Annotated in this window: 57 protein-coding genes, 1 tRNA gene and 2 pseudogenes (1 of these 60 cut by a window edge); 23 read left to right on the top strand and 37 right to left on the bottom strand. The window is 60.6% G+C overall.

Annotation, left to right across the window (positions count from 1 at the left end):
• Window positions 1-359 carry the 5' portion of a group II truncated hemoglobin gene (locus J2X71_RS23505; protein ID WP_310385583.1) on the bottom strand. Its footprint begins 43 nt before the window's first position, so the window shows 359 of its 402 coding nt (coding positions 1-359); it begins with the start codon at window positions 357-359; its stop codon lies off the left edge, out of view.
• Between the two features lie 247 nt (window positions 360-606).
• Here J2X71_RS23505 and J2X71_RS23500 point away from each other — a divergent pair, with 247 nt between their 5' ends.
• The 5 genes from J2X71_RS23500 (at window position 607) to J2X71_RS23480 (ending at window position 4,701) form a co-directional block, all read left to right on the top strand.
• On the top strand, window positions 607-1,170 hold the full coding sequence (locus tag J2X71_RS23500) for a TetR/AcrR family transcriptional regulator (RefSeq protein ID WP_310385581.1): 564 nt from the start codon (window positions 607-609) through the stop codon (window positions 1,168-1,170).
• Window positions 1,171-1,189: 19 nt separating this feature from the next.
• A complete protein-coding gene (locus J2X71_RS23495) occupies window positions 1,190-1,531 on the top strand; it encodes an SMR family transporter (RefSeq protein ID WP_310385579.1) in 342 nt (113 codons plus the stop codon).
• Between the two features lie 183 nt (window positions 1,532-1,714).
• A complete protein-coding gene (locus tag J2X71_RS23490; protein WP_310385577.1) occupies window positions 1,715-2,500 on the top strand; it encodes a ThuA domain-containing protein in 786 nt (261 codons plus the stop codon).
• A 9-nt stretch (window positions 2,501-2,509) separates the two neighbouring features.
• Window positions 2,510-3,553: a Gfo/Idh/MocA family protein gene (locus tag J2X71_RS23485; protein ID WP_113322510.1), complete on the top strand. Its 1,044-nt coding sequence runs from the start codon at window positions 2,510-2,512 to the stop codon at window positions 3,551-3,553.
• A gap of 308 nt (window positions 3,554-3,861) precedes the next feature.
• Complete coding sequence (locus tag J2X71_RS23480) at window positions 3,862-4,701, top strand: aspartyl/asparaginyl beta-hydroxylase domain-containing protein (protein ID WP_310385574.1); 840 nt, start codon at window positions 3,862-3,864, stop codon at window positions 4,699-4,701.
• A 38-nt stretch (window positions 4,702-4,739) separates the two neighbouring features.
• Here the strand turns inward: J2X71_RS23480 and J2X71_RS23475 are convergent, their stop codons facing one another.
• The 6 genes from J2X71_RS23475 to J2X71_RS23450 form a co-directional block, all read right to left on the bottom strand.
• Window positions 4,740-5,135 carry a DUF1236 domain-containing protein gene (locus J2X71_RS23475; protein WP_113322509.1) on the bottom strand — a complete coding sequence of 132 codons (396 nt, stop codon included), beginning with the start codon at window positions 5,133-5,135 and terminating at the stop codon, window positions 4,740-4,742.
• 239 nt (window positions 5,136-5,374) lie between these two features.
• Complete coding sequence (locus J2X71_RS23470; protein WP_310385571.1) at window positions 5,375-6,487, bottom strand: ABC transporter permease; 1,113 nt, start codon at window positions 6,485-6,487, stop codon at window positions 5,375-5,377.
• A gap of 1 nt (window position 6,488) precedes the next feature.
• Window positions 6,489-7,613, bottom strand: coding sequence for an ABC transporter permease (locus J2X71_RS23465; RefSeq protein ID WP_310385569.1), 1,125 nt, complete (start codon window positions 7,611-7,613; stop codon window positions 6,489-6,491).
• Entirely contained in the window at window positions 7,610-9,355 is a 1,746-nt protein-coding gene (locus J2X71_RS23460) for an ATP-binding cassette domain-containing protein (protein ID WP_310385567.1), read from the bottom strand. Before J2X71_RS23460 ends, J2X71_RS23465 begins: the two co-directional genes overlap by 4 nt.
• On the bottom strand, window positions 9,352-10,359 hold the full coding sequence (hlyD, locus tag J2X71_RS23455) for a secretion protein HlyD (RefSeq protein WP_310385565.1): 1,008 nt from the start codon (window positions 10,357-10,359) through the stop codon (window positions 9,352-9,354). The genes J2X71_RS23460 and hlyD overlap by 4 nt, the downstream gene beginning before the upstream one ends.
• A complete protein-coding gene (locus tag J2X71_RS23450) occupies window positions 10,359-11,045 on the bottom strand; it encodes a CerR family C-terminal domain-containing protein (protein ID WP_310385563.1) in 687 nt (228 codons plus the stop codon). The genes hlyD and J2X71_RS23450 overlap by 1 nt, the downstream gene beginning before the upstream one ends.
• A gap of 177 nt (window positions 11,046-11,222) precedes the next feature.
• Between J2X71_RS23450 and J2X71_RS23445 the strand changes: the two genes are divergently transcribed.
• Window positions 11,223-11,510 (top strand): hypothetical protein, encoded by a 288-nt coding sequence (locus tag J2X71_RS23445; protein ID WP_310385561.1) that lies wholly within the window; start codon window positions 11,223-11,225, stop codon window positions 11,508-11,510.
• Between the two features lie 75 nt (window positions 11,511-11,585).
• Here J2X71_RS23445 and J2X71_RS23440 read toward each other — a convergent pair whose 3' ends face one another.
• The 6 genes from J2X71_RS23440 to J2X71_RS23415 all read right to left on the bottom strand — a co-directional run bounded on the left by J2X71_RS23440 (window position 11,586) and on the right by J2X71_RS23415 (window position 15,837).
• Window positions 11,586-12,464, bottom strand: coding sequence for an SDR family oxidoreductase (locus tag J2X71_RS23440; protein ID WP_310385559.1), 879 nt, complete (start codon window positions 12,462-12,464; stop codon window positions 11,586-11,588).
• Window positions 12,461-13,246, bottom strand: coding sequence for a hypothetical protein (locus J2X71_RS23435; protein ID WP_310385557.1), 786 nt, complete (start codon window positions 13,244-13,246; stop codon window positions 12,461-12,463). Before J2X71_RS23435 ends, J2X71_RS23440 begins: the two co-directional genes overlap by 4 nt.
• A 217-nt stretch (window positions 13,247-13,463) precedes the next feature.
• Window positions 13,464-14,051: a protein-S-isoprenylcysteine O-methyltransferase gene (locus tag J2X71_RS23430; RefSeq protein ID WP_310385555.1), complete on the bottom strand. Its 588-nt coding sequence runs from the start codon at window positions 14,049-14,051 to the stop codon at window positions 13,464-13,466.
• 60 nt (window positions 14,052-14,111) lie between these two features.
• Entirely contained in the window at window positions 14,112-14,696 is a 585-nt protein-coding gene (locus J2X71_RS23425) for a hypothetical protein (RefSeq protein WP_310385552.1), read from the bottom strand.
• A 157-nt stretch (window positions 14,697-14,853) separates the two neighbouring features.
• Window positions 14,854-14,976, bottom strand: coding sequence for a hypothetical protein (locus tag J2X71_RS23420; protein WP_007815309.1), 123 nt, complete (start codon window positions 14,974-14,976; stop codon window positions 14,854-14,856).
• A 264-nt stretch (window positions 14,977-15,240) separates the two neighbouring features.
• Complete coding sequence (locus J2X71_RS23415; protein ID WP_310385548.1) at window positions 15,241-15,837, bottom strand: L,D-transpeptidase; 597 nt, start codon at window positions 15,835-15,837, stop codon at window positions 15,241-15,243.
• Between the two features lie 202 nt (window positions 15,838-16,039).
• Here J2X71_RS23415 and J2X71_RS23410 point away from each other — a divergent pair, with 202 nt between their 5' ends.
• Window positions 16,040-16,795 carry an SDR family NAD(P)-dependent oxidoreductase gene (locus J2X71_RS23410; RefSeq protein ID WP_310385546.1) on the top strand — a complete coding sequence of 252 codons (756 nt, stop codon included), beginning with the start codon at window positions 16,040-16,042 and terminating at the stop codon, window positions 16,793-16,795.
• A 46-nt stretch (window positions 16,796-16,841) separates the two neighbouring features.
• Here the strand turns inward: J2X71_RS23410 and J2X71_RS23405 are convergent, their stop codons facing one another.
• From J2X71_RS23405 to J2X71_RS23395, 3 genes are read right to left on the bottom strand one after another with little or no spacing between them, the layout of a single operon-like run.
• Complete coding sequence (locus J2X71_RS23405; RefSeq protein WP_310385545.1) at window positions 16,842-17,759, bottom strand: HlyD family secretion protein; 918 nt, start codon at window positions 17,757-17,759, stop codon at window positions 16,842-16,844.
• Window positions 17,756-17,971, bottom strand: coding sequence for a DUF1656 domain-containing protein (locus J2X71_RS23400; RefSeq protein ID WP_310385543.1), 216 nt, complete (start codon window positions 17,969-17,971; stop codon window positions 17,756-17,758). The genes J2X71_RS23405 and J2X71_RS23400 overlap by 4 nt, the downstream gene beginning before the upstream one ends.
• Window positions 17,968-20,085 carry an FUSC family protein gene (locus J2X71_RS23395; RefSeq protein ID WP_310386169.1) on the bottom strand — a complete coding sequence of 706 codons (2,118 nt, stop codon included), beginning with the start codon at window positions 20,083-20,085 and terminating at the stop codon, window positions 17,968-17,970. Before J2X71_RS23395 ends, J2X71_RS23400 begins: the two co-directional genes overlap by 4 nt.
• A gap of 77 nt (window positions 20,086-20,162) precedes the next feature.
• Between J2X71_RS23395 and J2X71_RS23390 the strand changes: the two genes are divergently transcribed.
• On the top strand, window positions 20,163-20,987 hold the full coding sequence (locus J2X71_RS23390; RefSeq protein WP_310385541.1) for a helix-turn-helix transcriptional regulator: 825 nt from the start codon (window positions 20,163-20,165) through the stop codon (window positions 20,985-20,987).
• Between the two features lie 166 nt (window positions 20,988-21,153).
• A complete protein-coding gene (locus tag J2X71_RS23385) occupies window positions 21,154-22,347 on the top strand; it encodes a succinylglutamate desuccinylase/aspartoacylase family protein (protein ID WP_310385539.1) in 1,194 nt (397 codons plus the stop codon).
• A gap of 225 nt (window positions 22,348-22,572) precedes the next feature.
• Here J2X71_RS23385 and J2X71_RS23380 read toward each other — a convergent pair whose 3' ends face one another.
• Together J2X71_RS23380 and J2X71_RS23375 are read right to left on the bottom strand one after the other, a co-directional pair.
• Window positions 22,573-22,767, bottom strand: coding sequence for a type II toxin-antitoxin system RelE/ParE family toxin (locus J2X71_RS23380; RefSeq protein ID WP_310385536.1), 195 nt, complete (start codon window positions 22,765-22,767; stop codon window positions 22,573-22,575).
• A 91-nt stretch (window positions 22,768-22,858) separates the two neighbouring features.
• Window positions 22,859-23,107: a type II toxin-antitoxin system ParD family antitoxin gene (locus J2X71_RS23375; RefSeq protein WP_310385534.1), complete on the bottom strand. Its 249-nt coding sequence runs from the start codon at window positions 23,105-23,107 to the stop codon at window positions 22,859-22,861.
• Between the two features lie 373 nt (window positions 23,108-23,480).
• On the opposite strand from J2X71_RS23375, the gene J2X71_RS23370 reads away from it, so the two are divergent.
• From J2X71_RS23370 to J2X71_RS23360, 3 genes are all read left to right on the top strand, one after another.
• On the top strand, window positions 23,481-24,563 hold the full coding sequence (locus tag J2X71_RS23370; RefSeq protein WP_113322496.1) for a substrate-binding domain-containing protein: 1,083 nt from the start codon (window positions 23,481-23,483) through the stop codon (window positions 24,561-24,563).
• 97 nt (window positions 24,564-24,660) lie between these two features.
• Window positions 24,661-26,916: an ABC transporter permease subunit gene (locus J2X71_RS23365; RefSeq protein WP_310385531.1), complete on the top strand. Its 2,256-nt coding sequence runs from the start codon at window positions 24,661-24,663 to the stop codon at window positions 26,914-26,916.
• On the top strand, window positions 26,909-27,691 hold the full coding sequence (locus J2X71_RS23360) for an ATP-binding cassette domain-containing protein (protein WP_007815323.1): 783 nt from the start codon (window positions 26,909-26,911) through the stop codon (window positions 27,689-27,691). Before J2X71_RS23365 ends, J2X71_RS23360 begins: the two co-directional genes overlap by 8 nt.
• A gap of 44 nt (window positions 27,692-27,735) precedes the next feature.
• Here the strand turns inward: J2X71_RS23360 and J2X71_RS23355 are convergent, their stop codons facing one another.
• The 3 genes from J2X71_RS23355 to J2X71_RS23345 form a co-directional block, all read right to left on the bottom strand.
• The gene (locus J2X71_RS23355; protein WP_310385529.1) at window positions 27,736-28,260 is read right to left on the bottom strand and encodes an AAA family ATPase; all 525 of its coding nucleotides are present in this window, start codon (window positions 28,258-28,260) and stop codon (window positions 27,736-27,738) included.
• Window positions 28,261-28,369: 109 nt separating this feature from the next.
• A complete protein-coding gene (locus tag J2X71_RS23350) occupies window positions 28,370-28,666 on the bottom strand; it encodes a hypothetical protein (RefSeq protein WP_310385527.1) in 297 nt (98 codons plus the stop codon).
• 11 nt (window positions 28,667-28,677) lie between these two features.
• Window positions 28,678-29,013 (bottom strand): hypothetical protein, encoded by a 336-nt coding sequence (locus J2X71_RS23345; RefSeq protein WP_310385525.1) that lies wholly within the window; start codon window positions 29,011-29,013, stop codon window positions 28,678-28,680.
• Between the two features lie 242 nt (window positions 29,014-29,255).
• Here J2X71_RS23345 and J2X71_RS23340 point away from each other — a divergent pair, with 242 nt between their 5' ends.
• Window positions 29,256-29,729: an Hsp20 family protein gene (locus J2X71_RS23340; protein ID WP_310385524.1), complete on the top strand. Its 474-nt coding sequence runs from the start codon at window positions 29,256-29,258 to the stop codon at window positions 29,727-29,729.
• A 53-nt stretch (window positions 29,730-29,782) separates the two neighbouring features.
• A complete protein-coding gene (locus J2X71_RS23335; RefSeq protein ID WP_310385522.1) occupies window positions 29,783-30,013 on the top strand; it encodes a hypothetical protein in 231 nt (76 codons plus the stop codon).
• Window positions 30,014-30,230: 217 nt separating this feature from the next.
• On the opposite strand, the gene J2X71_RS23330 is transcribed toward J2X71_RS23335, so the two are convergent.
• On the bottom strand, window positions 30,231-30,665 hold the full coding sequence (locus J2X71_RS23330) for a MarR family transcriptional regulator (RefSeq protein WP_310385520.1): 435 nt from the start codon (window positions 30,663-30,665) through the stop codon (window positions 30,231-30,233).
• Window positions 30,666-30,800: 135 nt separating this feature from the next.
• Between J2X71_RS23330 and J2X71_RS23325 the strand changes: the two genes are divergently transcribed.
• The gene (locus J2X71_RS23325) at window positions 30,801-32,408 is read left to right on the top strand and encodes an FAD-dependent oxidoreductase (RefSeq protein ID WP_310385518.1); all 1,608 of its coding nucleotides are present in this window, start codon (window positions 30,801-30,803) and stop codon (window positions 32,406-32,408) included.
• Between the two features lie 18 nt (window positions 32,409-32,426).
• On the opposite strand, the gene J2X71_RS23320 is transcribed toward J2X71_RS23325, so the two are convergent.
• On the bottom strand, window positions 32,427-33,110 hold the full coding sequence (locus J2X71_RS23320; RefSeq protein ID WP_310386167.1) for a hypothetical protein: 684 nt from the start codon (window positions 33,108-33,110) through the stop codon (window positions 32,427-32,429).
• A 343-nt stretch (window positions 33,111-33,453) separates the two neighbouring features.
• Window positions 33,454-33,600, bottom strand: a complete 147-nt coding sequence (locus tag J2X71_RS23315; RefSeq protein WP_310385516.1) for a hypothetical protein — start codon at window positions 33,598-33,600, stop codon at window positions 33,454-33,456.
• A gap of 676 nt (window positions 33,601-34,276) precedes the next feature.
• Here J2X71_RS23315 and J2X71_RS23310 point away from each other — a divergent pair.
• Window positions 34,277-35,599 carry a virulence-associated E family protein gene (locus J2X71_RS23310; protein WP_310385514.1) on the top strand — a complete coding sequence of 441 codons (1,323 nt, stop codon included), beginning with the start codon at window positions 34,277-34,279 and terminating at the stop codon, window positions 35,597-35,599.
• Window positions 35,600-36,246: 647 nt separating this feature from the next.
• Here J2X71_RS23310 and J2X71_RS23300 read toward each other — a convergent pair.
• Window positions 36,247-37,065, bottom strand: coding sequence for an alpha/beta hydrolase (locus J2X71_RS23300; protein WP_310385512.1), 819 nt, complete (start codon window positions 37,063-37,065; stop codon window positions 36,247-36,249).
• Between the two features lie 260 nt (window positions 37,066-37,325).
• Between J2X71_RS23300 and J2X71_RS23295 the strand changes: the two genes are divergently transcribed.
• On the top strand, window positions 37,326-38,249 hold the full coding sequence (locus tag J2X71_RS23295; RefSeq protein WP_310385510.1) for a LysR family transcriptional regulator: 924 nt from the start codon (window positions 37,326-37,328) through the stop codon (window positions 38,247-38,249).
• Between the two features lie 153 nt (window positions 38,250-38,402).
• Here the strand turns inward: J2X71_RS23295 and J2X71_RS23290 are convergent, their stop codons facing one another.
• The 3 genes from J2X71_RS23290 to J2X71_RS23280 all read right to left on the bottom strand — a co-directional run bounded on the left by J2X71_RS23290 (window position 38,403) and on the right by J2X71_RS23280 (window position 40,263).
• A complete protein-coding gene (locus tag J2X71_RS23290) occupies window positions 38,403-38,750 on the bottom strand; it encodes a hypothetical protein (protein WP_310385508.1) in 348 nt (115 codons plus the stop codon).
• A 193-nt stretch (window positions 38,751-38,943) separates the two neighbouring features.
• Window positions 38,944-39,174, bottom strand: a complete 231-nt coding sequence (locus J2X71_RS23285) for a hypothetical protein (RefSeq protein WP_310385506.1) — start codon at window positions 39,172-39,174, stop codon at window positions 38,944-38,946.
• A gap of 114 nt (window positions 39,175-39,288) precedes the next feature.
• Window positions 39,289-40,263 carry a hypothetical protein gene (locus J2X71_RS23280; RefSeq protein WP_310385504.1) on the bottom strand — a complete coding sequence of 325 codons (975 nt, stop codon included), beginning with the start codon at window positions 40,261-40,263 and terminating at the stop codon, window positions 39,289-39,291.
• A gap of 28 nt (window positions 40,264-40,291) precedes the next feature.
• Between J2X71_RS23280 and J2X71_RS23275 the strand changes: the two genes are divergently transcribed.
• Window positions 40,292-40,621, top strand: coding sequence for a hypothetical protein (locus J2X71_RS23275; RefSeq protein WP_310386188.1), 330 nt, complete (start codon window positions 40,292-40,294; stop codon window positions 40,619-40,621).
• On the opposite strand, the pseudogene J2X71_RS23270 reads toward J2X71_RS23275, so the two are convergent.
• The 3 genes and pseudogenes from J2X71_RS23270 to J2X71_RS23260 all read right to left on the bottom strand — a co-directional run.
• A pseudogene (locus J2X71_RS23270) lies at window positions 40,593-40,769 on the bottom strand (type II toxin-antitoxin system ParD family antitoxin); the annotation flags it as partial. The gene J2X71_RS23275 and the pseudogene J2X71_RS23270 sit on opposite strands and share 29 nt — an antisense overlap.
• Before the next feature lie 176 nt (window positions 40,770-40,945).
• A complete protein-coding gene (leuS, locus tag J2X71_RS23265) occupies window positions 40,946-43,471 on the bottom strand; it encodes a leucine--tRNA ligase (protein WP_310386161.1) in 2,526 nt (841 codons plus the stop codon).
• A gap of 291 nt (window positions 43,472-43,762) precedes the next feature.
• Window positions 43,763-43,839: transfer RNA gene (locus tag J2X71_RS23260), tRNA-Arg, on the bottom strand.
• 173 nt (window positions 43,840-44,012) lie between these two features.
• On the opposite strand from J2X71_RS23260, the gene J2X71_RS23255 reads away from it, so the two are divergent.
• Window positions 44,013-44,783: a hypothetical protein gene (locus tag J2X71_RS23255; protein ID WP_310385502.1), complete on the top strand. Its 771-nt coding sequence runs from the start codon at window positions 44,013-44,015 to the stop codon at window positions 44,781-44,783.
• A 63-nt stretch (window positions 44,784-44,846) separates the two neighbouring features.
• Here the strand turns inward: J2X71_RS23255 and J2X71_RS23250 are convergent.
• Both J2X71_RS23250 and J2X71_RS23245 read right to left on the bottom strand, forming a co-directional pair.
• Window positions 44,847-45,097 (bottom strand): annotated as a pseudogene (locus J2X71_RS23250) (ATP-binding cassette domain-containing protein); the annotation flags it as partial.
• Window positions 45,091-45,696, bottom strand: a complete 606-nt coding sequence (locus J2X71_RS23245) for a TetR/AcrR family transcriptional regulator (protein WP_310385500.1) — start codon at window positions 45,694-45,696, stop codon at window positions 45,091-45,093. The pseudogene J2X71_RS23250 and the gene J2X71_RS23245, both read right to left, overlap by 7 nt.
• A 51-nt stretch (window positions 45,697-45,747) precedes the next feature.
• Here J2X71_RS23245 and J2X71_RS23240 point away from each other — a divergent pair, with 51 nt between their 5' ends.
• Together J2X71_RS23240 and J2X71_RS23235 are read left to right on the top strand one after the other, a co-directional pair.
• Window positions 45,748-46,197 carry a VOC family protein gene (locus J2X71_RS23240; RefSeq protein ID WP_310385497.1) on the top strand — a complete coding sequence of 150 codons (450 nt, stop codon included), beginning with the start codon at window positions 45,748-45,750 and terminating at the stop codon, window positions 46,195-46,197.
• Complete coding sequence (locus J2X71_RS23235) at window positions 46,194-46,577, top strand: nuclear transport factor 2 family protein (RefSeq protein ID WP_310385494.1); 384 nt, start codon at window positions 46,194-46,196, stop codon at window positions 46,575-46,577. The genes J2X71_RS23240 and J2X71_RS23235 overlap by 4 nt, the downstream gene beginning before the upstream one ends.
• A 302-nt stretch (window positions 46,578-46,879) precedes the next feature.
• On the opposite strand, the gene J2X71_RS23230 is transcribed toward J2X71_RS23235, so the two are convergent.
• The 3 genes from J2X71_RS23230 to xylF form a co-directional block, all read right to left on the bottom strand.
• Window positions 46,880-47,662: an ATP-binding cassette domain-containing protein gene (locus J2X71_RS23230; protein WP_007815343.1), complete on the bottom strand. Its 783-nt coding sequence runs from the start codon at window positions 47,660-47,662 to the stop codon at window positions 46,880-46,882.
• A 14-nt stretch (window positions 47,663-47,676) separates the two neighbouring features.
• Window positions 47,677-48,987: a sugar ABC transporter permease gene (locus tag J2X71_RS23225; protein ID WP_310385492.1), complete on the bottom strand. Its 1,311-nt coding sequence runs from the start codon at window positions 48,985-48,987 to the stop codon at window positions 47,677-47,679.
• Between the two features lie 259 nt (window positions 48,988-49,246).
• Window positions 49,247-50,287, bottom strand: a complete 1,041-nt coding sequence (gene xylF / locus J2X71_RS23220) for a D-xylose ABC transporter substrate-binding protein (protein WP_007815345.1) — start codon at window positions 50,285-50,287, stop codon at window positions 49,247-49,249.
• A 227-nt stretch (window positions 50,288-50,514) separates the two neighbouring features.
• Between xylF and J2X71_RS23215 the strand changes: the two genes are divergently transcribed.
• Complete coding sequence (locus J2X71_RS23215) at window positions 50,515-51,738, top strand: ROK family transcriptional regulator (protein WP_113322473.1); 1,224 nt, start codon at window positions 50,515-50,517, stop codon at window positions 51,736-51,738.
• Window positions 51,739-51,818: 80 nt separating this feature from the next.
• On the opposite strand, the gene iolG is transcribed toward J2X71_RS23215, so the two are convergent.
• A complete protein-coding gene (gene iolG, locus J2X71_RS23210; protein WP_310385488.1) occupies window positions 51,819-52,811 on the bottom strand; it encodes an inositol 2-dehydrogenase in 993 nt (330 codons plus the stop codon).
• 199 nt (window positions 52,812-53,010) lie between these two features.
• On the opposite strand from iolG, the gene J2X71_RS23205 reads away from it, so the two are divergent.
• Window positions 53,011-53,277 carry a hypothetical protein gene (locus tag J2X71_RS23205; protein WP_310385486.1) on the top strand — a complete coding sequence of 89 codons (267 nt, stop codon included), beginning with the start codon at window positions 53,011-53,013 and terminating at the stop codon, window positions 53,275-53,277.
• Window positions 53,278-53,530: the final 253 nt, after the last annotated feature.

The following is a 53,530-nucleotide window of genomic DNA, read 5'->3' as shown; positions in this document are numbered from 1 at the left end:
GCCCAGATGAGGTCGCGCAATGCCTTGCTGGCGATGGTTTCATCCATGGCGCGGCGGAAGCAGAGCAGCCATTCGTCGCGTTCGACAGGGCCGATCTCGGCGACGAAATGACGGCTGCGCAGACGGGGATGGCCGCGCTTGTCGGTATAGAGCGGCGGACCGCCCAGATAGCCGGTCATGTATTCGTAGAATTTCTCTTCGCTACCTTCGAGGCTTGGCGGATGCACGGCGCGCACGTTTTTCGCCTCCGGCAGCGTATCCATCAGTTCGTAGAAACGATGCGTCAGCGCCCGGACGACAGGATCACCGCCGATCGCCTCGTATAAAGTTGTAACCTGTGAAGTTGCCTGCTCCGGCACGAAACCATCCCTTAATACCCGCCCCAGAGCGTCAGTGTCCCCTCCGCCACTCTTGGTTTTTGTTCCAGCATCGGATTGTCCGAAAACCGTTTCACACTTTTCGGTCCGATGCTCTACATGCACCCGATAAAAAAGGATCGCAACTGTCATCAAAACACCGCGGCATTTCGCGCATAATCCTTTGTGAGGCAGGGCCTTCAGTCGATTCTTCTTGACAAAACCGTCCGGACGGTATCTTTGTAAATTCATGTCAAACGCTCATCATCGCAAGAAACAACCCGTGCTCGTGCGCCAGCAGTTGCTGGAGGTCGCCGCGCGTCTTGCTGGTGAGAGTGGCATGAGCGCTGTCACGCTCGATGCGGTCTCGGCTGCGTCAGGCGTCAGCAAGGGCGGACTGCTGCATCACTTCCCGACGAAGAATGCGCTGCTGGACGCCCTGTTCGAGAGCCTGCTGGAGAAGTTCGACGCCGATATAGACGAGCTGATGCGCGCCGATCCGCTGCCGCAGGGCCGTTTCTCGCGCGCCTATCTGCAGGCGGTGTCCGGGCTGAAGGATCGTCCCGACGATTCCAGAAGCTGGACGCAGGTCACGATCGCGCTTCTCGCCGAACCCCGGCTGCGCCTCCGATGGCGCCAATGGGTGGCGGCAAGAGCCGAGGAATATATCGGCACCGACTCGGCGCCCGACACTCTGATCGTGCGTTTTGCCGCCGACGGTCTGTGGTTCGCAGATACGTTGGAAAGCCATGACATCAGTGACGCTCTGAGGCGAGAGCTGATCGCCCGCCTCATCGAGCTGACCCACAAGTAGATCAAGAAGGAATACCGCCATGAACCCGGCTGCCGTCTATGGGCTGCTCGTTGCAGCCATCGTGCTTGAAGTTATCGGCACGACAGCACTTCAGCTCTCCCAGCAGTTCACCCGCCTCGGGCCGACGGCGCTCGTCATCGCTTGCTATGGGGCTGCCTTCTACTGCCTGTCGCTGACGCTGAAGCATATTCCAGTCGGCATCGCCTATGCGATTTGGAGCGCTTTGGGAATCGTGCTGATTTCCTCTGTCGGCCTCGTGTTTTTCAAGCAGCGGCTGGATACGCCCGCCATCATCGGCCTCGGCCTGATCATCTCTGGCGTCGTCGTCGTCAACCTGTTTTCCAAGACCGTTTCCCATTGATGTGACAAGGGATTTTTCCCGGTCGTGAAACCGGGAAAAATCCTCTTTGTCAAAATACCGACAAAGGTCTATGTCTTCCTCTGACGCGGAGGAGGGACTGCTTTGGCTGACCATCTTTCCAAAGCGCTTTGAATCCCGCCTTCCTGCTTGCCAAAAATCCAAAGGTTCTAGAGGAGCATAGCCATGGCCATTCGCACCGTCGTATGGGGAGAGAACATCCATGAGACAACCAACGCCATTGTCCGGGGCATTTACCCCGAGGGCATGCACACCACGATCGCCAAGGCGCTGAACACCGATCCGGCGATTTCCGCGACCACGGCAACGCTGCAGGAGCCGGAACATGGCCTCAGCGAAGCCCGGCTTGCTGAGACCGACGTTCTGACCTGGTGGGGTCACAAGGATCACGGCGCCGTCTCCGATGTCGTCGTCGAGCGCGTCGCCAAGCGGGTGTGGGAAGGCATGGGCCTGCTCGTTCTGCACTCCGGCCATTTCTCCAAGATCTTCAAGCGGCTGATGGGCACGCCCTGTGCGCTGAAATGGCGCGAGGCGGGTGAGCGCGAGCGTCTGTGGACGATCAATCAGCGCCATCCGATCGCTGCTGGTCTCGGCGAGCATTTCGAGCTTGAAAACGAGGAAATGTATGGCGAGCAGTTCTCCGTACCGGAGCCACTGGAAACGGTGTTCATCTCCTGGTTCCAGGGCGGCGAAGTCTTCCGGTCTGGCCTGACCTGGCGCCGTGGTGCGGGCAACATCTTCTATTTCCGCCCCGGCCACGAAACCTATCCGACCTATCACGATGCGAACGTGCAGAAGGTGCTGATCAACGGCGTGAAATGGGCCTATAACCCCGAGGGTGCGTTGACTGGTATCACCGACGCCCCAAATGTGCCGGTAGAGAAGGCACTGGAGCCGATCGTCGAACGCGGCCCGAGACTGCACCAGGCCGGCGAAGCCGGTTACCGCTGAGGAGCATCCATGCGACTACTCGTTCTTGGTACGGGCGTGATGGCGAAAAACCAGCTCGCCCATTTCGCGAATATGGACGGCGTGACCGTGGTCGGCGCCGTTGATACGGATTCCGACCGCCTTGCCGCATTCGCCGATAAGTTCAATATCGAGAAGCGGTTTCTGACGCTGGAGGAGGCGATCGCCTGGGGCGAGTTCGATGCGGCGACGAATATCACGCCTGACCGAATCCATTACCCGACCACCATGGCGCTGATCGCGGCCGGCAAGCATGTGCTGTGTGAGAAGCCGCTGGCGGAAAACTATCCCAAGGCGCTGGAGATGACGGAAGCGGCTGAGACCGCCGGCGTCATCAACATGGTCAATCTCACCTATCGCAACGTCGCACCGCTGCAGCGCGCCCGCGAGATGGTGCTGTCAGGCGAGCTCGGAACAATCAAGCATGTGGAGGCCTCCTATCTGCAGAGCTGGCTGGTGTCGCGGGCCTGGGGCGATTGGCGTACGGAATCGACCTGGCTGTGGAGGCTTTCCACCGGCCACGGTTCGAACGGCGTGCTCGGCGATGTCGGCATTCATATCCTCGATTTCGCAGCCTATGGCGCTGCGACCGATATCGATCATGTCTTCGCCCGGCTGAAGACCTTCAACAAAGTGCCGGGCGGGCAGATCGGCGAATACATGCTCGATGCCAATGACAGCTTCACCATGTCGGTCGATTTCGCCAATGGCGCGCTCGGCGTTATCCATGCCAGCCGCTGGGCGACCGGACATCTGAACGAGCTGAAGCTGCGCATCTATGGCGAGAAGGGCAGCCTTGAGGTCATCCACCGTCCAAGCGGTTCCGAACTGCATGGCTGCCTCGGCGACGATGTGGAAACGGCAACCTGGAAGCCGGTCGACGTGCCGCCGGTTCCAACCAACTACCAGCGCTTCGCTGAGGCCGTGGCAACGGGCGTGCAGCTCGACCCGAATTTCCGTCATGCGGCAAACCTGCAGAAGGTGCTCGACCTTGCCATGGTCACCGAGCGCGAACGCCGCGAACTGAAAGTCTGATATTCTTCAGGACATCTCTTAGAGATTGTCACCGCCGCGCTCGCAGCGCGGTGGTGACATGCGGCAATTGATCGCTAAAACCTGTACTTAAGTGTACTTGAGCCACGCCCAGCACTGTCCATATTTGCTCAATGGCCAACGCGGTAACCGTCGTATCGGCTCCTGCGCGGAAGGCCATGTCATTGCTGGAGCATTTCCGTTTTTCTTCGAAACACGGAAGCGTTCTATTTCTTCGTTTTTGACGCAGTTCCGGCCGCAGAACCGCTGTGCACTTTGCTGGAATTGCTTTGGTCCGCAATGGAAAGCCTATGACTGACGGTATCGCCAATACACCCCTTCCCGAAAAATCAGTATCTATCCCCGACGCGCAGGGCTTCGCCACTGCCGGGATCGCCCCTATGGACCGGCCGAGCGCGATAACGCGCTTCTTCATGGGCATCGTCGCCTGGGCCGAGGGCCTGAATTTCAAACATGCCAAGCTCGGCAATCCGCCTGTTTATGACAACGCGGTGTTCCCGTGGGCGAAGGAGGTCGAGAAGGCCTGGCCTGAGATCCGCGCCGAGCTCGACCGCGTGCTGGTGCGCCAGAGCGAGCTGCCGAGCTTCCAGGAAATCTCCACCGACGTGCAGACCATTTCCAAGGACAATCGCTGGAAGACCTTCTTCCTTGTCGGTTTCGGCGTAAAGTCGGAGCAGAACATCCAGGCCTGCCCGGAAACCTGGAAGGCGGTGCAGAAGATCCCCGGCCTGAAGACGGCGATGTTTTCGATCTTCGAGCCCGGCAAGCATCTGCCGGCGCATCGCGGCCCCTATAATGGCGTGCTGCGCCTGCATCTCGGTATGATCGTGCCTGATGCGACCGATAAGCTCGCCATCCGCGTCAAGGACCAGATCTGCCACTGGCAGGAAGGCAAGGCGCTGATCTTCGACGACGCCTATGAGCATGAAGCCTGGAACCACACGGACAAGACGCGTGTCGTCCTGTTCATCGATTTCGTGAAGCCGCTGAAATTCCCGGCGCGACTGATCAACTGGGCTCTGCTCAACCTTGCGATTTTCACGCCGTTCATTCGCGAAGGGCTCGATAATCACAAGGAATGGGAAAAGAAGTTCTATGCGCAGGCGGAAGCCCTGCGGAACCGTACATAGAAAAAGGCCCCGCTGAAGCAAGCGGGGCCAGTTCCCTGTTATTCGATCACCTGAACCACACGATGGGTCTGCGGCTCGACAATCACATGGCGGTCGTTGATGACGGTATAGGCATAGCGCGGATTATCCGGCACCGGGATCACCTGAACATCTGCGGGCAGCGGCTTGCCGACCACGATCGGCTGCTGCACGACCACTGCTGACGGCGGGGCCGGCTGCTGCTGGACGTAGGTTACGACCTCGCGCGGCGGCGGATCGACGACAGCACCGGCTACACCGCCTGCCACGCCGCCAATTGCAGCGCCCACGGGACCGCCGACAATGGCGCCGGTGATTGCGCCGCCGGCAGCACCCGTCACGGCTCCATCGGCCATCGCATTCGTGGCCAGAGACGAGAGCGCAAGCGCGCTCGAGACAAGAATGATCTTGTACATTTTGCTTCTCCTTAGCTCTATGTCTTTGTTTTCACGCAATTCCGGACGCAAAAACGCTTCGCACTTTTGCTGGAATTGCTCGGTGTTTTCACGCAACACCGGACGCAAACCAATTCACATTTCTGCTGGAATTGCTTTGGTCTGCACTGGGGTAACGAGCCCATCAATGTCGATGTTCCGGCCGGAGAAGCGTTTCGGAGTCACGGTTTGGAAGCGCAGTTCACATAGTGTGAGGCGCGCTATTCCAGCCTGCGGCGGAATAGCCAGGCGGCAGCACCAAGTGTCGCGCAGGCGATCAGCGCCAGCGGAATGGTCTGGTTCAGCACCTCGGCGGCCGGAATATCCTTCAGGAAGACGCCTTTGACGATGATGAGGAAATAGCGCAGCGGATTGACAATCGTCACGGGCTGCAGCCAGTCCGGCATGTTCTCGATCGGGGTTGCGAAACCCGAAAGCAGCATGGCCGGCACCATGAACAGGAAGGCGCCGAGGATCGCCTGCTGCTGTGTCATCGAGAGCGCCGAGATGAAGAGGCCGAGGCCGGCGACCGAACCCAGATAGAAGATCGAGCTGCCATAGAGCAGGAAGAGCGAGCCGCGCAAAGGCACGCCGAAGATGAAGATTGCCGCCAGCACATAAAGCGTCATGTGGAAGAGGCCTATCATCATCGGCGGAATGAGCTTGCCGATCAGGATTTCATGGACGCGCAGCGGCGAGACCATCAGCTGGTCGAAAGTGCCGAGTTCCCGTTCGCGGGCAATGGAGAGCGCTGTGACGATGAGGCCGATGAGCAAGGCGATGCTGGCGATCAGGTTCGGCACCATGAACCATTGATAGGTGAGGTTGGCGTTGAACCAGTTGCGCGGCACGGTCGCGACCGTCTTCGCCATGGCGCGCCGGCCTGCCGGCGTCTCAGTCGAAAGCGTCATGCCGATTTGGGTGAGATAGCCGGAGACGATCTGGGAAGCGTTGGAGCGGCGTCCGTCGAGGATGATCTGCAGATCAGCGGGGATACCGGCCTCGATGTTGCGGGAGAAATCCGGCCCGATCTCGATTGCGGCAATGACGGACTGGCCGTCGATCGCCTCGCGGATATCGGTCTGGTTATCGGTGGTCTCGATGCGCCGGAAAGTCGGCGAGCCCTGGATGCGCTGGATCAGTTCCTGCCCCCAATGACCGCTGTCGCGGTTCAGCACCATCACATCGACATTGCGCACCTCGAGCGTTGCCGCATAGGAGAAGATCAGGAGCTGCATGAGGGGCGGCACGATCAGCACGAAGCGACCCTTGGGATCGCGCATCACGGCGAGCAGTTCCTTGACGATAAGAGCCTTCAGCCGCGTCCACCACATCTCAGCCGATCCTCTTTCTGGTGCTGCGGGCAGCCAGCACAAACATGATGCCGCCGATCGTGAGCATGACGGCGATCGAGCGGGCGAACATTGGCCAGATATCGCCTGCCAGGAACACCGTCTGCAGGCTGGGGATCAGATAGCGGGCAGGCACGATGATGGTGATCCACTGGATGATTGCCGGCATCGAGTTGATCTCGAAGAGAAAGCCCGACAGCAGGAAGGCCGGCAGAAAGGCTGTGATCAGCGCGATCTGCGAGGCGAGGAACTGGTTCTTGGTTGCCGTCGAGATCAGCAGGCCCTGGCCGAGCGCGGGGACCAGGAAGGCGGCCGACAGGGCATAGAGCGCTGCGACCGAGCCGCGGAACGGCACGCCGAAGAGGAAGACGGCGAGCAGCACGCAGAGCGTCATCGAGGCGAGGCCGAGCAGGAAATAAGGGAGGATTTTGCCGGCAAGCAGTTCGGCTGATGTCACCGGCGTCGCCATCATCGCCTCCATCGTGCCGCGCTCCCATTCGCGGGCGACGACGAGCGAGGTGAGCAGCGTGCCGACCAACGTCATGACGATGGCGATAGAGCCGGGGACGAGGAAGTTGCGGCTCGTGAGCTCCGGATTGAACCAGAAGCGCTGCTCGATGGAGATGGGCGGACCGGCGGCCACCGTCTCGGATTGCCGCTGCCGCTCCCAATTGGCGACGGTCCCTTGCGCATAGTTCTGCACGAAATTGGCGGTATTCGGGTCCGAACCGTCGACGAGAACCTGGATCTGCGGGTGGTTGCCGGCGGCATAGTCTGTCGTGAAATCGGCGGGGATGACGACGATGCCGCGCACATTGCCGAGCACGAGATCGTTCTTGAACATGCGCCGGTCGCGGCCAACAGTGACGGAGAAATAGCGGGAGGCCTGGAAGCTTGCCGCGAGGTCCTGCGTCAAGGGTGTGGCCTGTTCCAGCACGAGGCCGATGCGGGTGCGGGTCGTATCCAGCGACACGCCATAGCCGAAGAGGAAGAGCAGGATCAGCGGCAGCACGAAGGCGATGAGAATGGTGCTGGGATCACGGATCGCCTGATAGCTTTCCTTGCGTACGAGGGCGACGAAGCGGCGGATGCGGGAAGAGGTGCTCACGCGGCTTCCCCTTCCGTTTCCGACTCCTGAACCAGGGCGATGAAGGCATCCTCCATCGTCGGGTCCGGCTCTTCTCTGGTTGCGACACGCGCCTTCAGCTCATCGGGCGAACCGAGCGCGATCGAGCGGCCGCGATAGATCAGCGAGATGCGGTCGCAATATTCGGCCTCGTCCATGAAATGCGTCGTCACGAGCACCGTGACGCCCTTTTCGACGAGTGCATTGATATGGGTCCAGAATTCGCGCCGCGTGATCGGATCGACGCCTGATGTGGGTTCGTCGAGGAAGAGGGCGCGGGGCTCATGCATGACGGCGCAGGCGAGCGCCAGGCGCTGTTTCAGGCCGAGCGGCAGGTCCTTGGCCGAATGGCGCGCGTGGCGGCCGAAATCGAAGATATCGGTCATCAACTCGATGCGCTCGCGCCGGCGATTGCCGGAGAGGCCATAGACGCCGGCGAAGAATTCGAGATTCTGCATGACGGTGAGATCGCCATAGAGCGAGAATTTTTGCGCCATGTAGCCGAGCTGGTTGCGGGCTTCGGCGGCATCCTTGCGCAGGTCGAAGCCGGCAACACGGCCTTCGCCCTCCGTCGGCTTCAACAGGCCGCAGAGCATCTTGAAAGTCGTGGACTTGCCCGCGCCATTCGGGCCGAGCAGGCCGAAGATCTCGCCGCGGCTTATATCGAAGGTGATCTTGTCGGCGGCGGTGAAATCCCCGAAGCGCTTGGTCAGGCCATGCGCCTCGATGACGGGACGATCACCCATCTCGCTCGGCGCCGCTTGCGCTTCCGCGAGTTTCGAGCGTCCGCCGGGGCCGCCGCCGAGCATATCGATGAAGGCATCCTCGAAGCGGGCAGGGGTGGGCGTCAGTTTTGCCTCGCCGCCGGCGTTGCCGATGTCAGGGCTCTCGTCCTTGCCGGTGACGAGGCGGATGGCATCGCCCTGGATGACGCCGTCGATGACACCCTTTGTCTGCAGCAGTTCGGCCAGCACCTGCCGCCTGCGGCCGGTGACACCAGACACCTTGAAGACGCGGTCTTCCACGCGACCGGTCAGGTCATGCGGCTTGCCGGAAAAGAGCAGCTTGCCCTGATTGAGCAGCAGAACGTGATCACAGGCCTCTGCCTCATCCAGATAGGCGGTCGACCAGAGCACGCCGATGCCTTCCTGCGTCAGGTTCTCGACCATTTTCCAGAGATCGCGCCGCGAGATGGGATCGACGCCGACGCCCGGCTCATCGAGCAGCAGCAGGCGCGGCTTCTTCAGCAGCGCACAGGCAAGGCCGAGTTTCTGTTTCATGCCGCCCGAGAGCTTGCCGGCAAGCCGCGTCGTGAAGCGCTTGAGATCGGTGAAGGTCAGCAGTTCCTCGAAGGAGGCTGCGCGTTCGGCCTTCGGGAGGCCGCGTAGATCGGCGTAGAGATCGAGATTTTCCTGAACCGACAGATCCTCATAGAGGCCGAAGCGCTGCGGCATGTAGCCGATCGAGGCCTGGATGGCGGCCGGGTTCTTGTGCGTATCGAAGCCCAGCACCTCCACCGTGCCGCTATCGGGCATCATCAGGCCGGTCATCAGCCGGATCAATGTCGTCTTGCCGGCGCCGTCGGGGCCGACCAGGCCGGTGATCGCGCCGCCCTTCACTTCGCCGGAGACAGCATCGAGTGCGGCCGGGCCATCGCCGAAGCGCTTGGTGACATCGGCAAGCCGCACCAGCGCTTCATCCTTTGGGGCGGGAGAGGTGCTCATTGTGCGGCCAGCGAGGGAAAGCGCACGGTGACCGGCATGCCCTGGCGCAGATCGGGGCCGGGCTTGTCGATGACGATGCGCAAGCGATAGACGAGGTCGGTGCGAAGCTCCGGCGTCTCGACTGATTTCGGCGTGAATTCGGCGACCGGCGAAATGAAGCCGATCGTGCCTTCATAGGGCTTGTCCGGCTGCGTATCCGAGGTGACCTGAACCTTCATGCCGGGATGCAAGCGGCCAAGATCGCCTTCCGCGACATAGCTGCGCACCCAGACCGGCTGCGTGAGGGAGAGGACATAGACCGTATCAGCCGGCGAAACGATGGCGCCGGGTTCCCGCACGCGCGACAGGATGACACCGTCATTCGGCGCGCGCAATTCGGTATCGGCAAGCGAGATGCGGGCGGAGACCAATGCAGATTGCGCGGCCTTCAATTGCGCCTCGGCATTGGCAATGTCTTCCACGCGGCTGCCCTCCTGCAGGAGTTTCAGCGCTTCATTAGCGGAATCCGCACGTGCTGCCGCCATCGAACGATTGGCGGTCGCCTGATCGAGGTTCGCCTCCGATATCGTGCCCTGAGGGCGGAGCTGGCGGGCGCGGTCATAGGCGATATTAGCATTGCGCAGCGCAGCAAGGCTTTCATCGTAGGAGGCTTGCGCCTGGGCGATCTCCGTCGGGCGCGGACCTGCCTTCAGCTTGTCGAGCGTCGCCTGCAGGGCGGCGACATTGGCTTGCGCCGAGGCGACAGCCGCTTCGAAAGGTGCGACGTCGAGCTTGCCGAGCACATCGCCGCTCTTGATCATGTCGCCCTCATCGACGGCGAGCGAGGCAAGCCGGCCATCGACGCGGAAACCGAGAGAGACCTGGCGGATATCGACATTGCCATAGAGCGCGAATTCCTTGGTGCGTTCCGGCAGCCAGCCGAGCTTCTGAGGCAGGCCGTACCACCAGGCGGCGGCACCCGCAGCGAGGAGAATGACGATGGCAAGGGGGAGGATCCGTCTCATCAGGTATTTCCTTTCGCCTGACGCAGCTGGCCGACAAGCTCTGCAACGAGGTTACGCAGGGTCTGGAGTTGTTCAGGGCCGACCGACTGCCACTCCATCTGGGCGAGAACGGCCGCATGGGCGACGCGGAAGACCATGATGTTGCCGACGAAGGCGAGGGTGCGCAGCCGAACATGCTCGCTGGCCGGGTCTTCCTGCAGGATGGTGCCGATCATGCGGCGCGCCATTTCGATCATCGGGCGCATGAGGCCCTGATAGACACGGGCGAAGGCCTCGGTCGGCTCCATCTGCTCGCGGATGATGAAGCGCGCCCAGGGCTCGGACTCCTTGCTGACGAAAAGGCCGACCATGGTCGCGCCCATCTCCGTCAGCAGGCGCCGCGCATCCTCTTCGCTCAGTGTCTGACCCGCAGCCTCGAGCGCCATGAGATGGGCGCCGATCTGCTGGCGCAGGGAGCCGACATGGCGGTCGATGCGCGAGACCAGATATTCCGCCGTCGCGACATAGAGGCCTTCCTTGCCACCGAAATAATAGGGGATGGCCTGCAGGTTGACGCCCGCAGCCTCGCTCAGCTGCCGCGTCGAGGTGCCGTCGAAGCCGTATCGACCGAAGACATCAAGCGCCGCGGAAAGCAGCTTTTCCCGGGTGATTTCGGCGCGGTTTGGTTGGTTTTGTTCATCAGTCATGCCTCATATATAACTCCAACCAAAGTTTCAGTCAATCGAATGAATGTTTATCTTGCCGAGCCTGCCCAGATGTGTATGAGGGTTGCGGGCGCGAACCGTCAGTATATTTACGTTTACTGTCGGCGCATTTACCGTTTCGTACTTCCGTAAAGGCTAATATTCTGGCTGAATGGGCTGATGAGAAACCAGCACGTCACGCCAGGAATCGGACGACATGCCTGGAGAGCGCTTGTTACCGGCGCTGCTCTTGCTCTTCCTGTGACCATGGCTTGCGCTGACGATATTGCGCCCGGAAAAGGCGATCGCATCCAGAACGAGGTGGTGAAACCATCGCCGCATGACGGACGGCTGACGGCGCCGCATATGAGCGCGGTCTGGTGGCTGCGAATCAGGCGAGAGGCACCGCAGGCCGATCAGCCTGATCATTCAAAGCAGGTTTTCGTGCGCAGCGACAACCAGCCCTAATCCTGGGCACCGCAGCCTCAGCTGAAGCGCTGCGCGTCCATTCTCAGGCACGAAGGACGCCTTAACTCCCAGAGCCTACGCATCGGGCTTTTCGAAAGCCGATTCCGGTTTGCGGGCCGGTGCCGTAGTGCTCGTCTCCGGCCGATGGGGGCTCGGGTCTCTTTTGCGGCGCTGAGCCCGGCCGATCAGGCGGAGCGCCACCGCTGAGGGCAAGATTCTCGCAATGAAGGCGGCGAGCTTCGAAGAGATGCCGGGAATGACGAGGCGGCGGCCGGACTTGAAGCCCTGCCATGCCTGCTCGGCCACATAATCGGCATCGAGCTTGGGCAGGACCTTGAAGAGGGCGGCCCGGTTGGCGCCGGATTTTTCCAGGAAGTCGGTCGAGACAGGGCCGGGGGCGACGCAGGTTACCGTCACACCGAAGCGGCGGACCTCCTCATGAAGGGCGGTCGAGAAGGCGCGCACGAAATTCTTGCTGGCGTAATAGAAGGCCATGTAGGGGCCTGGCGTGAAACCGGCGACGGAGCCGAGATTGATGACGCCGCCGCTGCGGCGCGCCACCATGCCCGGCAGGAAGCGAAGGGTCATGTCGGCGAGCGCGCGGATGTTGACGTCGATGATCCCAAGCTGATCCTCGGCGGGCAGGGAGGTTGCCGCGCCGCGCAGCCCATAACCGGCGCTGTTAACCAGAACGCCGCAGGCGAGCCCGTTTTCGGCGAGATAGGATTCCAGCCGGGCGGATGCATCCGCAGAGGCGAGGTCGAGTTCAATCGTGAAGGCTTCGCCGCCCGCCTGCGTAATCTCCGTTGCGGCAGCCGCAAGGCCTTCGGGGGAGCGTGCCACAAGAACGACGATATTGCCCTCGCGTGCGGCAACTCGGGCAATGGCCCGCCCGATGCCACGGGACGCTCCGAGAACGACGACAGCCAGGCGCTGCTCGGCGCTGACGCTCATGGGGCAATTCCCGCAATCGATATGCCGGTGGGCTTTTCCGCCTGCGGCAACCCCCTGACCTCGTCGGTGACCTCGCCGTTCAGGATCTTTTCAAACCGCTCCAATGCCCGGGCGATGCTGGCGCCATCCATGACGCGGTGGTCATAGTGGATGCGCACGGTGACAGAGCCGTCCGCATCGATCGGGCCGTAGTTCAGTAGCGTGGTGAGCGGCGTGAGCGGATTGAGGGATTCGGCGCCGAGGCCGGAATAGACAGAGAACTGGAACGTGCCGAAATAGTGCCCACGCCGTTTTGCCAGATTGAGCCCGAGCCACATCATGGACCAGCGGAGCAGGGCAGGCGCCCGGGCAAGTTTGAGCGAACGCCGGAAGTCCTTGATCTCGCCAATCGGCAGCGAGCGGGCTTCGCGGATCAGCTTTTCCAGCTCGGGAATGGGGCGCTGTTCCGGCCCCTTTATCTTGCTCAGGAGGACGATCCGCTCGCCCTCATGCTCGCGCTCATGGGCGATGGAGGCCACGCTTTCGGGATATTCGTAGAGCTGATGGATCGGGAATTTGATATAGGCGCGCCGGAGATCCGGGGTCTCCTTCGAAAGCAGCGCATAGCCTTTCAGGAACAGCACGGTCCATGACGGGCGCGGATTGCAGGCGCTTCGGGCATCCAGCAGCGGGCGGATATTCATCTGCCGCTGCACGGTGACGCGTGGGATGCCGATCGAAAATCGCATGAGATCTCCGACAAGCCGCCTTGCGGGCGAAAGCCTTATTGTTCGTCCCTTCATCGTGCCCTCCTCCTAGAGCACCGTGCGTCCATTCGGACGCACAAAGGACGCTCTAGCTCTTTGATTCTACGCATCAGGCTTTCCGAAAATCGATCCCGATTTCCGGGCCGATGCTGTAGAGCATTTCCGTTTTTCCTCGAAACACGGAAATGCTCTATCTCCTTGTTTTCACGCAATTCCGGACGCAAAACCGCTGCACACTTTTGCTGGAATTGCTCTAATAGAGATAAGGGATGATCCGCTTCGTCCTGTCCATATAGGCGCGGTACTCGGGACCAAAAACATCCATCATCATACGCTCTTCCTTGTCCACCCGCAGGAAGAACAGCACGGCAAAGCCGATGAGGCCTGCAAGACCCGCCACCCAGTTCGACAGGAGGAAAGCCTGGGCGAGGCCCATCAGCATGAAGGAAGTGTACATGGGGTGGCGCACCAGCGCGTAGGGACCTGATGATATCAGCTCGTGCTTCTGGCGGATTTCCAGCGTGATGGACCAGTTTCGTCCCAGTTGCTTGTGTGTCCTGCGAAAGACCCACATTGCAAGGCAGAAGATGGCGGCCCCAAGCACGACCGCCCATAGGTGGGCAGGGTAGTCGGCGGCTTTCGGGATGCCGGTCGCGACGTAAAATCCCGGCACGATCGCGAGCCCGGCGAGAGCCGCCGCAAGGGCTATCTTCTCCGAAACGCTCCGCTGGCTGCTGACGACGGGCACGCGTTTGCCGCGGCGCTCAAATGGGTATCGAATGATGTACCATGCGATAATTCCGAGGACCCAGACGATCTCGCCAATGGTGTGAACCGACAAGCTCAAATCGGCACCAGAACCTTTCCACGATCCGTTTTCCGGGATCGCCCTGCTTTTCTATCAACCCGTATTCATCTCCCGCAGATTTGTAATGAATTGCTGCGGGCGAAGCCAGATGCCAGGCGTCTTATACCCCATATGCTTGGCGATATCGGCCACGAAGGCGTTGCAATTGTAGACGGTCGCCTCCCAGAGACGGCTGCGCGCCTGGAGTTTGCGAATATAGGCGACCGTGTCGTTATATTCGGCGTCCGTCAGCATCACGCGCCAACTCGCCGAGCGGTATTGCTCTTCGAGATCGCCATCCGTTTCGCCTGTCGTGGCGGGGACGGGAATGAAGTGGCCGATGACATAGGGCGCGGCATCTTCCGAAGCCGGGGCAAGTCCCGCAACCTCGGGACTGATCATTCTTCCGTTCTTGTCGGCGCTTCCGAAGACGACATAGGTGTGACCGTAGGTCAGCGCGTAACGCGAGCGGAACTCGATGAAACGCCGTCCCGCCTGGTCCCGAGCCGCAACCGGTTTCTTCAGGTCACGGGCATCGGATGTATAACGTGGCAGGGGGGCTTTGTCTTCTGACTGACACGATGATACCACAACCGCCAAAATGGCGACCAAGCACAAGCGGCTTCTTCCAAGCGCCATCAACACGCTCCATGTGCAGGCTCCTGCGAATGCGGGCCTGATGCCGGCTGATGCGCCGTTCCTGCGTCCTGAATGGCAGGCGGGATCAATCCTGGCCGTTTTAGGATGTTAGAGAGAGGAAGGGCCTACCGAGCCCTTCCTAAGTGTTATGCGAATTTTACTTGTAGACGGCCGTTGCTGCAGGCGGTGGAGCTTTCCCCTTGCCTTTACCAATCGACCCGCAGGCACTCAGATTGGCCACCGCAAGCGTTGCGAGGATCACGAATAAAATTCTGCTCATTAAGTCCTCTCCTCATCCTGGTGCAGGCCTGAAAGACTGCACCTCAAAGTTTGACGATAATCGGCACCTTGGACAGTGCGGGAGTGATGCAACGTGCAACGAATCTACATTAGCAGATACTTACCGGTGTGGCCAACCCCGCAATTTCACATGGTAAACGGCACTGAAGGCGCCGCGATCTTTCAGATCCGCTTGCCACGTTTCAGGCTTTTGTTTTCGCATGTCGTTATCGCAAAACCGCGGCACACTTTTGCGCGACATGCTTTAAATGACGACTACACGCGTTCCCACCCGGGTGCGGGAGTAGAGGTCGACGATGTTTGCATTGGTCAGGCGAATGCAGCCGTTCGACACCGCATGACCGATCGACCAGGGCGCGTTGGTTCCGTGCAGCCGGAAGAGTGTGTCCTGGCCGCCCTGGTAGAGGTAAAGGGCCGCAGCCCCCAGCGGGTTGTCCGGTCCTCCCGGAACGCCATCGGCATATTGGGCCAGCCGCGGCTTGCGCGCGATCATGTCGTCGGTGGGCTTCCACGAAGGCCACTCCGCCTTGCGGCCGATCGTGGCTTCGCCCTTGAAGCTTAAGCCTTCCTCGCCAACGGCGACGCCATAGCGCGTGGCAACGCCGCCGTCCTCGACGAAATAGAGATAGCGTGCGCCCGTATCGACGACGATGGTGCCGGGCGGTTCGCTGCCGTCATAGGCCACTTCCTGCCGGCGATAGCGGGGATCGGCATCCGGGTCCCTTCCCAAAACCCGATAGCCCAGCGGCGGGCCATCCGATGTCGTACTGCATCCATGAAGCATCAGAGCCAGGCTGCCCAATACGAGGCCCCGGCGCGTGACTGCTGCCCTTTCGTTCATTTCCACCTACCCTTAGTCAGCTTCGATGTTTTCCGGTCAGCAGCGGGCTCGTTTGCGGCCCATTCGCTTCTGTGGAATTGCGTATCTGGCAGGCGGACAAGCTTCGCAACTTGCAATAGTATGCATTTCGATCATTCACGAATCTCCTTGCCTCGGCCACTCGTTTTGCAAGAGTATTAGAATACGAGAATGGAAGGAAGCGATGAAACTTTGCCTGGAAGGAAAAGTCGCGATCGTGACGGGTGGGGGCTCCGGTATCGGGGCTGCCGTTTCCCGGCAGCTCGCCAACGAGGGTGCCGAGGTCGTCGTTGCCGATCTCAATGAGGATGCTGCGCACAAGACTGCCGCGGCAATTGCTGCGGACGGCGGTCGCGCCCGCGCCTTTGTCGTCGATGTGACCGATTTCGAGGCGGTGCAGAGGCTTGTCCATTTTGCCGTCGAGGAATGCGGTGGTCTCAATCTCGCCGTCAACAATGCGGGGGTCGATGGCGTGCGGGCAGCGGTCGCAGACTATCCGCTCGACGACTGGCACAGATTGATGAACGTCAATCTGAACAGCGTTTTCTACTGCATGAAATGCGAGATCGGCGCGATGCTGAAATCGGGCGGGGGGTCAATCGTGAACATGTCGTCGGCCCTTGGGGCCGTCGGGTTGCCGACCGCGGCCGCCTATACCACAGCCAAGCACGGCCTTGTCGGACTGACGAAGGTCGCCGCGATAGAATATGCGCGATATGGAATCCGGGTAAACGCCGTCGGTCCCGGCTGGATCGACACGCCACTCCTGTCGGAGCATCTGGAAGCAGCAAGCACACGGCGGATGGCGGCGCTGCAGCCAATGTGCCGGCGGGGAACACCTGATGAGGTCGCCAATCTCGTCAGCTTCCTGCTGTCGGAACAGGCGAGCTTCATTACAGGAGCTCACTACCTGGTGGATGGCGCCTATACTGCACATTAGAGCGCCGTGCGTTCATTCGTACGCACAGCGCTCTAACTCTTTGAATCTACGCATCAGGCTTTCCGAAAAGCGATCCCGATTTTCGGGCCGATATTGTAGCGGGGACGATCTCCACGGTCGCGGTGCTGCCGGCAATCAGCCTGATGCCGATGGGGACGGGGTCGATGTGGATGCGGACCGGGATGCGCAGTGCGAGCCTGACCCACGAGAAGGTGGGCACGACCTTCGGCAGGAGATTGCCCGCGTCGCTCCGCTGATCGTCGGCGATGGCGGCGGCGATGCTCTCCACACGGCCGGTGATCTCGGCATCGTCTCCCATCAGCCGGACTCTGGCCGGATCGCCGATCGCGACCTGCCGCAGCTTCGTCTCCTCGAAGTATCCCTCGATGCGTAGCGAGGCGGTATCGACAAGGGCCACCGCCTGCGTCCCGGTTGCCAGGAAATCTCCTGGATGGATGCCCAGGTTGGTAACGATGCCGTCAACTGGAGCCTTGACCGAAGAACGTTCCAGATTGAGCGCGGCTAGGTCACGGTCGAGTTGTGCCTGCCGATGGGTCGCCTCAGCCTGGCCGGCGGCTGTTTCTACCTGTTCCACTTTCTGCCGGGTGACGGTCGTGTCGTTGAGCTGGCGATAGCGGACGAGATCGCGATTGGCCATGTCGAGCGCGGCCTTGCTGCTGTCGACTTTGGCTTCCGCGGTTTTCAGGGCGAGCGTATAGCGCACATGATCGATACGGAAGATCACGTCACCCGCATGAACTTCTTCGTTGTCTTGGACCAGCACCTCGCTGACGAGGCCGGACACGTCGGGCGCGATACGCACCACATCGGCGCGCACGCGCCCATCCCGCGTCCAGGGCATCTGCTCGTAGCGCCTCCACACCGGCAAAGCGACAAGAGCGGCGATCGCGACGAGGCAGAGGGTCAGGGCGTAGCGGCCGAGCAGGGATAAAACAGGCTTCATTGGAACAATCCGGTGGATGGCAGGTGCTGCACGAGCAGACCGTAGATGATGGTGAAGGTGGCGAGCTCGACGAGTGGCCGGTAGGCGAACAGGCGGAAGATGCCCGCGACGACCAGCAGACGGATCACTGCAATCGTGGCGACCAGCGCGACGAACACGAGCACCAGCAAACCGGGTATGAGGACGCCCCCGATGTTGAGATCGACGATCATGACCCGATCTCCGCGTCCGCAGTACTACTCGGATTCAAGGCGAACCGAAGGTCGATGAGCAGGTCGAGCAACAGTGAATGTTTTTCGTTGGGGCTGCCGGCGATCAGCATCGTCAACGTCTCGATGCGCTGATCCAGACCGATGCCTTCGACAGGTCCAGTCGGGCGCGCGGCGCCGAAGTGTGCGGCGATCGCCGAAAGAAGAGCTCGCGCGTTGTCGCCGATCTCGCCCTCGATCTGCCCGATCGTCTGACGGATCCGACCAATGGCGTGGCCGATGCGAAGATGGTGCAGCGTATCGTCAAGCACATCCGAATAGGACTTATTGGATAATCGGAACCTTGGAAGCAGCAGCGCTGTCCGATCGACCATGAGGCTTGTCCAGTGCGCTTCGTTGGGAGCGTTGCCAAGGGCTCGCCGCCTGACGTCTCGCCGACTCAGTCGAAGCAGTCGGTTGATCGCGGCGTCGATCGGTACGGTCTGAAACAGTGTCATGCTGACCGCCCCAAATCCGGTTGCCGCAAAAAGCGCGATGACGGTGTTGAGGGATGCTGCGAAGTTACCGCTGTAGGTGGTGCCCAGACCCGAGAGGATCGGAATGGTGAGGGTTATTCCGAGCGCCATGAACGTCGTCGGGGGACGCGCTTGCATGGAACCGGCAAACAGGAACGCAGGCGCGAGCACTGCGATAAGGACGCTGAAGTCCGTGACTCGGGGAAGGATGACGAAGCTGTAGGCGAGGCTGATCGCCACCCCGCAGACCGAGCCGATTATATACTTGATGACGTTCGATGCCGGCGCATCGACATTCCCAAATAGAGTGCAGCATACACCGAGGATCGAGACGGCTGTCCCGCCGTCCGGCCAGGCCGACGATATCCAGAAAGTGCAGCCGATGAGGATGCCGACGATGGCACCCAACCCGGCCCGGGCCGCCATCCAGGGGTCGCGGTGATAGACGTAGCCCTTCGCGCGCCTTTGCCAGTGGAATGATCCGGCATCGCGTGATCGGATGGCCGTCGCGAGGTTCGGCGTGAGCCGATCGCAATCGTGGAGCAGGCCGATCATCTCTGCGAGATGGCCGACGAGGTTTGCGGCGAGCCTGTCGCCAGGCGTCACGGCATTCGGGCTGATGCATGCCTTGAGCGACCGCGCGCGGTCGATCAGCGGCACCGCGCCGCCCTCTCGCTCAGCCACGTCGACGGCTTCGATCCAAGCCTCGACGTCCCGCAGCAAGGAGGTCAGTTCGTCGGGCGGGTTGTGGTTCCCGATACTCAGGGCATGGATCCGAGCCTCGATCTCGGTCGCAAGCGGAAGCAGTCGTGCGAGACGATCATGGACCAACTGCAGTTTCTCCCGACGCGGTGTCACGGGGGCCGGGTCGTATGGCAGGTGCGTCGCAAGCCCCTGCAGGACAAGGAGGTCCACTGCCAGCTGGTTGCGGTCGCGACGGGTCTTCTCTCCCGGCGTTCCGTTCAGCGCGTCACCGGCCAGCCGACGGGCGTCCCGCAGCGTTGCCGACAGCTTGCCGATGAACTGGTCGGTCATGCGCTTCGGCAGGACGTAGCGATGTAACAGGACGGCGCAGAGGATCCCGATCGAGATCTCCTGGACCCGCACCGATGCCGTATCGAAGACCGCGCCTGGATCGAGTACGCTTGGGAAGCCAATCAGGCTCGCGGTGTAGCCTGCAAGAACAAAGGCATAAGCTCGCGGAGTGCGATCGAGCAGCGAGAAGTAGAGGCACACACCGATCCAGCAGGCGAGCACCACGCTGCATGCGATCGGATCGTTCACGAAACGCGGTACTATCGCCACTGTCGCCACGGCGCCGGCAATCGTCCCGGCGAGACGATAGACGCCGCGGCTGAGCGATGCGCCGGCAGAGGTCTGCGAGACGATATAGACGGTGACGATGGCCCAATAAGGCTTGGGAAGCCCAACGCGCAGCGAGATGTAGTAGGCGAGCATCGCCGCAGCGAAGCTCTTTACCGAGAAGAGCAGCGCATCCGCATCTGCCTTCATGGTGGGAGTTCGAAGTAGATTCGAACCCGCGCGCGCTATTGTGGCGCTGGCCCTCGCGAGGGGACTTTTTGAAGTATGGACTGTGCTCATGCCGGCCACTATCGCCGAGTTGCCAAGGTAAATAAATTCGGTATCCTGTCAAAAAACACCTGAATCCTGCCAATACTATGCGCACCTCACGATCAGCCATTTCCGTCTTTGACCCCGATCTCACGGATCGGCCGGCGGTCGCGCGCCAGCTCGACTTCGCAGAATACGAAGCGGAAGTGCCGACGCACACGCATCGCAAGGGTCAGTTGATTCTCGCGCTGCACGGGGCAGTCACCTGCGCTGCGGACAACGAGATCTGGATCGTACCGCCCAACTGCGGAGTCTGGGTACCGGGCTCGGTGCCGCATAGCGCGAGGGCGACGGCGAATGCCCGGCTCAGCTACCTGTTCGTGGAGCCAGGCGCCGCGAACCTGCCCGAGGAATGCTGCACCCTATCGATCTCTCCGATGATCCGGGAAATGGTCCATCGGCTGGCGCGCGAGAGTGCGGATTATCTTCCAGATAGCCACGCCGCCCGGATTGCGAGGGTGACTTTGGACGAACTGGTCGAAATGCCGCGTGAACGCTTCAATCTGCCGATCTCCAGCCATTCAAAGATCCGTTCGATAGCGGATGCCTTGACGATCGAACCGTCTGACCGCAGCACGTTAGGCGAGTGGGCGCAGCGCGTGGCGATGAGCGAGAGATCGTTGGCTCGTTTGATGATCCGGGAGACGGGCCTGACGTTTGGACGCTGGCGGCAGCAATTGCACCTTGTCGTAGCGCTTCGGGAACTCGCCAGCGGTTCGACGGTGCAGACCGTAGCTGCCGAGTTGGGCTACGACTCGGTGAACGCCTTCATCACGATGTTCAAGAAGGCTCTGGGTAACACACCCGCGCAATATTTCGCGCAACGCAGAGCGATGCTGTTCACAGTCCCGAAACGCGCTCTGAAAGAATGACTGCTTTTCGGATTTTGCCGGACGACATCGCAAGTTCGTAAACCCGGCACAGGTTCGCAGAAATCACGCGGCCTTGCCGGTTCAGCAGCATACCCTAGATTGAAGTTGCGCGGGCTTCTCGCGACCGATGTACGTGCCGTTGTTCTCAACACAAAGGGCTTCCATCATGTCGGACAAATCGAAGAAAGGCATCGATCGCCGCGATCTCCTGATCGCATCCATTGCCACGGTCGGCGCGTCGGCTGCCCTGGCCGTCACCACCGGTGCTGCGAATGCCGAGGACGCAGCGAAACCCGCTGCCAATCCAGCCTCGGGAACGGTCTATACCGGCGATGTCATCCAGGGGAAAAAGGTCGTCAGCGCGCTCGACGTCGACGACCTGGAGCCCGGGCAGAAGCACTTCCTGTATTTTCAGGGTGCGCAGATGCCCACGGGGCAGCACTGGTACGTGTCGGTGACGGTCGCCAAGGGGGCAAAGCCGGGCAAGCGCGGCATCCTGACCAGCGGTGTGCATGGCGATGAAATGAGCAACATTCACACGGTGCAGACCGTGATGAACCAGCTCGATCCGGCGCAGATGTCGGGCACGGTCATGGCGGTCACCGACGTGGCACGCCCTGCCCTTGAAAGCATGCAGCGCAGGTGGCCCAATCAGGGCAGGGGCGTAGATCTGATCGATATGAACAGGGAATGGCCGGGGAACGAGAACGGTGCCTCCGCGCCCAGCCGACATGCCGGCCTGCTATTCAACCGGCTGCTGCGGCCGAACGCCGACTTCGCGATCGACTTCCACACCGGAACAACCGGGTTCGAAGTCACCGCATTCAATATTGGCGGCATGGATGTGCCGGAGGTCAAGGCCATGGTGGAACTCTATCCCGTCGGCCAGATCTTCGACAATCATGTCTATCCCGGTGTCCTGCACAACGCGTTCATGGACGTGGGCATCCCCTCCTTTACGCCGGAGATCGGCGCAGCCCGCGTTCTGGACCTCGAGATGATCTCGCTGTTCGTGGAAGGCACGATGAACGTCCTCAAGCATCACGGCATCGTTGCCGGGCCGATGGGCCGGACAGGCAAGGACGTGAATGTCTTCGTCGGCAACAGTGCGTTCCCTATCCTGGCAACCCAGGGCGGGATCGTCGAGCATCTGGTCAAGCTCAACGACAAGGTCGAACCCGGACAGAAGGTGGCCATCCAGCGCAACAGCTTCGGCGAAGTGGTCGCGGAATATACGAGCGCCGTGGCCGGAGAGATAACGGGCCAGCGCAGCGACGCAATGTCCGAGCCCGGCAACCCCCTGGTCTTCATCCTCTTCCACAAGGCGGCGCTGGAGGGCGCGGAGGCCTATCCCGAGTAATCCGCGGTCACGCGGCGATCCGAGACATCATTCCAGCATTGCGCTACGGCCTGTCTTTGCTGATCCGTTCGCCGCTTGTGCCGTTTTTTTCTCGCGGTATGCATGGCGTAAATCGCGGTCGGCGGGCGATGGCGTTATCGCCAGCGGCGCTTCCGCTTTATGCGGGGCGACATAGGAGAAGTGATATCAGGAGCCTGATTGAGGACGCACGATTCTCGCCGGTTCCTAGCTGAAAAGACCTTGCCAATCCTGCCGACCATGCAGGACGCGAACAATCAGAATGCCGTGCTCCCGGATTGTGTAGGCAATCATGTGTGCCTGATAGGGATGAAGCCGCATGGGCGGGTTCAGTTCTCGGCGCTCCCGGGCCATTTGCGGATTATCGGCAAGCAATTCGAACGTGCCGAACAACTCGTCCACATATGCTCGGACTGCGCGACGCCGAAATGCTCAGCGCCGAGAACGTAGATCTCGATAATATCCCGATCTGCTTCAAAGGTTGTTCGATATTTCATGCCCGGCTGGCGGCCAACCGTTCACGCGCAGCCTGGAGAATGTCTTCCTTTGAGCGGTCGCTGACGCCACTGTCCAAACCTTCGGTAACAAGCCGTTGCAGCTCTGCCAGCTTGTCCGATCGCTCCTGATCGCGCCGGATCAGATCACGGACATAATCGCTTGCGTTGCTGTAGCGCCCCGTCCTGGTCTGGGCTTCCACCCACTCCTTCATCGGGTCGGGCAGGGAAACATTCATGGTTGCCATATCAATCACCTCGTTTTGAGATAATGGCATAGTTTGGCAAGGATTGCCAATATTTGGAGGATGGCAACCGTGATGCGTGCAGCCCTCCAGCATCGGCCCCGAAATCGTCCTTTGTGCATCCGAATGGACGAGCGGCGCTCACCCAATGGTCAGGTCGCGCGCAGGAACCGCGCGATCAAAGTGATGCCTGCCAATCAAAATCGGTTATCGGATGCTTCTAAAGCAAACAAATTCGCCGGGATGATCAACTTATCCGTTTACTTGGGTCGGAATTGCGCAGAATATTAGCAAATGGGAGGATAAGCCTTCGGCCCCACTCTCGATACATTGCGCCCGACGGCTTTCCTCCCTTGGTTTCAAGGGAGGACCAATCATGAGGCGGGTATTGTTCTACGCGGCATCAGCCGCGATACTATCGCTCGGTGTCTCGCATGCATTTGCGCAGTCGGGCGGCGTCGAGAAAGCGGTTGGCGGCTACAACTTCGAGGAAGCCGCAAAAGAGGCCCCCGGCACGAAGGATTTCCATTCGGCCGACGGTCATCTGACCTTCGCGATCGTAACGCATACGGCAGGCAACGGCTTCTTTGACCCCGTCTATGTCGGCGCGACCGTCGCCGGCAATATGATCGGTGCCAAGATATTGCTGCTCGGTTCGGAATCGCCGGTGGACGACCCCGCCCGCGAGCTCGAGATCCTGAACCAGATCATTCAGGACCCGACCATCGACGGCATCATCATGACGACGCCGCAGGTCGGCGCCTATAACGACATCGTCAAGGCTGCCGAGGCGGCCGGCATCCCGATCGCGACGACCAACTCGTTCGACGGCAACATTCTGCACCGGAGCGCGATCAGCCACACCGGCCAGGATGCGTCGGCGGCGGCAATCGGCGGCGAGGCGCTTGCAAATTGCGTGCTTGCCAGTGGCGCGACCAGCGGCTCGATCGTGCTGCCGTCCTCCACGGCGATGGGCAATATCGAGGTGAACAACCGTGTCACCGCCGCCTTCAATGCCATCGTCAAGACGTTGAAGGACGCCGGCAAGCTCGATGCCTTCAAGGTTGACGCCGGTCCGGAGAATGTCGGCATCGACACGAACCCGAACGACCCCGTCAACGCACTTGTTTCGCTCTTCGAGTCCCGCGGTGACGTGGTCGGCGCCTTCACAGCCAACAACGTCTTTACGCCGCCGCTCGTCAAGGCGGTTGCCCAGATGGGGAAGACCGGCAAGTTGTGCGCTTATGGTTTCGATCTCGGCCCGGCACAGCAGGAAGGCATCGCAGCGGGGAACCTGACCGGCTCGCTCGGCCAGCAGCCCTTCCTGCAGGGCTTCTGGCCTGTCATGCAGCTCTATCTCCAGATCGATCGCGGTATCGCAGCTGCCAATCTCGACACGCGTGCCCAGCTCGTGACGAAGGAAACGGTCGCCAACGTCGGCAAGCGCTTCGAGAACTGACGGCCGTTCGAAACGTCTGAAATCAGGCGGGAGGGTGCGAGCCATCCCGCCACGCGAAGGCAAGGATCGGTCGGTAGAACTCATTCGGTAGAAACTCATGGAGCCCCCCACGACGACATCGCTCGGCCGTGCGCCGCCCCAGCTCGTCGGCGGCTGGGAGGCGGGGCTCCTCATGTTTCTTGCGCTGCTCTACTTCGGCGGGGCCATCGTCAATCCGGCCTTCTTCGGATCGACAGAGGCCCTTCACGCGCTTCTGCGCGATACGTCCCGTGTGGGGATCATCGCGGTCGGGATGACTTTCGTCATCGTCAACAGGGATCTCGATCTTTCGGTCGGTTCGACCTACGGTCTGATCGCCGTCGTCTTCGCCAGGCTTTTTTCCCCGAGCTTTCTCGATTTCGGCGTGATCCAGTCGGCGATCCTCTGCGTGCTGCTGGGCACAGCGATCGGCCTGATCAACGGCGTGCTCGTCACCGTCCTAAAAGTGCCGGCCTTCATCGCGACGCTGACGATCCTCTTCATCGGCCGCGGCTTCGTGCTGGCGCTGACGCATGGTCAGGCAATCTATTATTCCGACAAGGCGAAAGACCATCCGCTGTTCTTCCACCTCGGAGAGACGAATATCCTCGGCTTCAACAACCAGATCGCGATCTTCTTTCTCATCGCCATAGTTGGAGCCTATGTGCTTGCCAAGACCCGCTGGGGCTATGAGACTTTCGCCACCGGCGGAAACGAGCAGGCGGCGGGCTACGCCGGCATTCGAACACGCTGGGTGCGCATTCGCGCCTATCTGCTCTCCTCGCTTTGCGCGACCCTTGCAGCTCTCCTGTCGGCCGCGCAGGACAAGGGTGTCACCCCTCTCTATGGTGTCAGCTGGGAACTCACCGTTATCGCATCCGTCGTCATCGGCGGCGCATCGATCCTTGGCGGGCGCGGGCGCGTGATCGGGTCTTGCCTGGGTGCTGCGGTCGTCGTGCTGATCGACAAGGTGCTGCGCGAGGGATGGCCGATCACGCGCATCGTCGTGATCGACGGTGAAAGCATCGCAGTCGGCGCCAAGTTCACCCTGCCTGCAGGCGCCGTGCTGGTTTTCCTGGGTCTGCTTCTCGTCATCGCCGTGCTGATCGAGCCCTTCCTTATCAGGCGCCAGGTTGCGGCCCGGCTATGGGCATGGCTGCGCCGCCGGCCGCCCCCGCCGGCCTATGAGATGGGCGGCGTGGCGATTGAAGGTGTCCAGACCAAGGGAGCGATGGCGGCCGACATGGCGCTGTCTGCCACAGGGCTCGGCAAGTTTCTCGCCCGCCGCGACGCACTTGCCATCATCCTGACCGTCGTGTTGTGGTTGACCGGTCTCGTGCTCAGGCCGGATTACTGGTGGAACCTGCCCAACACCTTTGCCATCCTGCTCAATTACACGGAACTGGCCCTCATCACGGTCGGGCTCACCTATGTCATCGCAGCCGGCGATATCGATCTCTCCGTCGGCGCGGTGCTTGCCCTTGCTGGCAGCACTGCGGCCTATTTCCTGAAGGTGCTCGGCGCCGACCCGCTCACCGCCGTGGCGATGGGCCTGTTTGCAGGGACGTGCGCCGGCGCCGTCAACGCCATGGTCGTCGTCGGCTTCAAACTGCCTGCCTTCATCGCCACGCTCGGCATGTTCTACATTGCCCGCGGGCTCGCCGCCTGGTTCGTCGCGGGACAGCAGCTGACCGGCTGGCCCGAGGGCTATAACCTGCTCGGGCGCAAGGTGAATGACGTTCTCCTGCATTTCGGCCTTGCGCTGCCGCCGGGGATCATTCGCTCGGTCGCCGAGGTCGTCAGCGTCCAGACGATCTGGATGTTTTTCATCGCCGTGATCGCCGGTATCGTGCTTGCCTATACGCCGTTCGGGCTGAAGGTCTGTGCGGCCGGCGGCAACGTGCGCGCCGCAGCCTATGCCGGTATCAACACCAACCGCGTGCGCTTCATCTCGCTCATGCTGTCGGCGCTCTGCGCAACCATGGCCGGGATCATCAATGTCGCCTACTTCCGCAGCTTCAACCCGGTCGCCGGCCAGTTTCGCGAGCTCGATGCGATCGCTTCCGTCATCATCGGCGGCGGATCGATCTTCGGCGGTTACGGCACGATGATCGGCTCGCTTGCTGGTGCCGCCGTCATCACGCTCGTCCGCGCACTGCTTCAACTCAACGTCCAGGGGTTCAGCATGCCGCAGCACTGGATCAACGTCTTTATCGGCGTCATCCTCATCGTCGCGGTGCTGATCGATATATGGGTGCGCCAGGCCAATATTTTCGGGCGCCTGCGAACCCGGCTGAGAAGAGGGGCGTCAACAGGGGACAGCAATCATGGCTGAGGCGACACCATCTGCGCCGATCGTGGAAATGCGGGGCATCGAAAAAGCCTTCGGGGCCGTGCAGGCGCTTCGCAAGGTTGATCTGACGCTTTATCCCGGCGAGATTCTCGGCCTGGTCGGCGACAATTCCGCCGGCAAATCGACGCTCATGAAGATCCTGACCGGTGCTTATCAGCGCGATGCGGGTGATATCCTCGTTGCCGGGCAACCGGTGCGGTTCAAGAGCCCGCACGAGAGCCGCGGCGTCGGCATCGAGATGATCTACCAGGATTTCGCGCTCTGCGGCAACATGGATGTCGGCCAGAATATCTTCCTTGGCCGCTGGCCGCTTAAAGGCCCTTTCGTGAACAGGCGGAAGATGTATGCGGAAGCCGACAGCGTGCTGAAACGGCTCAAGGTCGACGTGAACTCCGTCTATCAGAAGGTCGAAAGCCTGTCGGGCGGCCGCCAGCAATCCGTCGCTATCGCCCGCGCAATCTCGTTCGAGCCGCGCGTCGTGATCCTCGACGAGCCGACCGCCAACCTTTCCGTGATGGCGACGGAACGGCTGCTCGAAACCATGCTGGAACTGAAGAGGCAAGGCGTCGCCCAGATCATCATCTCACACCGTCTGGTCGATATTTTTGCCGTGGGTGATCGCGTCATGGTCCTCAAGCGCGGCGAGTATGTCGGCGATCGTTACATCAGGAATACCGACGAGCATGAAGTGCTGGAGATTATCGTTTCCGGCACGCGAGAGAGCGCGCGGACAGCCGATGAGGCGAGAAAGATCTGATCGCTCGACCGCTCCGCTTCGCGCCGGAGCGGACAGTGCCGCCCTCAGCTGATCTCAGCGCATTTCGACAGGATATCGTCGACGACCGAGGCGAGCGGCCGGGTGGCGTCGATGGTCGTCGCGTTCCCGGGAATGTCTTCCTTCGTCGCCTGCAGGTGCAGGACCAGGTCCCGTTCGGCCGGTTTTCCGCCAAATTCGTCTTCGGCCCTGCCGGCGAGCCGGTTCTTCAGCGTGTCCGGATCGACATCTAGAACGAAAACCACGTCAAACAGATCGATGAAGCGATGGAAATTCCGCGAGCCGCCGCAGAAGAAGGAGATTGGGTGGCTTTTATCGGCCGCGAGCGACCTGACTTTGTCGACATGCCAGATATGGTGCCTCTGCACAAAGGCCACATCGTTCTGCTCATGCCGAGAACCATCCAGCGGTTCACCCGTATGGGGATCGCCTCGATAGGCAAGCTCGCGGTCACCATGAATGACGTGATAACCGCGCCGCTGCAATTCGGTGGCGACCGAGGTCTTGCCGGTCCCGGACACGCCTTCGATCAGATAATTCCTGACGCCCATTCCGCTCTCGTTCGATGCAGCACTCTTCGGCTATAGCCAAAGTACACCTCCGCCTTATGGCGCAGAAGTGCAAAGGATTTCCGACGCTTCAATCGCTTGCACGGATCGTTCAGTGCAGGATGGATGCCTTCGCCTTGCGGTCGACCAATGCTTCCACCGTGCCGATGAGGCGTGCTGCGCGCATCAGGACTTCGACACCTGCATCGTGGATCGCGATGTCGTAGCTCATCCGGTCCAGACACCCGGCGATCTCCTTCAGCTTCTCGCCGAGATCGCCATGGCGCAGCCGCTCGGCGGTGCGCGAGAGCCGCCGCAGGCATTCCGAATATCGTGAGGCGAGAACGAGCCTGTCGGTGATCGGGTTGCCTTCCGGGGCGGATGGAGACTGTGACGCCTTCTGTCGCATTCCGGCCTCCCTTATCCGAATATGGTGCAGACCGGCCTGCGGGTCTGCCTTCTCTTGACGAAATCCCGTCGGCTGCCATCCAGGGCCTTCAAGGCAGAAAGGATGTCCTGGTAGCGGATGGAGCAGGCGACACCCGGAGGATGGCGCAACTCGGGACAGGATTCGACCGCGTGCAGGTCGGATGCCCAGGAGGCGAGGATCGCGCGTTTCTCTTCGGTCGTCATCGTGTCCGAGACAACCACTTCGTTCGGATGGGAAAAGTGCCGATGGGGATGCAGGATATGCGACGCCGAAATGGCGTCGAGGACATTGGCCGGGCCGGCTGTCGTCTTGCCTTCGATTGTCATGTTGGATCTCCTAAAAACTTTCGACGGTTGAGGAAAATCTCCAGGCGGATAAGAGATTGTTTCGCTGTTTTCGGCGTTCAAGTGGGCCGCTGCCGAACGTTCAAAAAAATTTTCGAAGCCTCTTGAAACGCAAAAAAAGCCAAACCAAATCGATATTCGCCGGCAGCCCAAAGGGGGCCGGAAGCCGGGGACGCAGTTTCCGACGCGTCTCCTTTCCAACTCGCTTTACGGAGGATTTGGTCATGAGAAACGAATTCGACTTCGCACCCTTCTACCGCTCGAGCATCGGCTTCGACCGTGTGTTCAACCTTCTGAACAATCCGCAGCGTCTGCAGGCCATCGACACATGGCCGCCCTACGATATCGTCAAGTCCGGCGAGGACGACTACCGCATCCAGATGGCGGTCGCAGGTTTCGCCGACAGCGACCTCGACATCACCCAGGAACGCAACGTGCTGATCGTGAGGGGTCAGAAGGCGGAGGAGAAGCAGGGCGATTACCTGCATCGCGGCATTGCCGGCCGCTCCTTCGAACGGCGCTTTGAACTTGCAGACCACGTTCGGGTCGAGAACGCTTCGCTGACGAACGGCATTTTGACCATCGAGCTGAAGCGCGAGATCCCTGAAGCGATGAAGCCGCGCAAGATTGCGATCGGCAGCGCCGAGGGTTCCCAGGCGCCGATGCAGATGATCGAAGGCGAAAAGAACGTCGCTTGATCGGAGGAGGGGGAGGGGCCGGCGCCATTTGATGGCGCCGGCTTTTGAACGACATGAAGACCATCGATGTCCGAAAACCGCAGCCATTCGACGCCCGCGATCTTTCCGCGTGCCAGCCCGTTTTCGACACGCTTCTGAAAGAGGCGGGCGTCGACAAGGCCTCGGAAGAGGCGGCGCGCATCGCCGCGATCACCGTCGAGCTCTACCGGCAGGGGGTGCGCGATCCCGAGTATCTGCGCATCATGGTGGAAGGCGCGCGGGGGCTCTTCGACCGCGCCCTATAGCGGCCGCCGGTTTCCGAGATCGCGCCGGCGAAGATTTTTCCGTTTCCGACAAGGTTCGGCATCATTTTACTTTCGGATTGGCCTTCGCCTCGGCGAGGTCATTAGAGCTTCCCAGAAGTTCGCGATCTCTCCCACGCCATGCCGCGGCTGGAGCGGATTTCAGTGCCCGGTTTCGCTCCTGAGTGGAGGAAATGGCACACCGGGCCGGGCGGCGCGATCAAGCGCCTTCGGCGTGCAGCTTTCCGAAAATCCTGACGAGCGCCTCCAGATCGTCTGCCGACAGGCTTGCCAGTTCCGGCGGCGGCCGATGATAGGCCGCCAGCAATTCGTTCCTCGTAACGGTCCCCTTTTCGGTTGCTCGCACGAGCTTCACACGTCGATCACTTGACGACGGAATGCGATCGGCGAGGCCGGATCGCTCCAGCCGGTCTACCAGCCATGTTGCGGTCGAGGGATCGCAGCCCCATTCGCGCGCCAATGCCCCGATCGGCTTGCCGTCCGCTCCGAGCGAGAAAAGGGCGCGGGAATCGTTCGGCGTCAGCCCATACTTCTGCTGCGCCGCCAGACGCTGCGGCGCCGAACCCATCAGAAAGTTGAACATCAAGCGCCAGGCCTCATCGGCAAGGTTGGACGCATCGCGAGGGGGTGTCATGTCTCGGCTCCGGTGCTGCTGTCTTGACATATTTTGAGTCATCAAATATTTTTGTCAATCAAAGTAATAAACCTCCGTTTGCAGCCTGGCTTTGCCGGGAGCGGACCTGTCGTGTCCCAAACATAGGAGAAACGCATGAGCACGCATATCCCGGTTCTGATTATCGGCGGTGGCCTGAACGGCCTTACGGCCGCCACGCTCCTCGCCCATCAGGGTGTCGGCTGCATGGTGGTGGAGCGTCATGCTGGCACCTCGATCCAGTATAAGTTCACCGGCATCTCGCCGCGCAGCATGGAGATATTCCGCAGTCTCGGGCTGGAGACGGAAATCCGCGCCAAACGCACCGGCGACCAGCAGGGCGGCGGTATTGCACGGGCAAGAAACCTTGCCGATCCGGATATTCGATGGAGCGATGCTGCATGGCCTGACGCCAGGCCCTACAGTCCCACACAGCCCGCGACCTGCGACCAGCATGTGCTGGAACCGATCCTGCGCAATTACGCGGAGAGGGCCGGCGCGGACATTCGCTTCAATACCGAGTTTTCATCCCTGGAGCAGGACCCCGCCTCGGTTCGTGCTGTCATCCGCAATCGCGAAACCGGAGAGGAGGAAACTGTTGTCGCCGACTATCTGATCGCCGCTGACGGCGCCAATGGCACGCTGCGCGAAAAGCTCGGTATCGACCGGAAGGGCCCAGGCGTGTTGCAGCACTGGATGAGCATCATCTTCGACACGGACCTGTCTGCCGAGATCGATGGCAGGCCGCTCACCTCCTGCTTCGTCAGCGATCTCAACGCCACCATCACGCCGCGTCCAGGCGGGCGTTGGCTGCTGGCGTTGCAATATTTTCCGGAAAGGGGCGAGCGACCGGAGGACTTCGACCGCGACCGTTGCCGGGAACTCGTCGAAAAAGCGGCCGGCCGATCCGGTGTCAAGGCGGAGTTGGTCGATGCGCGGTCCTGGGAGATGGCGGCGTTCGTTGCAGACCGTTTCTGCGCGGGCCGCTGCTTCCTGATCGGCGATGCTGCGCATCTCATGCCACCGACCGGCGCATTCGGGGGAAATTCGGGCATCCACGATGCGCACAACCTGGCTTGGAAGCTCGCGATGGTCGTTCGCGGCGAGGCGGATGCCAGCCTGCTCGACAGCTACGACGCGGAGCGCCGGCCGGTGATCGCCGCGACGCTGGCACAGGCGCTCGCCCGTCTGCAGCAATGGTTCAAGGACCCTGCGGGGCGGTTGCCGCCTGCCGTCGCCATCGTGGATGACTACGATGTCGTGTTCGGACAGCGCTACGACACCGGCGCATTGGTGTTCGAGGCTGCCGCTCGCGACCGGTCGTTCGAACCGGTCGCGGAACTCGCCGGCGTTCCCGGCACCCGCGCGCCGCATCTCGTCATCGAGCGTGAAGGCGAAAGGCTCTCGACGCTGGATCTGTTCGGACGCGGTTTCGTGTTGCTGGCAAACGATGCGAACTGGCGCGCCGCGGCGGATCGCTTGCGCAAGGACGGCGGCATCCCGCTCGCTTGCCATGTCTTCGGCGCGCACGGCGATCTCGGCGACCCGGAAGGACGCTGGCCTCATGCTTATGGCGTGGGCGATGGCGGCGCCGTGCTGGTTCGCCCCGACGGCTTCGTTGCGTGGCGTGCGCCAAGCGCGGAGATCGACATCGAAGGCCGGCTTGTCCAAGTTCTGGATGGGATCGGTATGCGTGTCGACCACCTCGAGGGCGTGCGTCGATGACCTGCTGAACTCAATTGCTCAACGTCCGTCGTCGCCCAGCATGTGATCCGCCAGCCTGTAACAGTGGCTCGCCTGATAGGCGTTCCGGCCACGGTTCATGTGCGTCAGGTTGAATGCCCGGATAGCCTGCAACGCACGGGGTGTGGCGAGAAATTTGCCAATTGAGGAGAAGCCGCGGACCTTGACGCCGAAAATGTCCTCGCCCCTGGGAAAGACATAGCTGACGTGATCAGGCATCATGACACAGGACCCAAGGAAATCCTCGTCCACCTGGCCGTGATCGAGTGAGTGGTCGGTGGTGAAATCGGAAAGATGCACCAGGAAGAGAGCGCGGATGTCCTCATCATCAGCATAGAGCGAGAAGAGCTCCATCCAGCTCGCATTGACGCGAACGAGGGCTTTGCCCGGTGTCGACGGCAGACAGGAAACCGACCAGTAGTGCCGCTCGGTCCGGCGCGGGATCGGAATGCAGTCGCTCCCGTAGCGCCTGACAATGTCCAGAACCGCTTGTGCCTGCGGCCGGCGCAGCAGCTTCTCAAACCTGGGGACGTACTTGAGACGCAATTCCAGGGACTCCGAGCGCTCGTCGGCATCGTGCAGGATCGTCTCACCGTGCATCCAATCGCGCTGCTGCTCAAGGTCGAGGAACCGGCGCAGACCGGCGGTGTTTTGGCGGCGCCCCGCGCTCACGTCATGTACAATTGAAGCAATCCCAGGCTCCGCTTCTGGACAGCTCTTCACCTCGTCGCGGCGACAGAGCTTTACGAATGTTTCCCTCTAGCAGCATATATCCATCATTTGCTGCGGGAGAACTACGGCCCCTATGCCGAGACACTTGTCGGACCTGCCGCTCAAGCGAAGCCGCAGACAGCCAGAAGCGGGTGTGGAACCACTCTATCTCTTTGTTTTTACGCAATTCCAGACGCAACACCGCTATGCACTTTTGCTGGAATTGCTCTAACCAGACAGGGTTCGAAAACTGTGATCGACAGGCCGGTTTCCCGAACCCCTCGGTGGATCAGCTCTCAATGGAAATCAGCAGCTACTAATAGCCACCGATATTGCCGCGAACGGGACCCATCCCCAGTGGAGTTGCGTAGGTCGTGTTGTCGCCGCCGGTGCCGGTGGTCGCGCACCCTGAAAGGCTCAGAAGCGCGATCGTTACCGCGGCCAAAAGGTATTTTACAGGCATGACATTGTCCCCCTTATCAGTCACCGCGCAGGCCTTCAGGGCCAGAGCACGAGTATTCCCCAAACCATCGGCATCGGCAACTGCGGCGAGTACCTATTCGACGCGATTGCCTCAAGATATCGGGGCTTGGAGTAAGCCGGTTCACTCTCGGCCCGATGGGCCTCTTCGGAAGGCGTGGAACGAATTCATTTCCAAGCTGGGGCCTGCCCGGTGGCGGTATTGAAGCCGTGGACGACGGCGTTTACCGTCTGACAATCGTTTTTGAACGTGCACCCGGGACGGTCGAGCTATACCGGCGGATCGCGGCGCTTTCAGGAGCGTGCCCTAATTTTCAGCAGCATACCCTGGGTTGAAGCCGTGCGGGACTTCGCGACCGCGGCGCATGCCGTTGTTCGATATCCTCGTTTCCGGCACGCGAGAGAGCGCGCTGACCGCTGATGAGGCGAGAAGGGGCCTGACTGGCCGGCTATTCCGCCATCCACTTCGCCTTGGAGGCGTCGAACCCTGTCTCGCAGCGCGATTCTATCTGCCAACCGTTTTCCGAATAGGTCTGGCGACGTTCGAAACAGTCCACGTCGCCTTCTCTCCAGCGGGGGTCGAGCCACGGGTCACGACCCGTCCTTCGGACCCCCGCCGGGGAGAAGGGAACGCCACTTCATCCTACGCGGAAAATCTCATGCCACATATGACCGCACACGAGCCGCCGCGCGACTGGCTCGCCATGCTCAAGACGAATGACAAGGGCAATCCCCATCCGGGACTCACGCTCAATTGGACCGTGATGCTGGAACACCATCCCGACGCGCGCGGAATGCTCGCGCTTGATGAATTCAGCGGCCAGACGATGTTGCTTGCCCGCCCGCCGTGGGATTTGCGCCAGGGCGACTGGAAGCCTCGTCCCGTCGCAAACAATGATCTTGCCGAAGCGGTGGAATGGCTGGAAGGCTTTGGCCTGACGCCGAAGGTTTTCAACATCAATCCTGTTATCGACAAGGTCGCCAGCCGGCATCCCTATCACCCGGTGAAAGGCTGGCTCACGTCGCTGCCGGCATGGGATGGAACGGGGCGCGTCGATACTTTTCTGACCTGTTATCTCGGCGCCGAGGACACGCGCCTGAACCGTGCCTTTTCGCGCAAATGGCTCTCAGCGCTGGCCAGACGCGTCTTTCAGCCCGGGTGCCAGTTCGACCACGTGCTGACCCTGCAGGGCAGGCAAGGCCTCGGAAAATCATCCTTCGGCCGGGCTCTCGTTCCGATCGAGGAATGGGTGACCGACGGCGTCACGGTGGGCGATGGCGCGCGCGAAGTGATCGAGAACACGCGCGGGCGCTGGCTTGTCGAGCTTGCGGAGCTTGTCGGCAGGTCGAACCGGGAGATCGAGGCGATCAGGAAGTTCATCACGGTTCGCACGGATACCGCGCGCGGGGCGTATAAGCACAGGGTCGACGACGTGCCGCGCCAGTTCGTGTTCTACGCCACGACGAACGCCGACGAGTTCCTGACGGATACGACGGGCAATCGCCGCTGGTGGCCGGTCAAGCCCACCGCGATCGATATTGCGGCAATCCGGGCCGATCGTGCCCAGGTCTGGGCCGAAGTCATGACGATCTACGAGCGCGAACCGCTGTGGCTGGATGACCCTGCATTGCGGGCAGATCTCGAAACCCTGCATCAGGGCGTGATGGATTTCGGCCCCACCTACGAGATTATCCGCGACCTGATCCCCGATGGCGACATGATGGTGCCCTGCGCCGATGTGCGCAGGCTCCTGACCGGCGGAAGCGAGGATGCCAGCCGGTTGCCGGCAGGCTGGCGCGCCAATCTGCAGAGGGCGCTTGTCGGGCTGGGGTTCGAACCTCAGGCGGTGGTTTCCAATCGCGGGCGGGAAGCTGTGCGTGTCTATGTTCGCGGCGATGTGAGCCGCAGGCACTGGGCGAGATGGGTGGATGGACGGATTGAATTCGAGCACGGCCGGCGAGGGCGGGAACGGGTCTTCTAAAGTGTGCGAGCGTAACGCCTCGCAGACGCTGGCCTTCCGGCGGCTCTGTCGTGCCGGCCGACCTACAGACTTGCTTACGGCGCTTACGATTGCACACATGAACTTCGTAAGCGTGTTTCTCCAATGGTTTCAATGATTTATTGCTTCGCTTACGGACTTACGGAGATAATTGCGAAACACAGGTGCGGAGACAGACCGGTATTCCAGGACTGTCGGCTGTCCCCATGAGAGTTGGAGACATGCCGAAATTTCGTAAGTTCGTAAGCGTAATTGTTAAGATACTGATTTTGCTTTTGGATCTTGCTTACGAAATTTGCGGGTGAATGGCAGCGCTTACGAAATTCAGGCGTCAAGCCGTCGTTGTCGCGAAAGCGAAGGTTCAGTGAAGTACGGCGATAGCGGTAATCCCGGCCTCGTCTGCAGCGCGAATAATCGCCGCTCTCAATTCCCAAGGGACAGCGTTGCCGTGCACGACATCAAGACAGATCTTGATCGCCGCAAGAAATTCCTCCTCGCAGTGGCGGTGCCGCCTGCGCCTGGGCCGGAAAGCACGCTGGCCTGTCGATGGCGACAGGTGTCACCCGGTACTGCCGGGTGACAGATCGTCCTGATGACGTTGGGTGACGGCCGCGGTCCGGTCGATGTCGTCAAGACCTGATGAACGAAAGCAGGTCGGGGTTGAGGACATCCGCATGTGTGGTCAGCATGCCATGGGGGTAGCCCGGATAGGTCTTCAGCGACCCGTTCTTGAGCAGGTCGACCGCACGCGGCACGGAACTTGCGAAGGGGACGACTTGATCGGCCTCGCCATGCATCACCAGCACCGGCACGGTGATCTTCTTGAGGTCTTCGGTATAATCTTCCAGCCAAGAGTCGACAGTCGCGTAGTGAGCCAGGGCACCACCGGCCATGCCCTGGCGCCACCAGTTCGCAATGATCGCCTCCGAAGGCTCGGCCCCGTCGAGGTTGTAACCGTAGAACGGGTTCTCAGGGACGAACCGGAAGAACTGCGACCGGTTGCCCAGCACGCCCGCGCGGATCGCTTCGAACCACTCCGGCGGCTGACCGCACGGGTTGTCCTCGCTCCGGTACATGTTCGGCGTCAGGGAAGCGACCATTACTGCCTTTGCGACCCGCTCCGGGTGGCGGGCGACATAGCGAGCTACCTCACCGCCACCCGTGGAGTGGCCGATGTGGATCGCGTCGCGCAGGTTGAGGTGCTCGGTCAGGGCCGCGAGGTCAGCAACCCAGTGGTCCATGTCGTTGCCGGTGCCGGGCTGGTCGGACCGGCCGTGGCCGCGCCGGTCGTGGGCGATCACCCGGTAGCCGTGGTGAAGGAAGAAGGTCATCTGGGCGTCCCAGTCGTCCGCCGACAGCGGCCAGCCGTGGCTGAAAACGATCGGCTGGCCTGAGCCCCAGTCCTTGTAGAAGATGTTTATGCCGTCCGTCGTAGTGATTGTAGGCATCGAGTCTCTCCATCTGCGTTGTTAAACATTCATTTGAAGGTCAAAATAATCAATTAGAGCCATTCATCCACGCGCTACTGCAATAATCAACGCAAGATTGCCACGCATGCCTCATCTTTCTTTTCGACGTGCAGGCGAAATACTCCGGTGAGGCGCGTTCGATTATATCCCGAAATTGCGACGTTAATTAAATCCCCCTTCTATCGAAGACAAATACCTTGTACGTTCGAGCTATGCCTTAAAGGTATAGCGAGGACCCGATGGAACTGAGGCATTTGCGCTATTTTGTTGCTGTTGCGGAGGAGGGAAGCTTACTGACCGCAGCAGAGCGGCGGCTTCACACGTCCCAGCCCTCACTCAGCAGGCAAATTCGCGATCTGGAAACCGAAGTCGGTGTAAAACTGCTGGAACGGCAGTCGCGCGGCGTGACGCTCACCGCCGCTGGTAAAGTCTTTCTTGATCACGCGCGGCTGGCGTTATTGCAGGTCGAGGCGGCTGCGGAAGGGGCCCGGCGGGCAGAACGGCCGGAAAAGCAGTCGTTCGTTATCGGTTTTCTCGCAGGGCAAGAGGTCGTGTGGCTACCCCATGCATTGCGCATTATTCGTGAGGAAGCGCCGGAGGTTGAAATCATATTGTCCAGTCAGTCTTCCCCGGACCTTGCTTTGGCATTGATGCGAGGCAAGCTGGACGTCGCTTTCCTTCGCCCCGAGACGCAGAGTGTTGGTGTGTCCTTCAAGTTTTTAGCCAAGGAGCCACTGATCGCCGTGCTGCCGGCGGACCATCGCTTGACGTCGCGCAAAAAGATCCGGCCGCAGGACCTTGCCCGCGAAACTTACGTCAGTTCGGCTAGAATTTCTCCCGTATTGCAATCCGTGATCCAAGATTACGCGTCGGACGTTGGGATCACACTCAAGGCAGAGTACGAAGGCGAAGGCCTACCGTCAGCAATGTCGCTCGTCGTGTCTACAGGTGGAATAACGCTTATTCCGCTTTATGCGCAAAATATGCTGACACCAAATGTCGTTGCTAGAGCACTTGAGGGTGTGCCTCCGACAATTGATCTCACCTTAGGATATAACGATTCAAATTCCTCACCCTTGCTCCGCCGATTTTTGTCTCGTTCAGATGAACTGGTCGCCAATGTCCAAAATCAGAGCATCATCCGCTATGCTGAAGTTCCATAGTTGGGACCCCTTTACAAAGAAAAGCGGGCCCTCTTGCGGCAGCCGTGAAGAGTAGCGTCGCGGCGTTCACATCCTCGCCCCGCGCAACCATAATCCATGTGTGGCGAACGCCCCTGCCGCGCCGTTTCCGCCATCTCTGGAGCCTCCCCATCATCACTCGAAGGCTCTTGCTACCCGATTCGCCTCGTGCCGCTTCTTGACTGCGCGGTAGACCTCCCGAACGAGATAGGCCGCTAGAATGATTATCTGCTGCAAAAAAACGGCACCGACGACCAGGAATTGAATCACTTCGTCAGGCTCATAAGAGTCGCCCACAGCGGCTCTGTCTGGTGTAAAAGTCACCTTGTGGCACACATACACTGACAGAACGATCCAGATCGCCGCCAAAAAATGGAACGCCATCCGGCGATGTGGCCATCTGCGCCCGGCGATAAAGGCCAGGAGCGGAGCCGCAAAGTTGCTCGTAACAAAGATGAGGAATGCGAGTTCAGGCTTGATCATCGAATGCCGCGTCATGCTTTTCAAAAAGATGCAGCAATATTTTTGACCAACGGGACGACGCGCCCAACATGGTCGTGAGAAGACTACATCCGCGGACTAGCGTACCACGGGGCTTTTTCAACGATGACTTTTCTATTTACCTTGCGGTCATCAGGTACCTGGATTTCAATGACTTTGCCTCGGTTCCCCTTTTTTACTTCTTTGCAAACCGCGGAGATTGCCAAAAGCATTGGATCTGTTGGGGAGTTCGACATTCCGAGCGTGGCTGAGCTTTCTTTGCCGATTCCGGCGTCATGTTGAAGCCACAAGTCATCTGCACGACGTCATGAAACAAGGCTGCTCCTGCGAACGAGCGATTGTCGGCCTTAGCGTAACCAGCAACAGTAAAAACCAGCGCGAAAGCCGCGAAAATACTTGGTTTCATTGAAATGTCTCCCCAGTACGACTTAAGGCTGCAATACATCCCAGCGCAGTTCCGAAGTCAATTCGGGGCAGACCAGAAACAATATTCTTTCGGAGATCGAGTGGCGGAAAAAGCTTAGTTCCCGCCGCCGAGAATATTGGACACCGCGTCACGCTTGGTTCGCTCAGCCGCGGCTCGAACCGCAATCTCGGCCTTGATTCCGTCGATCACCGTTTGCAATTCCGGTCGGATCGCCAGGGCTGCGGAGCGCTCGGCGGGCATATCTACAAACAGTCGCATTGCTGCGAGCCTGCGCTCCACTGTATCGACAAACATGCCGGGACGTACAATCTCGTGCATCGCTGTAACCGACCATCGCGCCGGATCCTCGTTGTCCACGTCAATCAGGCAGCGAAATTTCCTATCGAAGGGTATGATTATACGGTCGCCGTCAATGATGGGTAAGGATGGACAGTTGACATCCCACAGGACCCGGAATTCAGCCGCCTCGAATTCGCCGGAAATCTTCTTCGACTCTAAGGGGCCGCGAAGTTCCTCCTTGCTCCAGCGCGTGTCGTACCCATAAGTGTTGCGAGCCTCAATCGCCTGGTAGAGAGCTTCATCGTAGTCCTTCGTCGTCAGGTCGGTGCCGACGCATTTATCCGCCGTGGGCCTGGAGAGAATGTATTGCCGCGTCTCCCGCTCCCGACAACGATCGAAGGTTAACTTGATCCGAACGATGCGATCCTCGAACGCGTAGATCTGCACGGACGCTTCGAGCCCTATCGTGCATTGGATCGAAGTGCCTTTCTTCGATGAAAACGTCCGCGAGTTATCGTAGTCGCTGATGCCGTCTTGACTGCCATTTACGGGTATGAACCCGTAAGACGTAACGACTGGATCGAAGAGATTATCAGAGAGATAGGTGTCCTTCGTGACATTCTTGATTGGAACGCTGAAGCTGCCAGTAGCGCAATCCCCAGCCTGGCTGAGTGTTGTTTCCAGATCAAAGGGCGATTTTCCAAGTTGAGCCGACCAATCGAATGCCTGAGCCATCACGACCGTCGGCATGAAAGCCATCAGCACCAGTGCCGCAATTGCAGACCGCATACCCATCCCCGTTTTTTAAAACCCCGGATTGTGTAGCGGCTGGGACGGGCGACTGCAAGATGAGCAGGGTCGATATCCTCTGCCTCTTCATTCGCAATATCTCGGATTCAGTCTTGAGCGAATGTCGATCCAGTGCCTGATCGCGGCGGCGAAGGCGGAGTATGAGCGGACTGACATCAGCCATTTCCAAATCGGCATAGCGCTCGGACTGCGTGACACCGAACCGTTCGGCGCCAAGAACGGAGATATCGATAATATCCCGATCCGCTTGAAACGTTGTGCGGTATTTCATGACCGGCTGGCGGCGGCCAACCGTTCACGCGCAGCTGGAGAATATCTTCTTTCGAGCGGTCACTGATGCCGCTTTTCAAACCTTCGGTAACAAGCCGCTGCAGCTCTGCCGGCTTGTCCGAACGCTCCTGATCGCGGCGGATCAGATCACGGACATAGTCGCTTGCGTTGCTGTAGCGCCCCGTCCTAGTCTGGGCTTCCACCCATTCCTTCATGGGGTCGGGCAGGGAAGCGGATTCTCCTCCGCACGCTCCCACGGCAGCTTCAAACAACTAAACTCCTTTCATGAGAATGCCCTGGTCCGCTTGTCTTGGCCTGACCAAACTGGGGCGACCAGTTGCAGAGGAAGCCGTGGCCGACAGTGTCGACCACGTTCCAGAGCGGCTCGATGCTATGGAGCAAGCACGAAGTTCACCAGCCGTCCAGGCACAACGATTTCCTTCAGCACCGCCTTCCCCGTCAACCTCGACCGAACGTCAGGCTCCTGCGCAGCCAGTCTAACGAGTTCATCAGCGGCGAGCGTCGAGGGAGCCTGAATCCTGCCACGCAGTTTGCCGTTCACCTGAACGATAAATTCGCGGATATCATCGTCGGCGAGGGTGGGGTCGTATGTCGGCCAGGGTTCATGCGACAGACTTTCCGGATGCCCCAGCATTTTCCAGAGTTCCTCGGCAATGTGCGGCGCGAACGGTGCCAGCAGCAGAACGAAGGATTCGACCGCCGACCGTGGCTTGATGTCCAGTCCCGTCAATGCGTTTGACAGCTCCATCAGTTTAGAAATCGCCGTGTTGAAACGCAGGCCATCGATGTCGTTGCCGACAGCCTTGATCGTCTTATGAAGAACGCGCGCGATCTCCGGGGACGGCTTCGCATCGATAATTTTGCTCGACAACATGCCATCCTCTCCAATTGCGATCCGCCATACGCGATGGAGGAAGCGGCTGACCCCGGCCACGCCGGACATTTGCCACGGCTTGGCAACGTCCAATGGCCCCATGAAGAGTTCATACAGACGCATGGCGTCTGCGCCGTATTGTTCGACCACCTCGTCAGGATTGACGACATTGAACTTCGACTTCGACATCTTCTCGACCTGGCGCTCGACCTCGATTTCTCCGACATGCCAGCGACCGTCGCGTTCGGCCGCGTCCTCGGGTCGATAATACCTCCCGGTCGCATCCTTGTAGCTGAAGGCCAGGATCATTCCCTGGTTGAACAGCTTGCGGAACGGTTCTTTGGACGTCACGACGCCGATGTCGAACAGGACTTTGTGCCAGAAGCGCGCGTACAGCAGATGCAGCACCGCATGCTCGGCTCCTCCCACGTAGAGATCGACGGGCAGCCAGTATTTCTCCTTCTCGGGATCGATCGGCGCGGTCACGTTCCAAGGATCGGCAAAACGCAGGTAATACCAGCACGATCCCGCCCATTGTGGCATCGTGTTGGTTTCCCGCAGAGCTTCCATGCCGGACTTCGGATCGACCGTCCGAACCCAATCGCCCGCCCGTGCCAGCGGCGGCTCCCCGTCCGGCGTTGGCCTGTACTCGTCCAGTTCAGGAGGCAGCAGTGGCAGGGCGTCCTCCGGCAGGGGCACGATACTGCCGTCGGCGGCATGCAGGATAGGAAAGGGTTCTCCCCAGTATCTCTGCCGCGAGAACAGCCAGTCGCGCAGCTTGTACTCGACGCGCCCGAGACCAACGCCTTGCTCGGTCATCCATGAGATCGCTGCCGTTCTCGCCGTTTTCGTCTCCATGCCATCCATGAAACCGGAGTTGACCATCAAGCCTTCCCCAGTCCGCGCAGCGGGCGGCACATCGCCGGAGGGGGAGCCAAATGCCGACACGACTTCGACGATCGGCAGCCCGAACTCCTGCGCGAAATCGCGGTCGCGGTCGTCATGGGCGGGAACGGCCATGATTGCTCCGGTGCCGTAGCTCATCAGTACGTAGTCAGCGACCCATACCGGAATCCGCGAACCATTCGCCGGGTTGATCGCATAGGCTCCGGTGAATACTCCGCTTTTCGACTGGGCTTGCGACTTCTCTATCGCGCTCATTGCCGCCGCGCGGGCGCGGTAGGCGTCGACCTCTCCGCGTTGGCCGACGGTGGCAATGGCATCGATAGCAGGGTGCTCGGGGGACAGGACCAAGAAGGTAGCGCCGAAGATCGTTTCCGGACGCGTGGTGTAAACTGTCAGGGAACTCTCGCTACCCTCGACGTTGAAAGTCACTTCAGCGCCTTCCGATCTGCCAATCCAGTTGCGCTGCATCGTCTTGATGCCTTCCGGCCAGTCCAGCTCGTCCAGATCCGCGAGCAGGCGGTCGGCATAAGCGGTGATTTTCAGCATCCACTGACGCATCGTGCGACGTTCCACCGGGTCTCCGGTTTCCACGTAGCGGCCGTCCTTCACTTCCTCGTTGGCGAGGACCGTACCTTGTGCCGGGCACCAGTTGACGGCAACTTCCGCCTGGTAGGCCAAGCCGGCCTTGTACATTTGCAGGAAGATCCATTGCGTCCATCGTACGAACTCGGGATCGGTGGTCGAAATCTCCCGACTCCAATCGTAGGAAAAGCCCAGGCGCCGGACCTGCTTCCTGAAATTCGAGATGTTGCTCCGCGTGGTGATCGCCGGATGGATGCCTGTCCGCACGGCGTATCGCTCGGCGGGCAGCCCGTAGGCATCCCACCCGATGGGATGCAGGACATTGAAGCCCATCATTCGCTTGTACCGAGCCACGACGTCGGTCGCGGTATAGCCTTCCGGATGACCTACATGCAGGCCGTCGCCGGACGGATAGGGAAACATGTCCAGGACATAATATTTCGGACGGCTTTGGTCGTCCTCGGTCCTGAATGTCTGGTTTTCCTCCCAGTATCGTTGCCATCGCGGCTCGATCGTCTTGGGGTCATATGGCATTTGCGACTTCCCTTCTGTCTCGAAATTCCGACCGAAGAGGAATGGCAACAAAAAACCCGCCTCTTCGGCGGGTTGCTGCATCTTTGAAACGCAAGCGCGTGCTAACCCACCATCGGAATGATGGCGAGTAGGAGCTTTGAATTGGTGCGCGCGGTGTTCATGCCTTTTTTGATGCCACGGAACCGCTTTCCTGTCCAGACGCCGGCGCGGTCAGTTTGACAATGTGCCAAGGGACTATGTCGAGCGCGTTCCTCACGAGCTCTAGGTCTTCGGTATGGACAATTTGAAAAATGGCGCACCCGACAGGATTCGAACCTGTGACCTTTGGAATCGGAATCCAACACTCTATCCAGCTGAGCTACGGGTGCATGCCTGACGATGTGACTCGTCGTCCGATGTCGTGGTTCTTAGCCTAGCTTTGGGTTTGCTTCAATCGCCAAGTTCGCGGAAATTCGGCTCGTTGCGATTATCCGGGATTTTCAAGGCGATGGGGCGCCGGTAAAAGCTCCCTTGGATGGTTTGGTTTTCATCGGGGGATGAGGTGGGCGAGACTGTTTTCGATCTGACGCGGCGGGCGCGGTTTGCAGGGCTCTCGGGCAATTTTTCGTTGGGGCACGAGATCCTCGATGGTGCTGCCAAACAAGCCGGTGAGGATGCCTGGGCGCGGGCTTCGGTTGCGATCGAGCGGGGGCGGCTCTTCAACAGTGCCGGCTTGCCTGCCGAGGCGGCGCCGTTCTTTGCCGAGGCCTTCGAACTGGCGCAGAGGGTGGGGGACCATAATCTGGCTGTCGATGCGGTGCATATGCTGGCGATCGCGTCGGATGTCGAGGCGGCCGAGCAATGGGTGGCGGTGGCGCTCGATTATATCGAGGCGCATGGCGCAAGCCCGCAGTGGCGGGGCATGCTGCATCACAATCTCGGCTGGACCTATTTCGAGGCGGGGCGCTTCGAGGATGCGCTCGGCGCGTTCCGGCGGGATGAGGCGATCCGGGAGGCTTCCGGCAATGCGCAGACGCTGAAGGTGGCGCGTTATGCGGTCGTGCGCACACTCAGGGCGCTGTCGCGGGTGGATGAGGCGATTGCGCTCGGGGAGAAGGTCGTGGCGCTTGCGGATGCGGCCAATGACGCGGCGCCTTATGTCTATGAAGAGCTTACCGAGTGTTATGCGATGAAGGGCGAGATGGATGATGCGCAGCGCTTTGCGACGCGGGCGCATGCGATCCTCTCGGAGAATGCGTCTTTCGTGATGGATGAGCCGGTCAGGCTGGCGCGGCTTGCGGAACTTGCCGCGGGTGCAGCGGCCGCAGGCTGAGCTAAAATGAAAACCCCGCCGGCCCTTTCGGGCGGTGGAGTTTTGCTGTCGAGCTATCGGCGATCAGAGCTGCATGGCGCCGGAGCCGGGCATGGCTTTCGGCGGCACCTTACAGAGGATGATCATGCAGAGAGCTTCGTCCTTGGCGCCGTTTCCTGCGGACCAAGGGCTGCCGTCGGCTCGTCCATGATCAGGATGCGGGCGTTGAACAGGATGGCGCGGGCAATGGCGACGGACTGGCGCTGGCCGCCTGACAGTGCCTTGACCGGCTCCTTGAAGCGCTTGAAGTTCGGGTTCAGGCGGCCCATCACTTCGTCCCCGACGGTGCAACGGCCCGCAACGCGGTCCTGACGATCGCATCGCCGAACTCCGGCGAGACCGGGCGATGGCCGACCAGCAGCCGGAAGAAGACCGGTCCGTAGATCATGTCGAGCAGCGCCTCCATATCAAGCGGCGAAACGATCTCTCCCCGAGCCAGAGCCTCCTCCAGGATGACGCGACCCGCGTTGCGACTCGACAGGATCACCTGATTGCGGAAGGCCTTGGTGAATTCGCTTTCCGGATCGGCGGCCGCGAGTGCCATGGTGATCTGCCGCCCGCGCGTGCTCGCAAAGGCAGTCACCAGTCCGCTCATCTGCGCGCCGAGAGCCGCCTGCGCCGTGCCCCCTCCGACCTCCGCTTCCGGCAGCCGGTTGACCAGAAGGGCGGCCATCGCCAGTTCCTGCGCGTTGGCCCAGGAGCGGTAGATCGTCGGCTTGCCGACACCGGACCGCGCCGCCACGGCTTCGATCGTCATGCGGCCAAAACCTTCGGCCATCAGGATTTCATGGGCGGCCTCCAAGGCACGCCTCTGCGCGGCAGCGCTTGGCGGCCGCCCTCGTTTCTTCGGTGTTGCGTTATTCTCTTGACTCATATCTTTACGATACGTAACGTTAATATAAGAACCAGTCAAGGAGGATCATCCATGCCGAGTTTTGCCCGAAAAGTGAGCTCCTACTTCATCGTCAAGGATGCGGCGCGGGCCATCGACTTCTACAAGGAGGCTTTCGGCGCCACGGAAGTCTTCCGCATGACCGATCCTTCGGACGGGCGGATCGGCCATGCCGAGCTGCGTTTCGGAGAGACGCTGATGATGTTGGCAGACGAGTATCCGGACTTCGGCGCCCTGTCTCCCGATACCGTCGGAGGCTCGCCGGTAACCTTCCACATGGACACGGTGTCGACCGACGCAGCACTGGCGCAGGCGCTGTCGGCCGGGGCGACGATGTTGCGCCCGGCGACCGACCAGAGTTTTGGCGAGCGGGTGGCGCAGGTGCTTGATCCCTTCGGTCATCGCTGGATGCTGTCGCAAACCATCGAGCAGGTCACGCCTGAGGAGATGCAGCGCCGCTGGAACGAGGACATGTCGGCGTGAGCGCTGCAGCCCTTGAAGCGCTCGAGGAGGCTGAGCGCGCCTTCAACGCGGCGATGGTTTCCAACGATCCCGTCAAGATCGCCGCCTGGATCACGAAGGACTGGGTGCTGGTGACGCCTGAGCGTGGCCCAATCCCTGCACAGGCTATTCTTTCGGCGATCGGATCCGGTGTCCTGAGCCATGACACGATGACCAAGACGACGCATCACGTCCATCTGCTCGGCAATGTCGCCACGGTTACCGGTCGCGGGCAGAACACGGGCATGTTCCGTGGCGAACCGATATCAGCCGACGAATGGATCACCGACGTCTATCACCGGGAGGGCAACAGGTGGCGATGCGTACTGACCCACCTCTCCCCTGCCAGGAGCGGTGCCTAGCGTCCCCTGCGGCGGATGCCGCCACGCCTGTCTCACTGATCCACGAAGAGGTCATGCGCGACGCCCGCAGCCCCTTCTGAGAGCCACGTAATCCGGTCACTCCAGCGCGCCCTATGCGCGGTGTGAATCGCCTGTCCGATGCGTGGTTCTTAGCTTGCGGCTGGCTTCAATCGCGAAATTTTCAGAATTACCGACGCTTGCAGTTTGGAGGGTATTTTTACCCGTCAGCCCGGAGAATGCATATAAAAACTCCGCCAGCCCCAGGGGGCGGCGGAGTTTCCGCATCGGATATTACAGGACAATCAGACCTGCATGGCGCCGGGGCCGGGGATGGCCTTGGGGGGCACCTTGCCGAGGATGATCATGCCGAGGACTTCGTCCTTGGTGACATCCTCGGTGCGGGCGTGGCCGACGACCTGGCCGTTCTTCATGACAGAGACACGGTCCGCGAGGTCGAAGACGTCGTGGATATCGTGGCTGATGAGGAAGATGCCGATGCCTTCCTTCTTCAGCTGCTTGATGAGCTCGCCCACCTGCGCCGTTTCCTGAGGACCAAGGGCTGCCGTCGGCTCGTCCATGATCAGGATGCGGGCGTTGAAGAGGATGGCGCGGGCAATGGCGACCGACTGGCGCTGGCCGCCTGACAATGCCTTGACCGGCTCCTTGAAGCGCTTGAAGTTGGGGTTCAGGCGACCCATCACCTCGCGGGCGGAATGTTCCATCGCGACGTCGTCGAGCGTGCCCCAGCGGGTCTTCAGCTCGCGGCCGAGATAGAGATTGGCGGCGGCGTCGACATTATCGGCGACGGCGAGCGTCTGGTAGATCGTCTCGATGCCGAACTTCTTGGCATCGCGCGGATTGCGGATGTCGGCCGGTTCGCCGTTGATCAGGATTTCACCCGAGTCGCGCTTGTAGGCGCCGGAGAGGATCTTGATCAGCGTCGACTTGCCGGCGCCGTTATGGCCGAGAAGGGCCACGACTTCACCGGGATAGAGATCGACCGAGGCATTGTCGACCGCGTGGATACCGCCGAAGGAGATCGAGATATTCTTCAGTTCGACAAGGGGAGTGCGTTGTTCAGCCATGGTTCGTACTCCTCTTACTTCGCACGGGAGCGATAGACAGTGTCTAGCCAGACGGCAATGACGAGCACCGCGCCGACGACGACGTTCTGGATGGGCGTATCGACATTTGCGAGACCCATGCCTGACTGGAGCGACTGCATGACGAGCGCGCCGAGCATGGCGCCGGCAATCGTGCCGGTACCGCCTGCGAGCGACGTGCCGCCGATGACGGCTGCTGCGATCGTATAGAGCTCGTAGGTCGTGCCCTGCGAATTGGCGGCGGCGTTGAGGCGCGCCGTCGAGATGGCGGCGGCCACCGCTGCGAGGAAGCCCATCAGCGCGAAGATGCGCACCGTGACCCAGCGGGTCTTGATGCCGGCAAGTTCTGCCGCTTCCGGGTTGCCGCCGATCGCGAAGACATAGCGGCCGAAGCGCAGGCGCGTGGCGATGAAGGTCATGACGATGCCGACGAGGATGGCGATCAGCACCGGCACGGCAATGCCGTAGGGGATCATCAGGCCGGTTTCCGGCATGGTGATGTTATTGGCTTCGGCATAGCGCTTGGCGATGGCCGGCGGCCAGTAATAGATCGTGGAGACCCAGATCGCGCCGAGCACCATGGCACAGCCGAGCACGCCGAGGACATATTCGGCCCAGAGCGGACGGCGCGGGAAGTTGAAGCGCCGGCGCTGGTGACGCGAGCCGATGATGGAAATGACGATCAGCACGCAGGCAGCCGCACCGATGATCCAGCTCCAGGTGGCACCGATTGCGCCTTCGGCGCCGCCGCCCATGATGCGGAAGGTGGTGTCGAGGGGGGCGACCGTCTGGCCGCTCGTGACATACCAGGCAAGGCCGCGCCAGGCGAGGAAGCCGCCGAGGGTGACGATGAAGGACGGCACGCCCATGAAGGCGATGATGACGCCCTGGAACAGGCCGATAGCCGAGCCGACGAGCAGGCCGCAGATCAGCGTGATGACCCAGGTGAAGGAATTGTCGAAGCCCAGATATTGCGGCAGGAACTTCGCCTGGACCACGCCCATGATCATGGCGACGAAGCCAAGGATCGAGCCGATCGACAGGTCGATGTTTCTGGTGACGATGACCAGCACCATGCCGGTCGCCAGAACCGCGATTTCGGTCGTCTGGACGGAGAGGTTCCAGAGGTTTCTGGGCGTGAGGAACAGGCCGCCGGTATAGAAGTGGAAGCCGACCCAGATGACCAGCAATGCGCCGATCATGCCGAGAAGGCGGGTGTCTATTTCCGTTGCTCTTAGGAAGCGCGTGAAGGGGCCTTCAACTGCCGTGCGCGGGCCGGAGGAGGTCGATTGGGTGATGTCTGCCATGGGTTTGCCGTTTCCCCCATTTGTTTGGGCGCAGGCCTGCTCCTGATAGGAATAGCTGGCCGATGACCGCCCTGTTCTAGATGTGACCACCGGGACGCTTCCGAAAATAGCCGATCACAACGGCACTATTCTGGCAGGGAATCAAAGCATCCGCGATGTGCGCGAGAACGGAGAAGCACCACTGAGCGGGCTTCATCCGCATCCGGCGCCGCAGCGGAGGGCCGCTGCGGCGCCGGTATTTCAGATCGTCAGGCGAGGATTAGTCGCAAGCCTTGACGGAGCCGGCCTTGACGCCCTGGCAAGCTTCAGCCTTGGAGATCCAGCCGGCGTCGATGACGACGTTCAGGTTGTCCTTGGTGATGGCGAGCGGAGTCAGGAAGATCGACTGCATCTTCACCTTCTTCGGGCCGCCTTCGAAGGTCTGAACACCTGCAACCTTGTCGAGGGCCGTGCCGCCGGCGAGATCGAGAGCGACTTCGGCAGCGCGCTTGCCGAGTTCGCGGCTGTCCTTCCAGACGGAAACCGTCTGCGTGCCGAGAGCGATGCGGTTGAGAGCAGCCTTGTCGGCGTCCTGGCCGGAAACCGGAACGGTGCCGGCGAGACCCTGTGCGTCGAGAGCGGCGACGGCGCCACCGGCCGTACCGTCGTTGGAAGCAACGACAGCGTCAACCTTGTTGTTGTTGGCGGTCAGGAACTGCTCCATGTTGCGCTGAGCGTTCTGCGGCAGCCAGCCGTCGGTATAGGCTTCGCCGACATTCTTGATCTTGCCGGCGTCGATTGCAGCCTTCAGGACTTCCTGCTGACCTGCGAAGAGGAAGTCAGCGTTCGGGTCGGAAGACGAGCCCTTGATGAAGACGTAGTTGCCTTCCGGCTTTGCCTTGAAGACGCCCTGAGCCTGCAGGCGGCCGACTTCCTTGTTGTCGAAGGTGATGTAGAAGGCAGACGGATTTTCGATCAGGCGGTCGTAACCGACGACCGGGATACCTTCGCTGGCGGCCTTTTCAACAGCCGGGCCGATTGCGTCGGAGTCCTGAGCGAGAATGATGAGTGCGTTTGCGCCCTGCGAGATCAGCGACTCGACGTCGGTGAGCTGCTTTGCAGCCGAAGACTGTGCGTCAGCGGAAATGTACTTTGCGCCCTTGGCTTCCAGAGCCTTTTTGATAGCGGCTTCGTCGGTCTTCCAGCGCTCTTCCTGGAAGTTCGACCAGGAAACGCCAACGACGAGGTCTGCAGCCATGGCAGCCGACTGCAGCGAAACGAGAATGGCAGCACCCGCCATCAGCTTATAAATAGACTTCATAATGTCCTCCCGAGTGAATTGCAGCCGGCCCAGCATCAGCCTCCTCCGGCCACCGCGAAAGCCTGTCCAGAAAGGTTCGGATTTTTTTCTCGACAGTCGAGAAATTTAGTGTCAGAGATTTTTTCAACTGTCAACACCGCACTACCGGCTTAATTTCCTTTGACTGGAGGGGCTGGAGATGCTGTGGCAAGTGAAGGGCGGAACGAACGGGGAAGAGGCGGCGATAGATGCTGACCAAGTCGAGCACGGAGCTCGTACGGCAGAGAAACAGCGTGCTTGTGCTCGCCACTCTCCGCCGCCACGGGCCACTTGCTCACACTGAAATATCCGATTTCACGCGGCTTTCGTCCGCCACCGTTTCTGCGATCACGGCCGATCTCGAAAAGGCGCAGGTGATCGAAAAATCCGAGCACCAGGCAGCGAGCGGGCGAGGGCGCCCGCGCGTGCTTTTGCGCCAGCGCCGCGACTGCGGCTATCTGATCGTCGTCATCATCTCCTCGGATGCCGTGCAATATTCGCTCGTCGATTACTCGGGCAAGCTGATCGACCGCTTCAGCGAGGAAAGGTCGCATGATCCTGATGGGGCTGGCCGCTTCGTGAACGGGGTGCGGGCTGGGCTAGAGCGTATCCTGTCGCGCTCGCGGATCGAACGGGAGAAGGTGCTGCTCATTTCGATCAGCAGCAAGGGGCTGGTCAACTCCTCCGAACCGGTTCTCGTCTGGTCGCCGATCTTCGGCAGCGACCAGATCGATTTCGAACTGGCGCTCAAACCGGAATGGAAGGCGAAGGTCATTCTCGACAACGAGACGCTGCTGGTCGCCGCCGCTCTCGGCGCGCGTGAGGAGAATGTCAAAGGTGCGGATTTCCGCTCGCTGGCCGCCCTTTCGCTCGGCCACAGCATCGGGCTTGGAATCGTGCGACGGACGACCCATGGCGGGCATGAAGTCTCCGCGCCCAATTTCGGGCATATGCTGCATATGGCCAATGGCGGGCTTTGCCGGTGCGGCACGCGCGGCTGCATCGAGGCCTATGCCGGTTTCTACGCGATCCTGCGCACTGCCTTCGAAGTGCCGCTCGATACGATCCCGGCAAAGTTCGTGCCAGTGGCCGAGCTCGACAAGATCGCGGCGCGGGCCCGGCAGGGCCATCGTATCTCGGGCTTTGCCTTCCGACAGGCGGGGCTCGCGCTCGGTAACGGTTTATCACGTATGCTGAGCCTGACGGAGCGCATGCCGATCGCGATCACCGGACCCGGCACGCGCTATTACGATCTGCTGCGGCAGGGGATCGAGGAGGGGCTCGGCCAATCCCATATGGTGCGCATGGAGGGCATGCCGGAACTCAGGGTCGTCGCGGACGAACAGATTCTCGTCTTCGAAGGACATCTGAACCGGGCGCTGGCAGTCATCGATGAAGATATCGTCGTGGCCGGTCTCCAGGGAACGGATTGAAACGCAGGATACTGCTTAAACGAGAAATGGCCGGGCAAGAGCCCGGCCATCTCATTATGGCGACCGTCGGGAGAGGGCGGTCAGCCGATCTTGATGAGCTTGCCTTCCTTGACCGACTGGACGGCTGCATCTGCGAGAGCAAGAGCAGCCAGGCCATCGGCGCCGGACGGCGAAATCTTCGAGCCCTTTTCGATCGCGGCGATGAAGCTTGCGATCTCGTTGGCATAGGCTTCGGTGTAGCGGGTCATGAAGAAGTCATGCAGCGGCGGGCGGGTATAGCCTTCGCCGTTGGCGACTTCGATCGAGACCGGACGCTGGTTTTCGGCCGAAACGAGACCCTTGGAGCCGTGAGCCTCGATGCGCTGGTCGTAGCCATAGGTGGCGCGGCGCGAATTGGAGATCACCGCCTGCTTGCCCGACGCGGTCTGCAGGATGACGGAGACGCTGTCGTAATCGCCGGCTGCGCCGATAGCCTTGTCGACGAGCACGGCTGCGGTCGCGAAAACCGAGACCGGCTCTTCGCCGAGCAGGAAGCGGGCCATGTCGAAATCGTGGATCGTCATGTCGCGGAAGATGCCGCCGGAACGCTTGATGTAATCGACCGGCGGGGCGCCGGGATCGCGCGAGGTGATCGTCACCATCTCGACATCGCCGATCTTGCCTTCGTCGATGACCTTGCGGACCGCCATGAAATGCGGGTCGAAGCGGCGGTTGAAGCCGACCATCAGCTTGGCGCCGGTCTCTTCCACGACCTTGATGCAGGCTTTTACGCGCGCAACATCCAAGTCGATCGGCTTTTCGCAGAAGATCGCCTTGCCGGCGCGGGCGAAGCGCTCGATCAGGTCGGCATGCGTATCGGTCGGCGTGCAGATGACGACGGCGTCGATATCCTTGGCGGCCTCGATCGCTTCGATCGTGCGCACTTCGCAGCCATAGGCGGAAGCGATCGCTTCGGCAGCCTGCGGGAAGGCGTCGGCGACAGCCACGAGCTTTGCATTGGCATCGCCGCTGACGGCCTTTGCATGGACCTTGCCGATGCGGCCGGCGCCGAGAAGACCAAATCTCACTGTCATTACTGCCTCCCTATATTCGGAACAAATAAACCGAATTGATATAAGTTTGGAATTTTCATTCCATTTTCCTGTCGCCGCGTCAAGTCCGCGGGCCTTTCACATTTGTGAAATCCATCCTAAAGACAAGTGACGTCATCACAACAGTGAGACGTGCGTCATCACAAGAGTGAGACGGAGTTATTACGACAATGGGACAGAGATGCAGCTGATCGATCCTAACCATCCGACCTATCGACACCTTTGGGTTCGTGTCCTCATCGTCGTGGTCTGTTTCGGATGGGGGATCTTCGAATTCATCGGCGGCGACCCCTTCTGGGGCGTGCTTGCGGGCGGCGCCGGCGCCTATTCCTTCTATATGCTGATCTGGACCTTCGATCCGAAGCCGCCGGAAACGGCAGCAGTTGTCACACCCGATGATGAGGACGGGGACAAGCCGGCAATAGAAGAAGAGAAGAAGGCCGAATAGTTAAAGCGTGCCGCGATCTTTCGGATGCGCGTCACGCTTCAGGTCCTTGTTTTCACGCATATCGTGCTTGCAAATCCGCTGCACAGTTTTGCGTAACACGAGTTCTCCGGCCGTCCCATTCGGCGCGGAAGGCCCGCAGCTGATCAGAGCGACAGCTCTTTGGCTTGCGCGTCGATCTTTTTGCAGGCATCCCCGAACGGATCGCGCATCGGCACGAGTGGCGAAGCGCCAAGGAGGAGAAGCGCTTTCAAGT

This window comes from Rhizobium sp. 1399 (assembly GCF_031455475.1).
In the GTDB taxonomy this organism is placed as follows: domain Bacteria; phylum Pseudomonadota; class Alphaproteobacteria; order Rhizobiales; family Rhizobiaceae; genus Rhizobium.
The sequence above is the reverse complement of the archived record's forward strand: the minus strand, read 5'-3'. Positions and strand labels throughout refer to the sequence as shown.

What these genes read in the sequence shown, in the direction of transcription:
- J2X71_RS23215 (WP_113322473.1), top strand. Translation starts at nt 50,515, where the DNA reads ATGCTGACCAAGTCGAGCACGGAGCTCGTACGGCAGAGAAACAGCGTG.
- J2X71_RS23440 (WP_310385559.1), bottom strand. Translation starts at nt 12,464, where the DNA reads ATGAGCGTCAGCGCCGAGCAGCGCCTGGCTGTCGTCGTTCTCGGAGCG.
- J2X71_RS23245 (WP_310385500.1), bottom strand. Translation starts at nt 45,696, where the DNA reads ATGAGTCAAGAGAATAACGCAACACCGAAGAAACGAGGGCGGCCGCCA.
- J2X71_RS23485 (WP_113322510.1), top strand. Translation starts at nt 2,510, where the DNA reads ATGCGACTACTCGTTCTTGGTACGGGCGTGATGGCGAAAAACCAGCTC.
- J2X71_RS23450 (WP_310385563.1), bottom strand. Translation starts at nt 11,045, where the DNA reads ATGACTGATGAACAAAACCAACCAAACCGCGCCGAAATCACCCGGGAA.
- J2X71_RS23335 (WP_310385522.1), top strand. Translation starts at nt 29,783, where the DNA reads ATGAAGACCATCGATGTCCGAAAACCGCAGCCATTCGACGCCCGCGAT.
- J2X71_RS23225 (WP_310385492.1), bottom strand. Translation starts at nt 48,987, where the DNA reads ATGGCAGACATCACCCAATCGACCTCCTCCGGCCCGCGCACGGCAGTT.
- J2X71_RS23290 (WP_310385508.1), bottom strand. Translation starts at nt 38,750, where the DNA reads ATGATCAAGCCTGAACTCGCATTCCTCATCTTTGTTACGAGCAACTTT.
- J2X71_RS23435 (WP_310385557.1), bottom strand. Translation starts at nt 13,246, where the DNA reads ATGAAGGGACGAACAATAAGGCTTTCGCCCGCAAGGCGGCTTGTCGGA.
- J2X71_RS23490 (WP_310385577.1), top strand. Translation starts at nt 1,715, where the DNA reads ATGGCCATTCGCACCGTCGTATGGGGAGAGAACATCCATGAGACAACC.
- J2X71_RS23470 (WP_310385571.1), bottom strand. Translation starts at nt 6,487, where the DNA reads ATGTGGTGGACGCGGCTGAAGGCTCTTATCGTCAAGGAACTGCTCGCC.
- J2X71_RS23355 (WP_310385529.1), bottom strand. Translation starts at nt 28,260, where the DNA reads ATGGGCGTCAGGAATTATCTGATCGAAGGCGTGTCCGGGACCGGCAAG.
- J2X71_RS23345 (WP_310385525.1), bottom strand. Translation starts at nt 29,013, where the DNA reads ATGACAATCGAAGGCAAGACGACAGCCGGCCCGGCCAATGTCCTCGAC.
- J2X71_RS23500 (WP_310385581.1), top strand. Translation starts at nt 607, where the DNA reads ATGTCAAACGCTCATCATCGCAAGAAACAACCCGTGCTCGTGCGCCAG.
- J2X71_RS23240 (WP_310385497.1), top strand. Translation starts at nt 45,748, where the DNA reads ATGCCGAGTTTTGCCCGAAAAGTGAGCTCCTACTTCATCGTCAAGGAT.
- J2X71_RS23375 (WP_310385534.1), bottom strand. Translation starts at nt 23,107, where the DNA reads ATGGCAACCATGAATGTTTCCCTGCCCGACCCGATGAAGGAGTGGGTG.
- J2X71_RS23425 (WP_310385552.1), bottom strand. Translation starts at nt 14,696, where the DNA reads ATGGCGCTTGGAAGAAGCCGCTTGTGCTTGGTCGCCATTTTGGCGGTT.
- J2X71_RS23420 (WP_007815309.1), bottom strand. Translation starts at nt 14,976, where the DNA reads ATGAGCAGAATTTTATTCGTGATCCTCGCAACGCTTGCGGTGGCCAAT.
- J2X71_RS23295 (WP_310385510.1), top strand. Translation starts at nt 37,326, where the DNA reads ATGGAACTGAGGCATTTGCGCTATTTTGTTGCTGTTGCGGAGGAGGGA.
- J2X71_RS23300 (WP_310385512.1), bottom strand. Translation starts at nt 37,065, where the DNA reads ATGCCTACAATCACTACGACGGACGGCATAAACATCTTCTACAAGGAC.
- J2X71_RS23325 (WP_310385518.1), top strand. Translation starts at nt 30,801, where the DNA reads ATGAGCACGCATATCCCGGTTCTGATTATCGGCGGTGGCCTGAACGGC.
- J2X71_RS23400 (WP_310385543.1), bottom strand. Translation starts at nt 17,971, where the DNA reads ATGATCGTCGATCTCAACATCGGGGGCGTCCTCATACCCGGTTTGCTG.
- J2X71_RS23365 (WP_310385531.1), top strand. Translation starts at nt 24,661, where the DNA reads ATGGAGCCCCCCACGACGACATCGCTCGGCCGTGCGCCGCCCCAGCTC.
- iolG (WP_310385488.1), bottom strand. Translation starts at nt 52,811, where the DNA reads ATGACAGTGAGATTTGGTCTTCTCGGCGCCGGCCGCATCGGCAAGGTC.
- J2X71_RS23480 (WP_310385574.1), top strand. Translation starts at nt 3,862, where the DNA reads ATGACTGACGGTATCGCCAATACACCCCTTCCCGAAAAATCAGTATCT.
- J2X71_RS23385 (WP_310385539.1), top strand. Translation starts at nt 21,154, where the DNA reads ATGTCGGACAAATCGAAGAAAGGCATCGATCGCCGCGATCTCCTGATC.
- J2X71_RS23285 (WP_310385506.1), bottom strand. Translation starts at nt 39,174, where the DNA reads ATGAAACCAAGTATTTTCGCGGCTTTCGCGCTGGTTTTTACTGTTGCT.
- J2X71_RS23445 (WP_310385561.1), top strand. Translation starts at nt 11,223, where the DNA reads ATGAGAAACCAGCACGTCACGCCAGGAATCGGACGACATGCCTGGAGA.
- J2X71_RS23405 (WP_310385545.1), bottom strand. Translation starts at nt 17,759, where the DNA reads ATGAAGCCTGTTTTATCCCTGCTCGGCCGCTACGCCCTGACCCTCTGC.
- J2X71_RS23475 (WP_113322509.1), bottom strand. Translation starts at nt 5,135, where the DNA reads ATGTACAAGATCATTCTTGTCTCGAGCGCGCTTGCGCTCTCGTCTCTG.
- J2X71_RS23350 (WP_310385527.1), bottom strand. Translation starts at nt 28,666, where the DNA reads ATGCGACAGAAGGCGTCACAGTCTCCATCCGCCCCGGAAGGCAACCCG.
- leuS (WP_310386161.1), bottom strand. Translation starts at nt 43,471, where the DNA reads ATGCCATATGACCCCAAGACGATCGAGCCGCGATGGCAACGATACTGG.
- J2X71_RS23230 (WP_007815343.1), bottom strand. Translation starts at nt 47,662, where the DNA reads ATGGCTGAACAACGCACTCCCCTTGTCGAACTGAAGAATATCTCGATC.
- J2X71_RS23360 (WP_007815323.1), top strand. Translation starts at nt 26,909, where the DNA reads ATGGCTGAGGCGACACCATCTGCGCCGATCGTGGAAATGCGGGGCATC.
- J2X71_RS23280 (WP_310385504.1), bottom strand. Translation starts at nt 40,263, where the DNA reads ATGCGGTCTGCAATTGCGGCACTGGTGCTGATGGCTTTCATGCCGACG.
- J2X71_RS23370 (WP_113322496.1), top strand. Translation starts at nt 23,481, where the DNA reads ATGAGGCGGGTATTGTTCTACGCGGCATCAGCCGCGATACTATCGCTC.
- J2X71_RS23340 (WP_310385524.1), top strand. Translation starts at nt 29,256, where the DNA reads ATGAGAAACGAATTCGACTTCGCACCCTTCTACCGCTCGAGCATCGGC.
- J2X71_RS23315 (WP_310385516.1), bottom strand. Translation starts at nt 33,600, where the DNA reads ATGCCTGTAAAATACCTTTTGGCCGCGGTAACGATCGCGCTTCTGAGC.
- J2X71_RS23390 (WP_310385541.1), top strand. Translation starts at nt 20,163, where the DNA reads ATGCGCACCTCACGATCAGCCATTTCCGTCTTTGACCCCGATCTCACG.
- J2X71_RS23410 (WP_310385546.1), top strand. Translation starts at nt 16,040, where the DNA reads ATGAAACTTTGCCTGGAAGGAAAAGTCGCGATCGTGACGGGTGGGGGC.
- hlyD (WP_310385565.1), bottom strand. Translation starts at nt 10,359, where the DNA reads ATGAGACGGATCCTCCCCCTTGCCATCGTCATTCTCCTCGCTGCGGGT.
- J2X71_RS23205 (WP_310385486.1), top strand. Translation starts at nt 53,011, where the DNA reads ATGCAGCTGATCGATCCTAACCATCCGACCTATCGACACCTTTGGGTT.
- xylF (WP_007815345.1), bottom strand. Translation starts at nt 50,287, where the DNA reads ATGAAGTCTATTTATAAGCTGATGGCGGGTGCTGCCATTCTCGTTTCG.
- J2X71_RS23460 (WP_310385567.1), bottom strand. Translation starts at nt 9,355, where the DNA reads ATGAGCACCTCTCCCGCCCCAAAGGATGAAGCGCTGGTGCGGCTTGCC.
- J2X71_RS23495 (WP_310385579.1), top strand. Translation starts at nt 1,190, where the DNA reads ATGAACCCGGCTGCCGTCTATGGGCTGCTCGTTGCAGCCATCGTGCTT.
- J2X71_RS23395 (WP_310386169.1), bottom strand. Translation starts at nt 20,085, where the DNA reads ATGAGCACAGTCCATACTTCAAAAAGTCCCCTCGCGAGGGCCAGCGCC.
- J2X71_RS23310 (WP_310385514.1), top strand. Translation starts at nt 34,277, where the DNA reads ATGCCACATATGACCGCACACGAGCCGCCGCGCGACTGGCTCGCCATG.
- J2X71_RS23415 (WP_310385548.1), bottom strand. Translation starts at nt 15,837, where the DNA reads ATGAACGAAAGGGCAGCAGTCACGCGCCGGGGCCTCGTATTGGGCAGC.
- J2X71_RS23330 (WP_310385520.1), bottom strand. Translation starts at nt 30,665, where the DNA reads ATGACACCCCCTCGCGATGCGTCCAACCTTGCCGATGAGGCCTGGCGC.